Annotated in this window: 54 protein-coding genes (2 of these 54 only partly in view); 23 read left to right on the top strand and 31 right to left on the bottom strand. The window is 65.1% G+C overall.

The genetic code is table 11. From position 1 onward, the window contains the following. A protein-coding gene (ygfZ, locus tag P9254_RS17100) for a CAF17-like 4Fe-4S cluster assembly/insertion protein YgfZ (RefSeq protein WP_278056394.1) crosses the window boundary here: on the bottom strand, nt 1–390 show its 5' portion. Its footprint begins 474 nt before the window's first position; only the first 390 of its 864 coding nucleotides appear in the window; the start codon lies at nt 388–390; its stop codon lies beyond the left edge, outside the window. Nucleotides 391–475: 85 nt separating this feature from the next. Here ygfZ and P9254_RS17095 point away from each other — a divergent pair, with 85 nt between their 5' ends. After that, the gene (locus P9254_RS17095) at nt 476–1807 is read left to right on the top strand and encodes a dihydroorotase (RefSeq protein ID WP_278056395.1); all 1332 of its coding nucleotides are present in this window, start codon (nt 476–478) and stop codon (nt 1805–1807) included. Between the two features lie 181 nt (nt 1808–1988). Here P9254_RS17095 and P9254_RS17090 read toward each other — a convergent pair whose 3' ends face one another. The 4 genes from P9254_RS17090 to P9254_RS17075 form a co-directional block, all read right to left on the bottom strand. Next, nucleotides 1989–2783 carry a hypothetical protein gene (locus P9254_RS17090; protein ID WP_127246235.1) on the bottom strand — a complete coding sequence of 265 codons (795 nt, stop codon included), beginning with the start codon at nt 2781–2783 and terminating at the stop codon, nt 1989–1991. A 150-nt stretch (nt 2784–2933) separates the two neighbouring features. Further along, complete coding sequence (locus P9254_RS17085) at nt 2934–3191, bottom strand: hypothetical protein (RefSeq protein WP_066997401.1); 258 nt, start codon at nt 3189–3191, stop codon at nt 2934–2936. A gap of 338 nt (nt 3192–3529) precedes the next feature. Then, nucleotides 3530–3907 carry a TIGR02301 family protein gene (locus tag P9254_RS17080; protein WP_127246608.1) on the bottom strand — a complete coding sequence of 126 codons (378 nt, stop codon included), beginning with the start codon at nt 3905–3907 and terminating at the stop codon, nt 3530–3532. 69 nt (nt 3908–3976) lie between these two features. Beyond that, a complete protein-coding gene (locus P9254_RS17075; RefSeq protein ID WP_127215599.1) occupies nt 3977–4405 on the bottom strand; it encodes an NUDIX hydrolase in 429 nt (142 codons plus the stop codon). A 113-nt stretch (nt 4406–4518) separates the two neighbouring features. On the opposite strand from P9254_RS17075, the gene P9254_RS17070 reads away from it, so the two are divergent. Next, the gene (locus P9254_RS17070) at nt 4519–5280 is read left to right on the top strand and encodes an SOS response-associated peptidase (RefSeq protein WP_127246234.1); all 762 of its coding nucleotides are present in this window, start codon (nt 4519–4521) and stop codon (nt 5278–5280) included. 100 nt (nt 5281–5380) lie between these two features. Here the strand turns inward: P9254_RS17070 and P9254_RS17065 are convergent, their stop codons facing one another. After that, entirely contained in the window at nt 5381–5536 is a 156-nt protein-coding gene (locus P9254_RS17065; protein WP_082953737.1) for a hypothetical protein, read from the bottom strand. A 388-nt stretch (nt 5537–5924) separates the two neighbouring features. Here P9254_RS17065 and cysS point away from each other — a divergent pair, with 388 nt between their 5' ends. From cysS to P9254_RS17020, 9 genes are all read left to right on the top strand, one after another. Further along, nucleotides 5925–7376 (top strand): cysteine--tRNA ligase, encoded by a 1452-nt coding sequence (cysS, locus tag P9254_RS17060; RefSeq protein WP_278056398.1) that lies wholly within the window; start codon nt 5925–5927, stop codon nt 7374–7376. Between the two features lie 283 nt (nt 7377–7659). Beyond that, nucleotides 7660–8064, top strand: a complete 405-nt coding sequence (locus P9254_RS17055; RefSeq protein ID WP_127246232.1) for an endonuclease domain-containing protein — start codon at nt 7660–7662, stop codon at nt 8062–8064. Next, complete coding sequence (locus tag P9254_RS17050) at nt 8061–8447, top strand: VOC family protein (protein ID WP_278056400.1); 387 nt, start codon at nt 8061–8063, stop codon at nt 8445–8447. Before P9254_RS17055 ends, P9254_RS17050 begins: the two co-directional genes overlap by 4 nt. Nucleotides 8448–8465: 18 nt before the next feature. Beyond that, nucleotides 8466–8957, top strand: coding sequence for a GFA family protein (locus P9254_RS17045; protein ID WP_095800104.1), 492 nt, complete (start codon nt 8466–8468; stop codon nt 8955–8957). Further along, complete coding sequence (locus tag P9254_RS17040) at nt 8954–9430, top strand: GFA family protein (RefSeq protein WP_095777832.1); 477 nt, start codon at nt 8954–8956, stop codon at nt 9428–9430. The genes P9254_RS17045 and P9254_RS17040 overlap by 4 nt, the downstream gene beginning before the upstream one ends. Further along, the gene (gene pip, locus P9254_RS17035; RefSeq protein WP_278056402.1) at nt 9427–10392 is read left to right on the top strand and encodes a prolyl aminopeptidase; all 966 of its coding nucleotides are present in this window, start codon (nt 9427–9429) and stop codon (nt 10390–10392) included. The genes P9254_RS17040 and pip overlap by 4 nt, the downstream gene beginning before the upstream one ends. Nucleotides 10393–10456: 64 nt before the next feature. Continuing rightward, the gene (cimA, locus tag P9254_RS17030) at nt 10457–12073 is read left to right on the top strand and encodes a citramalate synthase (protein ID WP_278056403.1); all 1617 of its coding nucleotides are present in this window, start codon (nt 10457–10459) and stop codon (nt 12071–12073) included. Nucleotides 12074–12155: 82 nt separating this feature from the next. Next, a complete protein-coding gene (gene rarD / locus P9254_RS17025) occupies nt 12156–13085 on the top strand; it encodes an EamA family transporter RarD (protein ID WP_095800101.1) in 930 nt (309 codons plus the stop codon). A gap of 9 nt (nt 13086–13094) precedes the next feature. Then, on the top strand, nt 13095–13781 hold the full coding sequence (locus tag P9254_RS17020; RefSeq protein ID WP_278056404.1) for a glutathione S-transferase family protein: 687 nt from the start codon (nt 13095–13097) through the stop codon (nt 13779–13781). 4 nt (nt 13782–13785) lie between these two features. On the opposite strand, the gene P9254_RS17015 is transcribed toward P9254_RS17020, so the two are convergent. Together P9254_RS17015 and P9254_RS17010 are read right to left on the bottom strand one after the other, a co-directional pair. Continuing rightward, the gene (locus P9254_RS17015) at nt 13786–14094 is read right to left on the bottom strand and encodes a CorA family divalent cation transporter (protein WP_278056406.1); all 309 of its coding nucleotides are present in this window, start codon (nt 14092–14094) and stop codon (nt 13786–13788) included. Between the two features lie 41 nt (nt 14095–14135). Beyond that, nucleotides 14136–15488, bottom strand: a complete 1353-nt coding sequence (locus P9254_RS17010; protein ID WP_278056408.1) for a hypothetical protein — start codon at nt 15486–15488, stop codon at nt 14136–14138. Nucleotides 15489–15949: 461 nt separating this feature from the next. Between P9254_RS17010 and P9254_RS17005 the strand changes: the two genes are divergently transcribed. Genes P9254_RS17005 through P9254_RS16995 form a run of 3 tightly spaced genes read left to right on the top strand, consistent with a single transcriptional unit; the run spans nt 15950 to nt 23774 of the window. After that, nucleotides 15950–17428, top strand: a complete 1479-nt coding sequence (locus P9254_RS17005) for an efflux RND transporter periplasmic adaptor subunit (RefSeq protein WP_278056410.1) — start codon at nt 15950–15952, stop codon at nt 17426–17428. A gap of 29 nt (nt 17429–17457) precedes the next feature. Continuing rightward, on the top strand, nt 17458–20559 hold the full coding sequence (locus P9254_RS17000) for a multidrug efflux RND transporter permease subunit (RefSeq protein ID WP_278056556.1): 3102 nt from the start codon (nt 17458–17460) through the stop codon (nt 20557–20559). Continuing rightward, complete coding sequence (locus P9254_RS16995) at nt 20556–23774, top strand: efflux RND transporter permease subunit (RefSeq protein ID WP_278056412.1); 3219 nt, start codon at nt 20556–20558, stop codon at nt 23772–23774. The genes P9254_RS17000 and P9254_RS16995 overlap by 4 nt, the downstream gene beginning before the upstream one ends. A 295-nt stretch (nt 23775–24069) precedes the next feature. On the opposite strand, the gene P9254_RS16990 is transcribed toward P9254_RS16995, so the two are convergent. Beyond that, entirely contained in the window at nt 24070–24360 is a 291-nt protein-coding gene (locus tag P9254_RS16990; RefSeq protein WP_066997354.1) for a muconolactone Delta-isomerase family protein, read from the bottom strand. A gap of 116 nt (nt 24361–24476) precedes the next feature. Here P9254_RS16990 and P9254_RS16985 point away from each other — a divergent pair, with 116 nt between their 5' ends. Beyond that, the gene (locus tag P9254_RS16985) at nt 24477–25364 is read left to right on the top strand and encodes a LysR substrate-binding domain-containing protein (RefSeq protein WP_278056414.1); all 888 of its coding nucleotides are present in this window, start codon (nt 24477–24479) and stop codon (nt 25362–25364) included. A gap of 66 nt (nt 25365–25430) precedes the next feature. On the opposite strand, the gene P9254_RS16980 is transcribed toward P9254_RS16985, so the two are convergent. Beyond that, nucleotides 25431–26042: a TIGR00730 family Rossman fold protein gene (locus tag P9254_RS16980; protein WP_278056416.1), complete on the bottom strand. Its 612-nt coding sequence runs from the start codon at nt 26040–26042 to the stop codon at nt 25431–25433. Nucleotides 26043–26158: 116 nt separating this feature from the next. Here P9254_RS16980 and P9254_RS16975 point away from each other — a divergent pair, with 116 nt between their 5' ends. From P9254_RS16975 to P9254_RS16960, 4 genes are all read left to right on the top strand, one after another. Further along, nucleotides 26159–27754 carry a LysM peptidoglycan-binding domain-containing protein gene (locus P9254_RS16975; RefSeq protein ID WP_278056418.1) on the top strand — a complete coding sequence of 532 codons (1596 nt, stop codon included), beginning with the start codon at nt 26159–26161 and terminating at the stop codon, nt 27752–27754. A 125-nt stretch (nt 27755–27879) separates the two neighbouring features. Next, on the top strand, nt 27880–28227 hold the full coding sequence (locus tag P9254_RS16970; protein ID WP_067321203.1) for an ArsR/SmtB family transcription factor: 348 nt from the start codon (nt 27880–27882) through the stop codon (nt 28225–28227). Nucleotides 28228–28234: 7 nt separating this feature from the next. Beyond that, complete coding sequence (locus tag P9254_RS16965; protein WP_278056420.1) at nt 28235–30118, top strand: ABCB family ABC transporter ATP-binding protein/permease; 1884 nt, start codon at nt 28235–28237, stop codon at nt 30116–30118. Nucleotides 30119–30247: 129 nt separating this feature from the next. Then, the gene (locus P9254_RS16960; protein WP_127215985.1) at nt 30248–30589 is read left to right on the top strand and encodes an antibiotic biosynthesis monooxygenase; all 342 of its coding nucleotides are present in this window, start codon (nt 30248–30250) and stop codon (nt 30587–30589) included. Here the strand turns inward: P9254_RS16960 and P9254_RS16955 are convergent. Further along, a complete protein-coding gene (locus tag P9254_RS16955; RefSeq protein ID WP_278056423.1) occupies nt 30568–30813 on the bottom strand; it encodes a hypothetical protein in 246 nt (81 codons plus the stop codon). The two genes, P9254_RS16960 and P9254_RS16955, sit on opposite strands and share 22 nt — an antisense overlap. Nucleotides 30814–30913: 100 nt before the next feature. On the opposite strand from P9254_RS16955, the gene P9254_RS16950 reads away from it, so the two are divergent. Together P9254_RS16950 and P9254_RS16945 are read left to right on the top strand one after the other, a co-directional pair. After that, nucleotides 30914–31612, top strand: a complete 699-nt coding sequence (locus P9254_RS16950) for a phosphatidylserine decarboxylase (protein WP_278056424.1) — start codon at nt 30914–30916, stop codon at nt 31610–31612. Between the two features lie 3 nt (nt 31613–31615). Continuing rightward, nucleotides 31616–32431 (top strand): CDP-alcohol phosphatidyltransferase family protein, encoded by an 816-nt coding sequence (locus P9254_RS16945; protein ID WP_442920323.1) that lies wholly within the window; start codon nt 31616–31618, stop codon nt 32429–32431. Between the two features lie 227 nt (nt 32432–32658). On the opposite strand, the gene P9254_RS16940 is transcribed toward P9254_RS16945, so the two are convergent. Both P9254_RS16940 and P9254_RS16935 read right to left on the bottom strand, forming a co-directional pair. Further along, nucleotides 32659–34881, bottom strand: a complete 2223-nt coding sequence (locus P9254_RS16940) for an AMP-binding protein (protein WP_067321220.1) — start codon at nt 34879–34881, stop codon at nt 32659–32661. 304 nt (nt 34882–35185) lie between these two features. Continuing rightward, complete coding sequence (locus P9254_RS16935; RefSeq protein WP_067321223.1) at nt 35186–35593, bottom strand: tautomerase family protein; 408 nt, start codon at nt 35591–35593, stop codon at nt 35186–35188. 112 nt (nt 35594–35705) lie between these two features. On the opposite strand from P9254_RS16935, the gene P9254_RS16930 reads away from it, so the two are divergent. Next, a complete protein-coding gene (locus tag P9254_RS16930) occupies nt 35706–36560 on the top strand; it encodes a LysR substrate-binding domain-containing protein (RefSeq protein WP_095800089.1) in 855 nt (284 codons plus the stop codon). Between the two features lie 148 nt (nt 36561–36708). Here P9254_RS16930 and P9254_RS16925 read toward each other — a convergent pair whose 3' ends face one another. The 18 genes from P9254_RS16925 to P9254_RS16835 form a co-directional block, all read right to left on the bottom strand. Beyond that, a complete protein-coding gene (locus tag P9254_RS16925) occupies nt 36709–37608 on the bottom strand; it encodes a DMT family transporter (RefSeq protein WP_082954141.1) in 900 nt (299 codons plus the stop codon). A 55-nt stretch (nt 37609–37663) separates the two neighbouring features. Continuing rightward, nucleotides 37664–38560, bottom strand: coding sequence for a DMT family transporter (locus tag P9254_RS16920; protein WP_095800088.1), 897 nt, complete (start codon nt 38558–38560; stop codon nt 37664–37666). A gap of 141 nt (nt 38561–38701) precedes the next feature. After that, entirely contained in the window at nt 38702–40204 is a 1503-nt protein-coding gene (locus tag P9254_RS16915; protein WP_278056428.1) for a S10 family peptidase, read from the bottom strand. A 119-nt stretch (nt 40205–40323) separates the two neighbouring features. After that, complete coding sequence (locus P9254_RS16910) at nt 40324–40800, bottom strand: VOC family protein (protein ID WP_095800086.1); 477 nt, start codon at nt 40798–40800, stop codon at nt 40324–40326. Between the two features lie 426 nt (nt 40801–41226). Then, nucleotides 41227–41451, bottom strand: a complete 225-nt coding sequence (locus P9254_RS16900; protein ID WP_067001363.1) for a hypothetical protein — start codon at nt 41449–41451, stop codon at nt 41227–41229. 130 nt (nt 41452–41581) lie between these two features. After that, nucleotides 41582–42223, bottom strand: a complete 642-nt coding sequence (locus P9254_RS16895; RefSeq protein ID WP_067330239.1) for a hypothetical protein — start codon at nt 42221–42223, stop codon at nt 41582–41584. 76 nt (nt 42224–42299) lie between these two features. Further along, on the bottom strand, nt 42300–43043 hold the full coding sequence (locus P9254_RS16890) for an SDR family NAD(P)-dependent oxidoreductase (protein ID WP_278056431.1): 744 nt from the start codon (nt 43041–43043) through the stop codon (nt 42300–42302). 27 nt (nt 43044–43070) lie between these two features. After that, nucleotides 43071–44552, bottom strand: coding sequence for an amidophosphoribosyltransferase (gene purF, locus P9254_RS16885; RefSeq protein WP_095800085.1), 1482 nt, complete (start codon nt 44550–44552; stop codon nt 43071–43073). Between the two features lie 145 nt (nt 44553–44697). Then, entirely contained in the window at nt 44698–45378 is a 681-nt protein-coding gene (locus P9254_RS16880; protein ID WP_278056433.1) for a CvpA family protein, read from the bottom strand. A 27-nt stretch (nt 45379–45405) separates the two neighbouring features. Further along, nucleotides 45406–46824 (bottom strand): DNA repair protein RadA, encoded by a 1419-nt coding sequence (gene radA, locus P9254_RS16875; protein ID WP_067001377.1) that lies wholly within the window; start codon nt 46822–46824, stop codon nt 45406–45408. Between the two features lie 230 nt (nt 46825–47054). After that, nucleotides 47055–48545, bottom strand: a complete 1491-nt coding sequence (locus tag P9254_RS16870; protein WP_127246215.1) for a replicative DNA helicase — start codon at nt 48543–48545, stop codon at nt 47055–47057. 269 nt (nt 48546–48814) lie between these two features. Beyond that, nucleotides 48815–49780, bottom strand: a complete 966-nt coding sequence (locus P9254_RS16865; protein ID WP_278056434.1) for a small ribosomal subunit Rsm22 family protein — start codon at nt 49778–49780, stop codon at nt 48815–48817. Between the two features lies 1 nt (nt 49781). Continuing rightward, nucleotides 49782–50105: a YnfA family protein gene (locus P9254_RS16860; RefSeq protein WP_127246213.1), complete on the bottom strand. Its 324-nt coding sequence runs from the start codon at nt 50103–50105 to the stop codon at nt 49782–49784. A gap of 71 nt (nt 50106–50176) precedes the next feature. Beyond that, nucleotides 50177–51460: an SAM-dependent methyltransferase gene (locus P9254_RS16855; protein ID WP_067330259.1), complete on the bottom strand. Its 1284-nt coding sequence runs from the start codon at nt 51458–51460 to the stop codon at nt 50177–50179. A gap of 230 nt (nt 51461–51690) precedes the next feature. Continuing rightward, a complete protein-coding gene (rplI, locus tag P9254_RS16850) occupies nt 51691–52275 on the bottom strand; it encodes a 50S ribosomal protein L9 (protein ID WP_095779181.1) in 585 nt (194 codons plus the stop codon). Nucleotides 52276–52482: 207 nt separating this feature from the next. Further along, a complete protein-coding gene (rpsR, locus tag P9254_RS16845; protein WP_006203718.1) occupies nt 52483–52731 on the bottom strand; it encodes a 30S ribosomal protein S18 in 249 nt (82 codons plus the stop codon). Continuing rightward, nucleotides 52731–53225, bottom strand: coding sequence for a 30S ribosomal protein S6 (rpsF, locus tag P9254_RS16840; RefSeq protein ID WP_066995640.1), 495 nt, complete (start codon nt 53223–53225; stop codon nt 52731–52733). The genes rpsR and rpsF overlap by 1 nt, the downstream gene beginning before the upstream one ends. Nucleotides 53226–53585: 360 nt before the next feature. Then, nucleotides 53586–55532 carry an LTA synthase family protein gene (locus tag P9254_RS16835; protein ID WP_095800082.1) on the bottom strand — a complete coding sequence of 649 codons (1947 nt, stop codon included), beginning with the start codon at nt 55530–55532 and terminating at the stop codon, nt 53586–53588. Nucleotides 55533–55789: 257 nt separating this feature from the next. Between P9254_RS16835 and fabD the strand changes: the two genes are divergently transcribed. Next, nucleotides 55790–56601, top strand: the 5' portion of a protein-coding gene (gene fabD, locus P9254_RS16830) for an ACP S-malonyltransferase (protein ID WP_278056439.1). Its footprint extends 130 nt past the window's final position; only the first 812 of its 942 coding nucleotides appear in the window; it begins with the start codon at nt 55790–55792; its stop codon lies beyond the right edge, outside the window.

Below are 56601 nucleotides of genomic sequence, written 5' to 3'. Positions count from 1 at the left end.
GCGCCTGACCTCCACCTCGCGGAAGCGCGTGTCGGCGAGCGAAGTTGAATTGGCAAGTGAGGCGGTTGAATCATCGCCCCATGCAACCGTGACAAGCGCCTGATCCTGCTTGGCAATCTCGGCCTTTGCCCTCAGCCGGTAAAGCATCAGCCGGCGCACGAAGTCATCGGCTATGTCGGTCCGGCATTCCAGCCGGAAGCCGTTCTCGCCGGCGCGAGAGATGAGAAAATCGAACAGGATCTTGCCTTGCGGCGAAAGCAGCGCGCCGGGCTTTGCCTCGCCGGCGCCAAGCGCATCGAGATCGGTGGTGAGGATGTTTTGCAAAAAATGTTCGGCATCCTGGCCTGACACGGAAATGAGCGCGCGGTCTTTCAGCAGGGCAAAGGGCATGGGCGTGAAGTCGGCCTGATCTTGCAAAAATGATGGTCATTACGTAAGCCGGCCACACTCCCCCCGCAAGAGATTGGACCAGTCCATGGCAACCACCTTCGACCTCATCCTGACAGGCGGCACGGTAGTCAACCATGACGGTGAAGGCCGGCGCGATGTCGGCGTGAAGGCCGGGCGTATTGCCGCGATAGGCGATCTCGGCCAAGCGTCGGCCGGCGAGACGATCGATTGCACGGGCCTGCACATCCTGCCCGGCGTCGTCGACAGCCAGGTGCATTTCCGCGAGCCGGGACTGGAGCACAAGGAGGATCTGGAAACCGGGTCTCGCGCCGCGGTTTTGGGCGGCGTCACCGCGGTCTTCGAGATGCCCAACACCAATCCGCTGACCACCAGCGAGGCGGCCCTTGCCGACAAGGTGCGGCGCGCCACCGGCCGCATGCATTGCGACTTCGCTTTCTGGGTTGGCGGCACGCGCGACAATGCCGGCGATGTCGGCGAGCTCGAGCGGCTGCCAGGAGCTGCCGGCATAAAAGTCTTCATGGGCTCGTCCACCGGCGACCTGCTGGTCGAGGACGACGAAGGCGTCGCCTCCATCCTGCGCAACACCCGCCGCCGCGCCGCTTTCCACTCCGAGGACGAGTTCCGTCTGCGCGAGCGGCTCGGTCTGCGCGTCGAGGGCGATCCCTCGTCGCATCCTGTCTGGCGCGACGAGATCGCGGCGCTGCGCTGCACCGAGCGCCTGGTGCGCATCGCGAGACAGACGCGCGCGCGCATCCATGTGCTGCACATCTCGACGGCCGAGGAGATCGTTTTCCTCGAGCAGCATAAAGACGTCGCTACATGCGAGGCGACGCCGCATCACCTGACGCTCTCAGCTGACGACTATGCGCGGCTCGGCACGCTGATCCAGATGAACCCGCCGGTGCGCGCGGCGCGCCACCGCGACGGCGTCTGGCACGGCATTGCGCAAGGGATCGTCGATGTGCTGGGGTCCGACCACGCGCCGCACAGGCTGGCCGAGAAGGCGAAGCCTTATCCTGCCTCGCCTTCGGGCATGACGGGCGTGCAGACGCTGGTGCCGATCATGCTCGACCATGTCAACGCCGGCCGGCTCACTTTGCAGCGTTTCGTCGATCTCTCCAGTCATGGTCCGCAGCGCATCTTCGGCATGGCGGGAAAGGGCCGCATCGCCGCCGGCTACGACGCCGATTTCACCGTCGTAGACCTGAAGCGCCGCGAGACCATCACCAACGCGCAGGCTGGCTCCAAGGCGGGCTGGACGCCCTATGACGGCAAAGAGGTCACCGGCTGGCCGGTCGGCACCATCGTGCGCGGCAACCGGGTAATGTGGGACGGCGAGATCGTCACGCCCGGCCAGGGCAGGGCGGTGGAGTTTTCCGAGGCGCTGGCGGCTTAGGCCACGTTGGATTTCTTAAGCGCGCCCTGCATTATGAGTGCCTGCAGCTGCGGGAACTTGCCCTGGTCGATTTTCTTTCTTGCAAATGCCGACGGTGGGAGCCGATGCGATTCCGGCTCTGCGAGAGGAGGCAAACCGCATATGGCCGCAGACCAAAATTGGCAAGGGATGAGCTTCTGGCTCAATCCCCGGCGACGAAGAACAGCCACTGGCCGGCGGGCGTGATGCCGACGCGATAGAAGATATAGGCGCCGAACTGCTTCATGTCGTCATAGTCGCTTGCGGTGACGAGTTTGAACAGCTCGACGCGCTGCCTGGGATCCAGCTTGTCGAGCGGCAGCGCGAAGAAATACGGCCAGACATAGAGCTCCTGCGGCGTGCCGGTGTCGACATGGACATAGCCGGCGCTGAGCACCTCTTCCAAAATGGCGAGAATCTCCTGGCCGTCGCCGTCGCCGGAGAGTCCCTTGAGGAAAGCGACCGGGTCGCCCTCGATGTCGCCGAGCGAAAGCTGCGTCATGGATTCGCCCGAGCCGATCAGCGGCCGAAGTTTCTCGATATCGCCGCTCTTGCAGGCCTCAATGATCAGGCCGTGCATGCGTTTGACCGGTTCGGGAAGCTTGTCGAGGTCGTAGACGACGGGCGGCGGCGGCGAATCCGGGTCGGAGCGCGGGCTGGTGATGCCGCCGCTGCCGGTTGGCGCTTCCGGCGCGCTCTTGTCCGTCTCGTCGGCCGGCTGGCTGTTGTCGGAGGGTTTGGTGCCGGGCGCGGCCGGCATTGGCACGGTGGTCCCCGGAGCGGTCGTTTCGTCACTGGTGGACGGAGTGACCGGCGAAGGCAACTCCTCGCGTTGGATCTCGCTTAGCGCATAGCAAGGCGTGCTGGCGAGGCAGATTGTCAATGGCCCGGCGCAGGAAGCAGTGATCCAGATGCCGAGGGCCAGCCCGCGCGGCCTGCCTGCCAACGAAAATCTCACCCCTTGCCTCTCCATGGTTCCGGGCTCGCTAGGGCAATTCCAGAAAACTGTGCAATGGTTTCCGTCCGGAATTGCGAAAAACTAATGGCTAGGCGGCGGGTATGATGCCCAAACGGCGCGTCGCCGTCAAAAGCAGCCAAAGCGGGCGGGCTAGTGCCTGAGCCGTTCCGGCTCGAACGCGCCGGAGATCACCTTTTCGCGCATGCGGTCGAGCAGGGCCAGCGCTGAGGTCTCACCATTGGCGCGCAGCATCTCGCCGAAGGCGGTTTCCAGCGCAGCCTCGGCGATGATTTCGGGCTCGATGCCGGCCGACAATCCTTCCGCCCAGGCTTCGCTGTGGCTCTCCACGGCGGTCAGGCGCTTTTCTTCCCTGACCAACGCGTCGATGTCGCTGACGCCATGTTCCATTGCGATGTCCACCTTTTCAAGCGTCGGTCCGGCAAGGCACCGGGCTTGACTTGCCAGTTCATGCGCTGCTCGTACAAGTGCTTGTAAATACGACATTTCTGCAGTCGCAATCTACATATCGAGCAAGGCTGCGATCAATTCCGACCGAGCTTAGCCGATTAGACCAGCTTGCGGCATTAAAACCTTCAGTTTGAGTTAATTCCGCATTTGTCCACTAACGTTTCATTAACATTGTTGCACAAGCGCAACAGATGATTGCACCAAGGCGCAGCCTGATACAATAAGGCCGGCCACATTGGAGCGATTTGTCGGTGGATAGTCGCGATCGATGCCGGTCCTCAATTCCCGTAGCGGGAAGCGATATCGCGCGACAGCGTCTCGCCTTCCTTCATGTAGCGGGCAATGGCCTCGGTGGCCGAAGGCGTGCACTGCGTGTAGGTGCCGCTGAAGGAGCGGTAGCCGCGATTGAAGGAGGCGATGAAGCGGGCGCGCCGGTTGGGATCGGGATTTTCCGTCTCAAGCAGCTTTTCCATCTCCAGCCGCCACTGGTCGCCTTTCTCGCCGCAGAGATTGCGCAGGAAATGCAGCGAACCCAGCACCTCGGCAAGCCGCATCAGCCCGGGCTCGAACGGCGCCTCGGCCGGCGATGCCGGCTGCACCGTGACGGCCATGCTGATGGCGAGGCTTGCGGCGAGAAAGGGGGAGGCGCGGGTCATCAGGGCCTTGCGATGGAAGAGCAAGGCTTTGTGGCGAAACATTTTGTCGCCTGCAAGGCCATTCTGGGGTCACCGCTCGGCGGCTTGCACAGGGCCAAGCAACTCCTCGGCAACTTCAAACACATCGCCCGCCAGCGGCATCGCCGCCATTTCCGCCAGCGTGTAGAACGCCGCCGTCTCGGCGTCATCGCTCGCTGCCGGCTCGCCGCCGACATAGGCCGCGCCGAACACCGTCAGCAGATAGTCGACCGCGTGGTGCTCAGCGCGGCCGTCGATATGGATGTCGCGCAGCGGGTGGTAATCCTTCGCCTGGAGCCCGGTTTCCTCCTTGAGTTCGCGCGCCGCGGCTTGCGCCAGCGTCTCGCCCGGCTCGACCTTGCCGCCGGGATACGCGTAGAGCCCTTGCGAAGGCGGCCGCGCCCGCTTGACCAGCAGCACCGTCTTGCCGCGCACGACGGCGACGGAGACTGCCGGGATAATCTTGCGAACCTTGTTCATGCGTTGCGAATCGCGCCGGCTGCCAGCTTGGTTGTGGACCGGACAGCTTTAGCGGTTGCGGCGCGGCGGTTCCATCGCCACTTTCATGGCGATCCCGACCGAAGAGCCAATCCATGTGCGGACGCTTTGCCCTGACCGCCTCGCCGGACCAGACCGCCGCCATTCTTGGCCTGGCGGAGCTGGAGGCGTTTCCGGCCCGCTACAATATCGCTCCGACGCAGCCGGTGCTGATGGCGTTCGCCGGTCCGCCAAGAGCGCCAGGCTCGAACCTGCCTGACCGCCAGGCGATGCTGGTGCGCTGGGGGCTGATCCCGACTTGGGTCAAGGATACGAAGGAATTTCCGCTGCTCTTCAACGCGCGCTCGGAAGGCGTGCTGCAAAAGGCATCGTTCAAGACCGCCATGCGCCATCGTCGCACGCTCGTGCCGGCCTCCGGCTTTTATGAATGGCAGCAGTCGGGGAGCGCCAAGAGCCAGCCCTACTGGATCCAGCCGCGGCGGGGCGGGGTGATCGCCTTCGCCGGTCTGATCGAGACCTATGCCGAGCCGGGCGGTTCCGAGATGGACACCGGCGCGATCCTCACCACGCGGGCCAACGCCGGCACCGCCCATATCCACGACCGCGTACCGGTGGTGATCGAGGAACGCGATTTCGCCCGCTGGTTGGATTGCCGCACGCAGGAGCCGCGCGACGTGCTCGACCTCCTCAAGCCCGCCGAGCCCGATTTCTTCGAGGCGATTCCGGTTTCCGACCTCGTCAACAAGGTCGCCAACACCGCGCCGGAGATTCAGGAGAGGGGCATGGTCGGGCCTCACCCCGACAGGGTCAGGCGCCAGAAACCCGGCGCGGACGAAAACCAGATGACCCTGTTTTAGCGAAGGCTGCTAGCGGAGGCCTTCCATCTCCAGGACGAGCATTGGCGTCGCCCTCATTGCCGGCACTCCGATCTTCGGAGACTGCGCCGGTCCTGCCGTTTCAGGCGGCGCGCGGCGAGATGATCTTCTGCGCCGGCTTCTTCTTCTTCGCGGTGTGAAGAAGGGCTGCGACGATGGCCGCAGGGCCGATCGCGCGGTAGTGGCTGGCGAGCGGCTGTTGCGCCGGTCGGCTTTGTTCTTGCTTACTTCGAGGCATTGTTCTCTTCCCTGGTAACGTTTTCGTGTCTGGGTTTGGTGGTCGATTCGGACCAAATCGTGACGTTTGGCGGTCTAGTCCGATAATGTTTCATCACTGTGCCGAGATGCTTAATAAAATGTTTCGGCCCGTTTTTACCTGTGATGGAACGACAGCTTTCCCGAGTTGAGCGACTTGACGGCAACACCTGCGGACGCGATAAAGCCGGGCATGAAAACGTCTTTCGCCATTTGTGGCATTTGCATTATTGGCTAGCCTCGCGCTGGTCCGGACGTTTTCGCCTTATCTTCCCCTAGATTGGACAAACGCCCCGGCCAGCAGGCTGGAGCCCGATTTGCGCCCGCGCGCGGGGAGGCTCCGTCCAACATAAGGGATCGGAAGGGCACGCATGTCTGACACATCGAAGGGCCTCAGCCTTTACAACACGCTGACGCGGACAAAGGAGCGTTTCGTTCCGATCGATCCGCAAAACGTGCGCATGTATGTTTGCGGCCCGACCGTTTACGACTTTGCCCATATCGGCAACGCGCGGCCGGCGATCGTCTTCGACGTGCTGTTCCGTTTGCTGCGCCAACTCTATGGCGAAAAGCACGTCACGTATGTGCGCAACATCACGGATGTCGACGACAAGATAAATGCGCGCGCCCTGCGCGATTTCGGCACCGAGATCGAAGCCGGGAAGCTTTCGCTGAACGACGCGATCCGGCGCGTCACCGAAAAGACCGCCGACCAGTACCACAAGGATGTCGCGGCACTCGGCTGCCTGGAGCCGACCTACGAGCCGCGGGCGACCGAGTTCGTCGCGCCCCGCGCCGACGGCAAGGCCGACATGCTGTCGCTGATCGCGCAGCTCATCAAGCGCGGCCACGCCTACGTCGCCGGCGGCGAGGTGCTCTTCGACACCGCCTCGATGCCCGATTATGGCGAGCTTTCGAAGCGCAATCTCGACGAGCAGCAGGCCGGCGCCCGCATCGCCGTCGACGCCCACAAGAAGAACCCCGGCGATTTCGTTTTATGGAAACTCTCGAGTCCGGAAGAGCCCGGCTGGGAAAGCCCGTGGGGCAGGGGCCGTCCGGGCTGGCACATCGAATGCTCGGCCATGTCGGCCGCCTATCTCGGCGAGGTCTTCGACATCCATGGCGGCGGCCTCGACCTGATCTTCCCGCATCACGAGAACGAGATCGCCCAGTCGCGCTGCGCCCACGGCACCAAGGTCATGGCCAATGTCTGGATGCACAACGGCTTCCTTCAGGTCGAGGGCCAGAAAATGTCGAAGAGCCTCGGCAATTTCTATTCGATCCATGAGCTCTTGGAGACCGAGACTTTCGGCGGCAGGAAATGGCCGGGCGAGGTGCTGCGGCTGGCGATGCTGATGACGCATTACCGCGAGCCGATCGACTTTTCCGTGCGCAAGTTGGAAGAGGCGGAAAACACGCTGCGCAAATGGAAGCGTGCGGCCGATCTAGCGCCCGCGGCGGCGGGGGACCTGCCGTCCGACGTGCTGGAGGCGCTGTCCGACGACCTTGCCACCTACGCTGCCTTTCAGCGATTGACGCAGCTTGCCGGCGAAGCGGTGGAGTTCACTGGCGCCGGCGAGGACGCCGCCGCGGCTTCGCTGAAAGCGGCGCTTGTCTTTCTGGGTTTCGATGTCGGCGCAGCGAAGGTGGACGAAACCGTGATCGCTGAGGCGATCGCCAGGCGCCTGAAGTTCATCGCCGATAAGAATTGGCCCGAAGGCGACCGCATCCGCGACGAGCTTCTGGCGCAAGGCGTTCAGCTCAAGGACGGCAAGGATCCTCTCACCGGCCAGCGGGTGACGACCTGGGAGATCAAGCGATGAGGGTGGCGCAGGGGATCGTTTCAGGACTGGCGGAGGCGCCGGTGACGTCCAATCTCCCCCCTTGCGGGGGAGATGTCCGGCAGGACAGAGGGGGGTGCGAAGGAACTCCAGGGTTTGAGTTTTCCCACTCACACACCCGCTATTTCCTAGGAGGGCAGCACTCTCTCGTTGCTACGTCGGCGGGACAGCACCCCCCTCTGTCCTGCCGGACATCTCCCCCGCAAGGGGGGAGATTAGCTCGGGCGTGCGATTTCGTTAATCGCAAACGTGAGGGCGTGTAGCTATGGGCCACGACCTCGTTCCATCCCGTCAGCGCAATAACGCCAAGTCCATGCGGCGTGCCATGACGGATGCCGAGCTGAAACTTTGGAACGAGTTGCGTGCCCACCGCTTGATGGGCATGAGCTTCCGGCGGCAGGTGCCGATCGGACCTTATATCGTTGATTTCGCGTGCTCGGCCCATCGCCTCATAGTCGAGGTCGATGGCAGCCAGCATGGCGATGCGGAACACTTAAACCGTGACGAGGCAAGAAGTGGCTATCTAGCTGCAAGCGGCTGGACCATCCTGCGCTTCTGGAACGACGACGTGATCCGCGATATCGACAATGTCTGCCAGCACATCGTCATTGCGGCCGGCCTGGCCGGGGCCGAAGTGCCGGAGACCGCAACGCAGGAGCTCGTTCCATGATCGATCATCTCGGCATCAGCGTTTCCGATTTCGAAAAGTCCAAGGCCTTCTACGACAAGGCGATGGCGCCGCTTGGCGCTTCGCTGCTCTACATGGTGCCGGAGGAATATACCGGCGGCGCCAAGGTCGGCGGCTATGGCCGCGACCGGCCGGTGTTCTGGCTGAGCGCGGGCAAGGAGAAGCCGAAGGACCATCAGCATGTCGCCTTCACCGCGCGCAGCCGCGCCGAGGTCGACGCCTTCCATGCCGCGGCCCTTGCGGCCGGCGGCAATGACAATGGCGGGCCGGGGCTGCGTCCGCATTACCACCCCAATTATTACGGCGCCTTCGTCTTCGATCCCGACGGCAACAATGTCGAGGCGGTCTGCCATGATCCGGAGTGAGCTCGATGGGAGGGATCGATGAGCCTTGATAACCGGCCGGTCTATACGGGCGGGTGCCAGTGCGGCGCCGTACGTTTCCGCGTTGAGGGCGCCCTGGGCGATGCCTCGGTCTGCCATTGCCGCATGTGCCAGAAGGCGAGCGGCAATTTCTATCTGCCGCTGGTCTCGGTGCGCGGCGCCAGGCTGGACTGGACGCGCGGCGAGCCGAAGCGCTTCCGGTCGTCCAGCGCGGCATGGCGCGGCTTCTGCGCCGAATGCGGCACGCCGCTGACCTTCGAGGCGCCGGACGGCGTGGCGCTGGCGATCGCCGCCTTCGACGACCCGGCCGGCATCGCGCCAACCATTCAGTGGGGCGTCGAAGCGAAGCTTCCCTATGTCGACGGCGTTTCGAAACTGCCCTCCGAGGAGACGATGGGCGATATTTCGTCGGCGCCTTATCTCGCCGAGCTCGTCTCCTATCAACATCCCGATCACGACACGGACCAATGGCCGCCGGAGGAAAAACCATGACCGATGAAATTCGAACCGGCGGCTGCCAGTGCGGCGCCGTGCGCTTCCGCGTCCACGGCAAGCTCGGGCGCCCGTCCATCTGCCATTGCCGCATGTGCCAGAAACAGTTCGGCAATTTCTTTGGCGCCCTGGTGACGGTGCCGAAGGATGGCGTCGAATGGACCCATGAGGAGCCGAGCTATTTCCAGTCCTCGGTCAACATCGATCGCGGCTTCTGCCGCCGCTGCGGCACGCCGCTCACCTACCGCCAGCCGGGCGGGCTGGAGATCGCCATCGGTGCCTTCGACGATCGTTCGGACTTGGCGCCGCAGATCCAGGTCAACTACGCGGTGCGGCTGCCCTGGGTGGAGAAGATCTTCGAGGCGCCGGTCCACGACGACCCCGACTACTATCGACGGCAGGAGCAGATCATCTCCTTCCAGCATCCCGATCACGAGACGGCCAACTGGCCGCAGCAGGGACTGAAACTATGACGATCCACAGCAGCTCCTTGCGCACGCTCTATCCCGAGATCGAGCCGTTCGAAACAGGCATGCTCGATGTCGGTGATGGCCACACCATCTATTGGGAGCGCTGCGGCACCAAAGGCGCCAAGCCAGCCGTGTTCCTGCATGGCGGCCCTGGAGGCACCATCTCGCCGAAACACCGGCGGCTGTTTGATCCGAAACTCTACGACGTCATCCTGTTCGACCAGCGCGGCTGCGGCAAGTCGACGCCCAACGCCTCGCTGGAAGCCAACACCACCTGGCATCTCGTCGCCGACATCGAACGCCTGCGCGAGGTGGCGGGCTTCGACAAATGGCTGGTGTTCGGCGGCTCGTGGGGCTCGACGCTGGCGCTGGCCTATGCCGAAACGCATCCCGAGCGCGTCAGCGAGCTCGTCGTGCGCGGCATCTATACGCTCACCCGCGCCGAGCTCGAATGGTACTATCAGTTCGGCGTCTCCGAGATGTTTCCCGACAAGTGGGAACGTTTTTTGGCGCCGATCCCCGAGGCCGAGCGCGGCGACATGATGGCGGCCTACCGCAAGCGGCTGGTGGGCACCGACCGCAAGGCGAAGGTCGAGGCGGCGCTTGCCTGGAGTCTGTGGGAAGGCGAGACGATCACGCTTTTGCCGGAGCCGGAAACCAGCACGCCTTTCGGCCAGGACGACTATGCCATCGCCTTCGCCCGCATCGAGAACCACTATTTCGTCCATGCCGGCTGGCTGGAAGAAGGACAGCTGCTGCGCGATGCCTGGAAGCTGAAGGACATCCCCGGCACCATCGCCCACGGCCGCTACGACATGCCGTGCCCGGCGCGCTATGCCTGGGCGCTGCACAAGGCCTGGCCGAAGGCGGATTTCCACCTCATCGAGGGCGCCGGCCACTCGTATTCGGAGCCGGGGATTCTGGACCGGCTGATCCGGGCGACGGATAAATACGCAGGCAAATAACCATGCAGGTTTGTGCTCTACGGCGCCCCCGGCGCGAAGGATCTCGACTTTTCGAGCTACAGCCATGATGAAGCAACGCCTCTACCTCTTCGACACCACGCTGCGCGACGGCCAGCAGACGCCGGGCATCGACTTTTCCGTCGAGGACAAGATCGCGATCGCCAAGCTGCTTGACGAATTCGGCATCGACTATGTCGAGGGCGGCTATCCCGGCGCCAACCCGACCGACACCGCCTTCTTCCATCAGAAGCGCACGGAAAGCGCGAAATTCGTCGCCTTCGGCATGACCAAGCGGGCAGGGGTTTCGGCCTCCAACGATCCGGGGCTGGCGGCGCTGGTGCAATCGAAGTCGGACGCGATCTGCTTCGTCGCCAAGAGCTGGGACTATCACGTGCGCGTGGCGCTCGGCTGCACCAACGAGGAGAACCTTGAGTCGATAAAGGTCTCGGTCCAGGCGGCGGTCGCCGCCGGCAAGGAGGCGATGGTCGACTGCGAGCATTTCTTCGACGGCTTCAAGGCCAATCCGGCTTACGCGCTGGCCTGCGCCAAGACGGCCTATGATGCCGGGGCGCGCTGGGTGGTGCTATGCGACACCAATGGCGGCACGCAGCCTTCGGAAGTGCGGGCCATCGTCGAGAAGGTGATCGCGGGCGGCATCCCTGGCGACCATCTCGGCATTCATGCCCATGACGACACCGGCCAGGCGGTGGCGAATTCCCTTGCCGCCGTTGAGGCCGGTGTGCGCCAGATCCAGGGCACGCTGAACGGCATCGGTGAGCGCTGCGGCAACGCCAATCTGGTCACAATCATCCCGACGCTCGCGCTCAAGCCGGCCTTCGCCGATCGCTTCGAGACAGGCATTTCGGCCGAAGCACTGACCGGCATTTCGCGGCTCTCCCGCGCTTTCGACGAGTTGCTCAACCGCGCGCCGGAAGCTCAGGCGCCCTATGTCGGCTCATCCGCCTTCGCCACCAAGGCGGGTATCCATGCCTCGGCGCTGGCCAAAGAGCCGGCGACTTACGAGCATGTGCCGCCGGAAGCCGTGGGCAACCGCCGCCGTGTCATGGTCTCCGACCAGGGCGGCAAGGCCAATTTCCTCGCCGAATTGAAGCGGCGCGGCATCGACGTGCCGAAGGACCACAGCCGGCTCGACGCGCTCATCGCCATCGTCAAGGAGCGCGAGGCCGAAGGCTACGCCTATGAGGGCGCCGACGCCTCCTTCGAGCTCTTGGCCCGCAAGACGCTGCACGGCCTGCCGGAGTTCTTCAACGTCACCTCGTTCCGCTGCATGGTCGAGCGCCGCTTCGATGCCAATGGCAACCTGAAGACCGTGTCCGAGGCGATCGTGAAGGTGATGGTCGACGGCGAGGAGAAGATGTCGGTGGCCGAAGGCCACGGCCCGGTCAACGCGCTCGACATCGCGCTGCGCAAGGATCTCGGCAAGTATCAGAACGAGATCGTCGACCTCGAGCTCGCCGACTTCAAGGTGCGCATTCTCAACGGCGGCACCGAAGCCATCACCCGAGTGCTGATCGAATCGCACGATTCCACCGGCGCCCGCTGGTGGACGGTCGGCGTATCGGAAAACATCATCGACGCCTCCTTCCAGGCGCTGATGGATTCGATCATCTACAAGCTGATGAAGAACCGTGATATGGCTGGCTTAGTCGCGGCGGAGTAGGTTGAACCATCATCAAAAGTCCATTGATCCATCAGAATTTTGCGATGGTCTTGGACGGTCCCCTGGGCCATAGCGTTGGGCCATGGTCACCGCAACAGCCGATCTCGATCAAGACGCCAAGGCCCGCCGCGGCTTCCTTTTGGCCCTCGGCGCCTATTTCCTCTGGGGGCTGTTGCCCTTCTACATGAAAGCGGTGGCGCACCTGCCTCTGATCGAGGTGATCTCGCACCGGATCGTTTGGTCGGTGCCGATCGCCGCTGCCGTGCTGGTTTGGGCCGGCCGCACCGCCGACTTTAAGGCCGCGATCCGCTCGCCAAAAAGCCTCGCCATGGCGGCGCTGACGGCGACGCTCATCTCGGTCAACTGGGGCATCTATGTCTGGGCGATCGCAGTCGACCGCACGGTCGAGACGGCGCTCGGCTACTATATCAACCCGCTGGTCAGCGTGGTGGTCGGCGCCGTTCTCCTCGGCGAACGGCTCGACCGGCTGCAGATCGCGGCGGTGGCGCTGGCCGCCATTGCGGTGACCGTGCTTACTGTCGAGGCCGGCAAATTACCCTGGGTATCGCTGGCATTGGCCTTCTCCTTCGCCGCCTACGGCTTCTTCCGCAAGACGCTGCCGATCGGGCCGAGCCAGGGCTTTCTGCTTGAAGTTCTTTTGCTGTCGGTGCCGGCGCTTTGCTACATTGCCTACCTGATCGCCGCGGGACAGGACCATTTCATCTCCAGCACCGGCGCCGACACCGCGCTGCTGATCGGCTGCGGCCCGGTGACCGCGGTGCCGCTTCTGCTCTTTGCCTTCGGCGCCAGGCTTTTGCGCCTCTCCACCATCGGCATCATGCAATATATCGCGCCGACGATGGTGTTCCTGATCGCCGTCCTGATCTTCGATGAGCCGTTCGGCACCACGCAGGCCATAGCTTTCGCCCTTATCTGGACTGCGCTGGCCATGTACAGCTGGTCGATGTTCAGAGGGCGCGAGGTTCGCCAGGCGGGTCCCGCGACGAGGTGAGGGCGGCAAATGTACCAGCTTTATATCGGCAACAAGAACTATTCGTCCTGGTCGCTGCGGCCTTGGCTGCTGATGCGGACCCTCGACATTCGCTTCGAGGAGCGGCTGACGCCGTTCCCGACCGGTTCAAGTTTCAGCCTCTTCCGGTCATTCTCGCCGAATGGCCGCGTACCCTGCCTGGTCGACGATGGCTGGGCGGTGTGGGATTCGCTCTCGATCGTCGAATATCTGGCAGAGCGTCATCGAGGCGTCTGGCCGGCCGATGCGAAAGCGCGCGCATGGGCGCGCTCCGCCGCCGCCGAAATGCATTCGAGCTTTACCGCGCTGCGCAATGACTGCCCGATGAGCTGTGGCGTGCACGTCAAGCTGGCATCGATGTCCGCTGCGCTGAAGCACGATCTCTTCCGCCTGGGCGACTTGTGGAACGACGGCCTTGCGCGCTTCGGCGGACCGTTCCTTGCCGGAGACCACTTCACCGCGGTCGATGCCTTCTTCGCTCCGGTCGCTTTCCGGGCACAGTCCTATGGACTGGCATTCGAGGGCGCTGCCGCTGCTTATCCCAAGCGGTTGCTCGATCTGCCTGCCATGCGCGAATGGTATGCGGCCGGTCTCGCCGAGACATGGCGCGAGCCGGACCATGAGGCGGAAGTCCGCGCTGCCGGTACGGTCGTCGAGGATCTGCGCGCAAGCGCATAGGACGCTAAACCCGGCCCAGCCGCCGCACGACCATGTAGACGATGCCGGCGACGACGACCGCTATCGCCGTCACCACCCAGAAGCCGAGCGCCGTGTCGACCAGCGGGAGCCCGCCGACATTCATGCCGAACAGGCCGGAGATGATGGTCATCGGCAGCAGCACCGCGGTCATGACGGAGAGGATGTAGAGCAACTGGTTCAACCGCTCAGTCAGCTTCGCCATCAGTTCGTCCTGCAAAAGCCGGGTTCGCGCCTGCAACTGCTCGCCGTCGTGATGCAGCGTATGCGCGCGGTGCGAGAGCCTTGCCGCCATGTCGCCGGTCGCTTCCGCTATAAAAACACGACTGAACAGTCCTACTCCTGCTGTCCCGCCAACGCCGCCTGAACGGCCGCCATTCCGGGATCGCGACCCTTGAGCAGATCGTCGATCGACCATGGCGCGGCAATGTCGGGCTCCAGCGTCTTGAGCGCAACCGGCTTGCGGCCCTTGCCTTTGTCGATGGTGGCGACAAGCACGGGCGTCGTGCCCGTGGCGGAACTCGGTTGCGCCATGCCGACGAAACAATCGGCGTAGGCCTTGCAGCCGTTTTGAAGGTCATAGCGCTGCGTCGCGGACTGCAGCGTGAGGCCCGAATGCGGCAGCGTCACCTGCTGCTGATCGGCGAAGAACATCATGCGGTCGCCGGGCGCTTCGCCGACCAGTGTGACCCTGTCCCCGCCAGCCTGCTTGAGATAGGCGACGTCGACAATTCCCGCCGAAAAGGTAATCGGGCTTTCCAGCACGAACAGCCGTCCCGGCGGTTTGACGCGGGACGGCCAGGAACTGAGCGCATCGCGGGTCAGCATCAAGTTGCCGCCGGTGTTGAAGCGCATGTCGAGGACGAGGTTCTTGCGGCCGAGGCGGACCCGGGCGGCTTCGACCTCAGCCAGGAAATCGGCGATCTTCCCGGTCTTGCCGTCGACGTTGCGTCTGATCTCGGCGACGATGCCATCGAGTTCGGGCGCATCGCGCCAGCGGAACGGCTGTTCCTGATCCTGCAGCGGCCAGGGCGCGCGGCCCTTGGGAAAAATCTTCACCCAGTCGCGGCGCTGCGGCTCCGGGGCGAGCTTGCGGTCGATGATGCGGCCGTCGGGCGTCTGGAAGCGAAAGGTCGCGTCGCCGGCGGCATTGGCGAGCCCGAGCGCATGCAGCAGGTCGGGCCGGACGATCGCGTCGGTCGCCTCGATGTCGCGCCATGCCGCCACGCCGCCATGCAGGCTGCGCAGCGCCGAGGACACTTCAGCAGCCGGATGGCCGTCGATGCCGGCGAGTCGGCTGCCCAGCAGATCGCTGTTTTGGGGGCTGGCCGCTATGACGTAGAAGGCGCCGTCGATGGGTAGCAAAGACATCGCCACACCATTGGCGCGCGGCAACTTGCAGGTCGTGTGACCATTGTCGGCCAGTGCCGCGATCTGGCAGAGATCGACAGCGAAGACGGTCGCGTCGGTCGGACCTGCCGCGGTTTCGAGCGCCTGCAGCCGCGATGCCGCTTCCACGCGGGCGGCGCTGGAAAAAGACTTGTCGACATCGAGGAAGTCGTGACGGAAGACTTTCAGATCCTCGACCTGTTCGTCATGCGAGGTGGCCCAGTCCGGACTTTGCGCGGTCGTCTGGCCGAGCGCCAACAGGCTGAGCAGGGGCAAGGCGAGCAGCCGGGCAAAGGTCATGGCTTCCCTCTCGATCGCGATCCGGCCCGCTGCCGATAAAGCTGAGGAATAGGGCAGCTTCGCACGTCGCTGCGTTCACATCTTTGCGAGCGGGCTGGAGTGGGGTCCCGCTCGGAGGCTGCGGTTGCGCCGGGACGGGAACGACCGTCCGACCGTCGAAAGGCGGTCCGCCGCGCGGGCCGGGTTCACCCCGTTAAAGCCTTGTCATCATTGGCCGGCGCGGCGCGGCCGGTCACTCTCACGCGATGGGGGCACGGTCCCCGAACAGCTCGCCCGGGCGTGCATTTTTGAGTGTGGTCTTCAACCTAACCCATTCAATTCTTACGGGAATTTAATGTCGGGCGCAATTGCATGGCCGGGTTCCGGCGTTATGTTCCCGGCCGGATTGCGTCTTGGGCCAGTGACGCTGGCCAAGGACGTGGTCGACCTGGCCGCTTGCGGTTCGATGGATAGGTGACAAAGTGGACGACGAAGTCGCCAGCCGGCTGCAGCCGCTCCGTGAGCCGATGGCAGACATCAAGCCGGTGGTCGTGCGTCGCCGGCGCCGCGGCTGGATGGTCGCCCTGCTGCTGGTGGCGGCTGGAGCGGGCGTCGCCTTCTGGCTCCATCCAGCACCGGTGCACCAGCAAGGCGCGCGCGGCGGCCAACGATTCCGGGGCGGCGATCTCGGCGCGCAGCCGGTCGCAGTCGCCTCGGTGACGCAGGCCGACATCCCGATCACGCTGGAGGCGCTGGGCACGGTGACCTCGCTGTCGACGGTGACCGTGCGCCCGCAGGTCAGCGGGCAGATCACCGCGATCGCCTTCACCGAAGGGGAAATGGTGAAGAAGGGCGATTTTCTTGCCCAGGTCGACGACCGCACTCTCGAAGCCTCGCTGCATCAATTGCAGGGCCAATTGAAGCACGACCAGGCGCTGCTGACCGATGCCAGGCTCGACCTCGACCGCGATCTGAAGCTGACCTCCAACGCCATCACGCAGCAGGCGGTCGACCTGCAGCGCGCGACCGTGCAATCCGACGAGGGCACGGTCATGTCCGACCAGGCGCAGATCGAGGCCGTCGAGGTCAATATCGCCAACAGCCATATCGTTGCACCTGCCGACGGCCGCATCGGCCTCAGGCTGGTCGATCAGGGCAATTACGTCACGCCTTCCGACAGCACCGGCATTGCGGTGATCACCGAGATGCAGCCGATTTCGGTGCTGTTCTCGCTGCCCGAAGACACCCTCGCCGAAGTGCTGGAACAGACGCATGGCAATGCCGGGCTCAAGGCCACCTTGTTCGACCGCAACGACACCAAGCAGATCGCCGAAGGCACGCTGCAGACGATCGACAACCAGATCGATCCGACCACCGGCACCGTGAAGCTGCGCGCCGTGTTTGCTAACGCCGACGGCGGGCTTTATCCCAACCAGTTCGTCAACGTGCATCTCCTGGTGCGCACGCTGACCGGCGTGACGGTGCTGCCCAACGCCGCCATCCAGCACGGCGCTCCAGGCACTTTCGTCTATCAGCTCAACGACGACAGCACTGTCTCGGTGAAGACCGTTTCCCTTGGCCCGGGCGACGCCTCGGTGACGCAATTGCTGTCGGGCCTTCCGCCGGGCGCCAAGGTGGTCGTCGATGGCGTCGACCGGCTGAAGGACGGCGCCAAGGTGACCGTGCCTAACAACAGCGCCGCGCCGACCGCCGGCGCTGGATCTCCCGCGCAGCCGCAAGCGGAGGGTAGGGGCAGCGGGGCCGCCGCGACCAGCAATACGTCTGCCGTCAACCCCGGCAACGCGCCCGCGATCTCGAGCAGCCAGGGCCAAGGCTCGGCAGGCGGCGGCGCGGACGCATCGGGCGATGCCGGCCGCAAGCACCACCGCCACCATCGTCGCGACGGCAGCGGCAATAGCGGTAGCAGCGGAAATGGTGGCGACACCGGCGAAGCCCAATGAGCACGCCGAGCGGTCTCGTCTCCGGCTGGCTGAACCCGTCGCGGCCCTTCATCCTGCGGCCGGTGGCCACCACGCTGATCATGGCGACCATCCTGGTGGTCGGCATGATCGCCTATCTTTTCCTGCCGCTCTCGGCCTTGCCTGAGGTCGACTACCCGACGATCCAGGTGCAGACCTTCTATCCCGGCGCCAGCCCGGAGGTCATGACGACTTCGGTCACCGCGCCCCTGGAGCGCCAGTTCGGCCAGATGCCGGGGCTGGAGCAGATGTCGTCGGGGAGTTCGGCCGGCGCCTCGGTCATCACGCTGCGCTTCAGCCTCGACCTCAGCCTGGATATTGCCGAGCAGGAGGTTCAGGCGGCGATCAACGCGGCCGGCAACCTTCTGCCCGCCGACCTGCCGGCGCCGCCGATCTACGCCAAGGTGAATCCGGCCGACGCGCCGATCCTGACGCTGGCGATCACCTCGAAGACGCTGCCGCTGACCGAAGTCGAGAACTATGCCGAGACGCGGCTGGCGCAAAAGATCTCGCAGCTTCCGGGCGTCGGGCTGGTCAGCATCTCCGGCGGCGAGCGGCCGGCCGTGCGCATCCGCGTAAAGCTCAAGGCGCTGGCCGCCATGGGGCTCAACATCGACGATCTGCGCACCACCATCGGCACGCTCAACGTCAACACGCCGAAAGGCAGCTTCGACGGGCCGGCGCGTTCCTACACCATCAACGCCAACGACCAGATCAGCGATCCCAAGACCTATGCGGATATGGTCGTCGCTTACCGCAACGGCGCGCCGGTCAGGCTGGGCGAGGTCGCCGATATCATAGAGGGGCCGGAGAACTCGAAGCTGGGCGCTTGGGAAAACCGCTCGCCGGCGATCCTGCTCAACATCCAGCGCCAGCCCGGCGCCAACGTCATCCGCGTCGTCGACTCGGTGAAGGCGCTGCTGCCACAGCTTCGCGCCGGCTTGCCGGCGGCGGTCACCGTCGAGCCGCTGACCGACCGCACGACCACCATCCGTGCCTCAGTCCATGACGTCGAGTTCGAGCTGGCGACGGCGGCGCTTCTGGTCGTGCTCGTCACCTTCCTGTTCCTGCGCAACATTCCGGCGACGATCATTCCGAGCCTGTCGGTGCCGCTGTCGCTGATCGGCACGTTCGCGGTCATGTATCTTTGGGGCTTCAGCCTCGACAATCTGTCGCTGATGGCGCTGACCATCGCCTCCGGCTTCGTCATCGACGACGCCATCGTCATGATCGAAAACATCTCGCGCTTCATCAAGCATGGCGACGATCCGGTCACCGCCGCGCTCGAAGGCTCGGCCCAGATCGGCTTCACCATCATCTCGCTCACCGTCTCGCTGATCGCGGTGCTGATCCCGCTTCTGTTCATGGGCGACGTCGTCGGCCGCCTGTTCCACGAATTCGCCATCACGCTTGCAATCGCCATCGTCATTTCGGCCATCGTCTCGTTGACGCTCGTTCCGATGATGTGCGCCAGGCTGCTCAAGCCGCCATCCGAACGCAGGCAGGGCGCGCTGGCGCGCGGCGCCGAGGCCGCCTTCGATGCCGTGGCCAACGGCTATGCCGCCGCCTTGCGCTGGGTGCTCGACCGTCAGGCGCTGACGCTGCTGGTCGCCGCAGCCACGCTTGCGCTCACCGTCTATCTCTATGTTGTCATCCCGAAAGGCTTCTTCCCGGTTCAGGACACCGGCGCGATTTCGGCGGTCACCGAGGCCGCGGGCTCGGCCTCCTACGCCGACATGGCAGCGCACCAGCAGGCGCTCGCCGATGTCATCCTGAAGGACCCGGATGTCGCGAGCCTGTCGTCCTTCATCGGCGTCGACGGCCAGAACATGACCGCCAACAGCGGCCACATGCTGATCAATCTCAAGCCGCGCGACGAGCGCGCGGCCGATGCCAGCGCGATCATCCGGCGGCTGGCTCGGGAGACCGACGTCGTGACCGGCATCGCGCTGCACATGCAGCCGGTGCAGGACCTGAGCGTGGACTCCACCTCCAGCGCGTCGCAGTACCAATACGTTCTGCAGGATTCGGATCCGGCCGAGCTGGCGACGTGGACATCAAAGCTCACCGATAGGCTGGCGGCACTTCCCGAGCTCGCCGACGTAGCCAGCGACAGCCAGCAGAGCGGGCTTGCGGTCGACATCACCATCGACCGAGCGACGGCGGCACGCTTCGGGATTACGCCAGCGACCGTCGACAACGCGCTCTACGATGCCTTCGGCCAGCGCATCATCTCGACGATCTTCACCCAGTCGAACGAATACCGCGTCATCATTGAAGCCGACCCCTCGGGGGGACAGACGCCGGCTTCGCTGGGCTCGATCTACCTGCCGTCCTCCGGTTCCGGCCAGGTGCCGCTATCGGCGATCGCCAATATCAGTGTCCGGCAGGCGCCGCTGCTGGTGAACCAGGTTGCCCAGTTCCCGGCCGCGACCATCTCCTTCAACCTCGCCCCGGGCGTGTCGCTCGGCGACGCCACCGCGGCGATCAGCAAGGCGGAACATGACATGCAGCCGCCCGCCGGCCTGGTCACCGGCTTCCAGGGCGCCGCGCTTGCCTTGCAAAGCTCGCTCTCCAACGAGCTGCTGCTGATGCTCGCGGCAGTCGCCACCGTCTATGTCGTGCTTGGCGTGCTTTATGAGAGCTTCATCCACCCGCTGACGATCCTCTCGACGCTGCCCTCGGCAACCGTGGGCGCGCTGGTGGCGCTGATGCTCGCCGGCCACGATCTCGACGTGATCGGCATCATCGGCATCGTGCTCTTGGTCGGCATCGTCAAGAAGAACGCCATCATGATGATCGACTTTGCCCTGCAGGCCGAGCGCCTGCAGGGGCTGGATCCGCGCGAGGCGATTTACGAAGCCTGCTTGCTGCGGTTGCGGCCGATCCTGATGACGACGATGGCCGCGCTGTTCGGGGCGCTTCCGCTCCTGCTCGGCGGCCTTGCCGGCTCGGAATTGCACCAGCCGCTCGGCATCACCATCGTTGGCGGGCTGATCGTCAGCCAGGTGCTGACGCTCTTCACCACGCCGGTGATCTACCTTGCCTTCGATAGACTGACGCGGTCGGGGGCGCGTGAAGCGAGAGCGCCGGCCGGCGGGCTCACGCCGTGAATCTCTCCGCGCCCTTCATCGCCAGGCCGGTCGCCACGACGCTGCTGGCCATCGGATTGGCGGCGTCGGGCCTGATCGCATACGTCAATCTTCCCGTCGCGCCGCTGCCCAAGGTGGATTTCCCGACCATCTCGGTGCAGGCTTCGATGCCGGGCGCCAGCCCCGACACGATGTCGACCGATGTCGCGGCGCCGCTCGAACGGCATCTCGGCCAGATCGCCGGGGTTTCCGAGATGACGTCGCGCTCCGGCACCGGCTCGACCAATGTTGTGCTGCAATTCGACCTCGATCGGGACATCAACGGCGCCGCGCGCGATGTTCAAGCCGCCATCAACGCCGCGCGCGCCGACCTCCCGTCCGACCTGCGCAGCAACCCGACCTACCGCAAATACAATCCCGCCGACGCACCGGTGATGATCCTGGCGCTGACCTCGCGCACACTCACACCCGGTCAGCTCTACGATGCCGCCGCGACCGTGCTGCAGCAGCGCCTGTCCCAGGTCGAGGGTGTCGGCAATGTCGACCTCGGCGGCTCGTCGCTGCCCGCCGTTCGGGTGGAGCTCAATCCGGGGGCGCTGTTCCATTACGGCATCGGCCTGGAGGATGTGCGCGCCGCACTTGCCTCGGCCAATGCCCGCAGTCCGAAGGGCTTCGAGGAGGACGGCGCGCTCCGCTACCAGCTCTACACCAACGACCAGGCGAGCCATGCCGCCGACTATCGCGACCTGGTGATCGCCTGGCGCAACAGTGCGGCGGTGCGCCTCGCCGACATCGCAGATGTCGAGGACTCGGTCGAGGACGTGCGCAATCTCGGCCTCGCCAATGGCGTGCCGGCCGTGCTTTTGGTGCTCTATCGCGAGCCCAACGCCAACATCATCGACACGGTCGACCGCGTGCGCGCGCTGATCCCGACGCTGCAGGCTTCGGTGCCGGCGGATGCGCGCCTCAGCATCGCGTCCGACAGCAGCCTCACCATCCGCGGCTCGCTGCGCGACACCGAGCTGACGCTGGTGCTGGCGGTGCTGCTGGTCGTCTTCGTGGTGTTCTGCTTTTTGCGCGACTGGCGCGCGGCGCTGATCCCGAGCGTGGCGCTGGTGGTCTCGATCCTCGGCACCTTCGGGGCGATGTACCTGCTCGGCTACACGCTCAACAATCTGTCCTTGATGGCGCTCACCATCGCCACCGGCTTCGTCGTCGACGACGCCATCGTGGTGCTGGAAAACATCATGCGCCACATCGAGGACGGCATGCCGCGCGGCCGGGCGGCACTGGTCGGCGCTCAGGAGGTCGGCTTCACCGTTCTGTCGATGAGCGCTTCTCTCGTCGCCGTGTTCCTGCCGATCCTTTTGATGGGCGGCATACTCGGCCGCCTGTTCCAGGAATTCGCCATGACCTTGTCGCTGGCGATCGCCATTTCGCTGGTGCTGTCGCTGACGGTGACCCCGATGATGTGCGCGCATTTTTTGCGCGCGGGTGCAGTCCGGTCGGAGCGCCGTTCCATCCTCGCCCGCTTCGGCGAAAGCGTCTTCGAGCGCGTCCGCGCCGGCTACGGCCGCTCGCTCGCCTGGTCGCTCGAGAATGCCGAGGCGATGCTCATCATCCTGATCGCGGCCGTCGCGCTCAACGTCTACCTCTATACGATCGTGCCGAAGGGCTTCTTCCCGCAGCAGGACACCGGCGAGCTGATCGGCGGCCTGCGCGCCGACCAGGCCATTTCCTTCCAATTGATGCGGCAGAAATTCGAGCGGCTGGAGACGATCCTGAAGAGCGACCCGGCGGTGGCGAACGTCGTCGGCTATATCGGCGGCCGCCAGACCAACTCCGGCTTCGTCTATGTCAACCTGAAGCCGAAGGGCGATCGTGCGCCGCTGCAAGCGGTGCTGGGGCGGCTGCGCGCGCAGCTCAGGCAATTGCCCGGCGCGCAGCTCTTCCTCAACCCGCGCCAGGAGATCAGGGTCGGCGGCCGCCAAAGCCTCGCCACCTATCAATACACGCTGCAGGCCGATACGACCGCGGATCTCGACGAATGGGCGCCGAAACTCGTCGAATTGCTGAAACAGGCGCCGGAGCTAACCGACGTCAATTCGGATCGCGACGAGGCCGGGCTCGAAACCAACATCACCGTCGACCGCGAGAGCGCGGCCCGGCTTGGCCTGACGCCGGCGAGCATCGACAACACGCTTTACGACGCCTTCGGCCAGCGCCAGGTGTCGACCATCTTCAACGCCCGCAACCAATATCACGTGGTGATGGAAGTCGCGCCGCGCTATCTGCAGGATCCGAGCGCGCTCAACGGCATCTATGTCAGCACCTCGGGCGCGGCGGCGAGCGGCACGCAGAAGACCAACGCGCTGGCCGGCAGCCTGTCGGGCTCGCTGCAGAATCAGGCGACCAATGCGATCGCCGTCACCGGCCACGGCAGCGCCTCGAGCGGCGCCGCCGTCAGCACCTCGGCCGAGACCATGGTGCCGCTCGCCGCCTTCAGCACCTACGGTCCGGCGACCACGCCGCTTTCGGTCAACCACCAGGGCCACTTCGTCGCCACGACGATCTCGTTCAACCTTGCCGATGGCGCCACGCTCGGCGACGCCTCGGCGGCAATCGACCGCGCCATGGCGGAGCTGAAAATGCCGGTGTCGATCCACGGCTCGCTTGCCGGTACGGCGCTCGCCTTCCGCTCCAACCTGCTCAACGAGCTCCTGCTGATCGCTGCCGCGCTCGCCACGATCTATGTCGTGCTCGGCGTGCTCTACGAAAGCTACGTGCACCCGATCACCATCCTGTCGACGCTGCCCTCGGCCGGCATCGGCGCGCTGCTCGCGCTCATCGTCACCGGCATGGAATTCGACGTGATCTCGCTGATCGGCATCATCCTGTTGATCGGCATCGTCAAGAAGAACGCCATCATGATGATCGACATGGCCTTGCAGGCCGAGCGCCAGGAAGGGCTTGCGCCGCGAGAAGCCATCCACAAGGCGAGCCTCCAGCGCTTCCGGCCGATCATGATGACGACCTTTGCGGCTTTGCTCGGCGCCTTGCCGTTGGCGCTCGAGACCGGCACTGGGGCGGAGCTGCGCCAGCCGCTCGGCATCGCGATCGTCGGCGGCCTCATCGTCTCGCAGCTTCTCACGCTTTACACCACCCCGGTCGTCTATCTCTATCTCGACCGGCTCAGCGCCCGCGGACCGACGCTGCGAGTGGCGCCGGCGGAGTGATCGGGCACCGCGACCTTTGAGTTGTTCGACCGCGCGAAGCGAAACAGTTCGGCCCGGCGCGCCTTCATCTCCCTCAACGCTACCCAACGCGCTTGATCGTGAGATCTGTGCTATCGCTTCGTGAACTGGCACGATGCTTCATCATCGGATGCGCCCTCGAAGGGCGCGACCAGTTCCTGCTCACCCGGCCATTGCCCGAGCGCTACACCGGGGCGTCGCGAGCGGGCCTTTTGCGTCGCATCCTTGGTCTATAGGTGCTGCCGGGTGAGCGGCAGCACCTCTCTTCATGCCGGTCTCAGCGCTTCGGGCCGAAGCCGGGATAGGGATTGAGCGGCACGATCGCCGCGATGTCCATCATTCCGGCCTCGACCAGCGGCAGGGTGGCGAGATGGCCGCGCACCTCCTTGTCGTCGGCAGCCTCGAACATCATGCCGCTGCCGGGGATGTCACCGCGGTTCCAGACCTGGCGCACGGCGCCTTGCGCATAGAGCGTGCGCCGCTGCTCGGCTTCGCCCGGAAGCAGCGGCGCGAAATCGCTATCGCTGAACTTTTCGGTGTTGCGGGTGAGAAGGGCAAAGAACTGCATGGCGGTCTCCTTTGTGGCCGGTTGATGCGGCAGATATCGCGCCGGCTGGTCAGACTGTCCAAGACTGATTAGGATAAAGTTCAGACCTTGAAGGACTTAAATCATAGAGACGCAGAATGCTCGACCTGCGGCAGATCCGCTATTTCGTCGCCGTCGCCGAGGCCGGCAATGTCGGCCGCGCCGCCGAGCAGTTGCATATCTCGCAGTCCCCCTTGAGCCGGCAGATCATGCACCTCGAGGAGCAACTCGGCGTCACGCTTTTCGAGCGATCGAAGCAGCGCGTCCATCTCAACGCCGAGGGCAGGGCTTTCCTTGCCGAGGCGCGCGCTCTGCTCGTCAATGCCGCGCGGCTGGAGGAGCTCGGCCGCAAGCTTGCAAGCGGCGCGACCGGCAGCCTCGCCATCGGCTACGTCGAGGGGGCGGTGCATGCCGGGCTGATCGCTGCGATGCTCAGGGAATTCCGCCGCGAGCGGCCGGATTTTCATCTGCAACTGAGAAGCCGCCGCACGGCCGCGCAGTTCGAGGATCTGCGCCAGCGCGTGCTCGACCTCGGATTCGTCTACGCGCCGACGCCGCAAGGCGATCCGGATATCGAGAGCATGCTGGTGCGGCGCGAACCGCTGGTGCTGGCGATCCCCGAAGGCGATCCGCTTGTCGATGCGAGCGACATCAGGCCCCGCCATCTTGACGCCCGCGTCTGGATCACCGTCGTGCGCCAACCCGATGACACCAACCGCGCGCAGTTCCTGGCGGCCTGCATGGAGGCCGGTTTCGTGCCCGACATCGCCTACGAGACGGCCGATCCCTTGACCTCGCTCGGCCTGGTCAGCGCCGGGCTGGGCCTGGCGACGGTACAGGAAAGCCTGCAAAGCGCTGCGCTGGCCGGCATCGTCTTTCGCGACCTGCCATGGTTCAAGCGCAGCGTTGAAATCCATCTCGCCTGGCGGCGCAATGACCGGAGGGCGGTGATTGAGGATTTGAGGAGGACGGTGAATGGTGAATAGCGAATGGTTGCTATCTGGCGCTGGACAGATTTCGGCTCGCGCGATCCGCACCATTCACCATTCACCTTACATTTTGTCGATCACCGCCTGCACACCTTCCGTCGGCGCGTCGACCGACGAGCCCGCCACCATGATGGCGGCGACGATGGCCTCGGGGTCGTTGACCACCAGCGGCTTCACCCTATGTGCGGTGTGGATGAAGCCTTCGCCCGACATGTGCTCGATGAGCGCCAGCATCGGGTCCCAGAAGGCCTTGATGTTGGCGAACACGATCGGCTTGCGGTGATGGCCGAGTTGCGCCCAGGTCATGATCTCGACGATCTCCTCGACCGTGCCGATGCCGCCCGGCAGCGCCACGAAGGCGTCGGATTTCTCGAACATCCTGTGCTTGCGCTCGTGCATGTTATCGGTGATCACCAGCTCGTCGAGCTTGTCGAGAGCGGTCTCGGTCGCCTCCTTGTTGATCAGGAAGCGCGGGATGATGCCGGTCACCTTGCCGCCGGCCTTGAGTGCCCCGTCTGCGACGGCGCCCATGATTCCCTTGGTGCCGCCGCCATAGATCACGCGCAGGCCGGACTTCGCCAGCGAGCGGCCGAGCAGGTGGCCGGCCTTGACATAGGCCTCGTCGCGGCCCGGAGACGAACCGCAATAGACGCAGACGGATCGAATCGTGTTCATGTCATGATTGGTGATAGGGACGGTTGGCGCGGTCAAGCCCAAGGACGGGCTTTTTCTTGTGAGCTTGGTGAAAACACGCTAGACCGGCGTTAGGTGGCTAAGGGGCAGAAAAGATTATGGCTATCAATTCTTCCAAGGCGTTTTTGTTCGCGGCGGGCGGCGTTGCCGTCGTCGCGGCGGTCGCCTACGGGTCGGGCGCGCTCGACCCATACATCAACAAGCAGAATCCGCCGCAGGTCGCGTCGCTGCCGCAGGCAGGCACGAAGCCGGCCGAATCCTCAAGCACCTCCACCGAGGCGCGCGTGCCGCAGGCGCAAGCCCCGGCCAATACAATGGCGCCGGCCAACAACACGATGGCGCCGGCCAACAAGATGGCGCCCGCCAACAATGCAATGGCGCCTGCCAACAACGCGACGGCCCCGGCGGAATCCGCGCCGGCCGCTCAGGCGCCGGCCGCCGCAGGACCCACGCTGCCAACCTTCGATGTCGTGCGCGTCGAAGGCAATGGCTCGATTGTCGTCGCCGGCAGCGCGGCGCCCAATGCCAAGGTCGAGGTCCTGAACGGCGGCACGGTGCTCGGCTCGACCGATGCCGGTCCCGATGGTGCCTTCGCCATCGTGCTCGACGATCCGCTGAAGCCGGGCGACTACACGATCACGCTGCGCTCGACCGCTGGCGGCGTCGCCGTCGCCTCGGCGCAGACCGCCGTCGTCTCGGTGCCGCAGAGCCCGACCGGCCAGGTGCTGGCGATGGTCGAGGAGCCCGGCAAGCCGTCCGAATTGCTGACTATTCCGCAGCCCGCGGCCAAGCCGGCGGCAACTGCCGCCACCGGTCAGGCAGCCGCCCCGGATCCGCAGGTCCCGGCCGCAACCGCGCCGGCGGCGTCTGCCCCGGCGGCGCCGCCGGCTGCAAAGGCACCGGCAGCTACGGATCAGGCTTCGGCTCCCGCGACCCAGAACGCCGCCGCAGACGAACCGAAGATCGCCGTCGAGGCGGTTGAGATCGACGGCGGCAAGATCTTCGTCGCGGGCAGGGCCGATCCCGGCCGCAAGGTGCGCGCCTATGCCGACGATGTACTGCTTGGCGAGGCGAAAACTTCGCCTGACGGCCATTTCCTGATCGAGGCGGCGCGCGACATTCCGGTCGGCAACCACACCATTCATGTCGACGGCCTGGCCGACGACGGCGTCAAGGTCGTCGCCCGCGCCGCTGTCCCGTTCGAACGCGAGCCCGGCGAGTCGATTGCCGCCGTCGCGCCCAACCAGACCAAGCCCGCCGACAGCAAGCTCGCCCAGGGTGCGGGGTCCCAGCCCGCGGAGGCGAAGTCCGGGGCGGCCAATCCCGCCGAGACGACGGCGCCGGCCACCGCTACCGACGAAGCGGGCAAGCCCGCCGCGACCGCCGACACGTCGGCCGAGGTCGCCGAAGCGAATCCTGCGGCCGACGTGCCTGAAACCATGGCGCCGAAGCTCGAACACGTCGATGGAGCCGTCATCATCCGCCGCAACGATACGCTCTGGCGCATCTCGCGGCGCGTCTATGGCCATGGCGTGCGCTACTCGACCATCTATCTCGCCAACCAGGATCAGATCCGCAATCCCGACCGCATCTGGCCCGGTCAGGTCTTCAAGGTCCCCGGCAAGTCGAAGGAAGGCGAGCCGGCCGACATGAAGGCCATGGGTGACCAGATGACGGCGCCAAAGACGGAGTAAGAGCGCAATCCCCCTCGTGGGGATGTCCGGCAGGGCAGAGGGACGCCGGCGTTCGACACTTCCTACCGTGCTACCCATCCGCCTGGCTTGCCCTCTCATCCTCCATCGTTTATCGGCGATGAACGATGACCGAATCCCTATCCGTCAACCGCGCCCTCAATAGCCGAGCCCTCGACAGCCGCGGCATCGCCACGCGGTTCGCGGCGCTGTCGCATCCGGCACGCATTGAGATCCTGAAGCATCTCTCGGCCAGTAGCTGCTGCTCCTGCCGCGAGGTGGTCGATCATCTCGATCTCGCCCAGTCGACCGTTTCGCAGCATCTGAAGATCCTGGTCGAAGCAGGGCTCGTCCGCTTCGAGGCGGATCGCCAGCGTTCACGCTACGCGGTGGACCGCGCTACGCTCGCCGAGGTCTCGGCGTCGCTCGCGGCCCTGGTCGATTCCTGCTGCGGCGAAAGCATGAAAGAAAGCTAAGAACAAAATGGCCGACAAGACCGTCTCCGCCGAAACCGGCACCCTCACCACTCTGCGCAATCTGTGGCCCTATATGTGGCCGGCCGACCGTGCCGACTTGAGAGCCCGCGTCACCTGGGCGACGCTGCTTCTCGTCGTCGCCAAGGTCACCCTGGTCGCCGGCCCCTATTTCTTCAAATGGGCAACCGATGCGCTCGCCCACGCCTCGAAGACGCCGCCGCCGCTGCCCGCCTTCATGCTCGCGCCGGTGATGCTGGTCATCGCCTATAATGTGCTGAGGCTGGTCCAGCTCGGCTTCAACCAGCTGCGCGACGCGCTGTTTGCCCGCGTCGGCCAATATGCGGTGCGCCAGCTTGCTTTCCGCACCTTCGTCCACATGCATCAGCTGTCGCTGCGCTTCCATCTTGAGCGCCGCACCGGGGGTCTGTCGCGCATCATCGAGCGCGGCACCAAGGGCATCGAGACGATCGTGCGCTTTGTCATGCTGAACACGGCGCCGACCATTCTCGAATTCGCGCTGACGGCCGGCATTTTCGCCTACACCTATGGCTGGAAATACGTCGCCGTGGTCGCGGTCACCGTGTGGATCTATGTCTGGTTCACGGTCAAGGCCAGCGACTGGCGCATCTCGATCCGCCGCGACATGAACGAAAGCGACACCGACGCCAACACCAAGGCGATCGACTCGCTCTTGAATTTCGAGACGGTCAAATATTTCACCAATGAGCGCATGGAAGCCGAGCGCTTCGACCGCTCGATGGCGCGTTATGAAACCGCCGCCACCAAGACCTGGACCTCGCTCGGCTGGCTTAACTTCGGCCAGGGTCTCATCTTCGGCCTCGGCACGGTCGTCGTCATGTGCATGTCGGCGCTGGAGGTGCAGGCCGGCACGCAGTCGGTCGGCGATTTCGTCTTCATCAACGCCATGCTGATGCAGCTGTCGGTGCCGCTCAACTTCATCGGCTTCATCTATCGCGAAATCCGCCAGGGCTTGACCGATATCGAGCACATGTTCGACCTGCTCGACGTGCCTCAGGAGATTGTCGACAAGCCGGACGCCAGGCCGTTGAAGGTGAGTGCCGGCAAGGTCGAGTTCCGCGACGTGCACTTCTCCTATGATTCAAACCGCAAGATCCTGAAGGGCGTCTCCTTCGAGGTGCCGGCCGGCAAGACGGTCGCCATCGTCGGCCCCTCCGGCGCAGGCAAGTCGACCATCTCCAGGCTTCTGTTCCGCTTCTATGACGTGCAGCGCGGCCAGGTGCTGATCGACGGCCAGGACATCCGCGACGTCACCCAGGAGAGCCTGCGCGCGGTGCTCGGCATGGTGCCGCAGGACACGGTGCTCTTCAACGACACCATCGCTTACAACATCCGCTATGGCCGCATCGGCGCCAGCGAGGAGGAGGTGCGCAAGGCCGCCGAACTCGCCCAGATCGGGCCGTTCATCGAAAAACTCCCCGACGGCTACCGCTCGATGGTCGGCGAGCGCGGCCTGAAACTGTCGGGCGGCGAGAAGCAGCGGGTCGCGATCGCCCGCACGATCCTGAAGGCCCCGCCGATCCTGATGCTGGACGAGGCGACCTCGGCGCTGGACACCCAGACCGAGCAGGAGATCCAGGCGGCGCTGGACCTCGTCAGCAAGGGCCGCACCACCCTTGTGATTGCCCACCGGCTGTCGACGGTGATCTCGGCCGACGAGATCATCGTGCTGAAGGACGGCCAGATCGCCGAGCGCGGCACCCACGCCGCACTCTTGCGCCAGCAGGGCCTCTATGCCTCGATGTGGGACCGCCAGCGCGAGGCCACCGAAGCCGAGGAGCGCCTGCGCATTGCGCGTGAAAGCGACGAGTTCGGCGTGATCGTACGGAGAAGGACGTCGGAGGTGAGCTAGCGCCTACTTCCCCTTCTCCCGTAAGGGAAAGAGGAAAGGGTAAAATTCTGTTGACCTCAACCTAGCTTGAGCTTGCAAACCGGCTCCGAACCCCTGCGAAGCAAGCCTTCCAAGAACGGAGACCGATCGATGAATAATAAAGATCAACGCGCTGGCAGCGTGTTCCGGGTCGACAAATTCGTCGTGCCGGCGGAAGCGCGCGACGAGATCCTCGGCAAGGTCAGGATGACGCACGAATTGCTGCGCCAGCAGGACGGCTTCGTGCAGGACTTCCTGCTCGAGCAGTTCTCCGGCCCCGGCGAATTCAACATCGTCACCATGGTCGAATGGGAAAGCCAGGCCGCGGTCGACAACGTCGTGCCGATCGTCAAGGCCGCGCACGAGCGCATCGCCTTCAGCCCTCAGGCAACGATCGCCCGCCTCGGCGTCAAGGCGGATATCGCGCACTATCAGCGCGTGCCGGAGGTGTAAGACGGCCAGCCTGCGCCGGGTGCAGGCGCGGCGACGCCCAGTACCTGGCCGGTGCGGGCGTCGCCGACCATGTTCTCGAAGCCGCGCCATTCGGCGGCGGTGATGAACAGCGTCCTGCCGTCGGCACCGCCCAGCATGCAGGCAAAGCAGCCCCGATCGACCTCGACCTTGTCGATTTCGCACCGCCCTCGCGCACCCTGACACAGTGCCGGCGCTAAAATCACGGCTATGAGTCCCTCGCTATTCGCCTCTCCCATTGTTGCGTTGCGGGGAGGGGGGCTTTCCGCTATTCAGACCGGACTGAAACAGCGACCGCCCCGCCCTATGACGCTTCTCGATACGATCAAGAATACGTTCGTTCCGATCCATCGCGAGGGCTATCCCTTTATCGCCGCCTTCGGCGCGGCAACGCTGTTCCTCGGCTATTTCTCCTCGATCCTGTTCTGGCTCGGGCTGATCCTCACCGGCTGGTGCATCTATTTTTACCGTGACCCAGAGCGCGTCACGCCGGTCGACGACCGGCTGGTGGTCAGCCCGGCCGACGGCGTGGTTTCGGCGGTCGGGCCTGCCGTGCCGCCGCGCGAGCTTGGTCTGGGTACGGGCGAAATGATCCGTATCTCGGTGTTCATGAATGTCTTTTCCTGCCATATCAACCGCGCGCCGGTGCGCGGCAGGATCACGCGCATCGAGCATCGTCCCGGCAAATTCCTCAATGCCGAGCTCGACAAGGCAAGCTCGGAGAACGAGCGCAACGGGCTGGTCATCGACAGTCCCAACGGCACCGTTGCCGCCGTGCAGATCGCCGGCCTTGTGGCGCGCCGCATCGTCTGCTGGGCCGAGCAGGGCGGCTCGATCGGCATCGGCGAGCGTTTTGGCCTGATCCGCTTCGGCTCCCGCGTCGACGTCTTCCTGCCGTCGAACGCCGTGCCGCGCGTCGCCGTCGGCCAGACGGCGGTGGGCGGCGAAACGGTGCTTGCCGAGTTCGGCGGCGCGGCGGTCGCCCCGCTGGTCAGGATTTCCTGAGCGGTGGGCGCGCCTTTCAAGAAGTTCGAGGCACACGCCAGCGGCGGCCCTCGCATCCGCGAAATACCGATGCGCATGGTGCTGCCCAATCTGGTGACCGTTCTTGCGATCTGCGCCGGCCTGTCCGGCATCCGCTTCGCCTTCGAGGACCGCTTCGAGCCGGCCGTGGTCATGGTGCTGCTCGCAGCCTTCCTCGACGGCATCGACGGCCGCTTGGCGCGCATGCTGAAGGCGACCTCGAAGTTCGGCGCGCAGATGGATTCGCTGGCCGATATCGTCAATTTCGGCGTCGCGCCGGCGCTGGTGCTCTATGCCTTCCTGCTCGACCGCGCCGGCTCGCCGGGCTGGATCGCGGCACTCCTGTTCACCATTGCCTGCGGCATGCGGCTCGCCCGCTTCAATGTGCTGGCCGACGACACCGACCAGCCGGCCTGGCAGACCGAGTATTTCGTCGGCGTCCCGGCGCCGGCGGGCGCGGTGCTGGTCATGCTGCCTTGCTATCTCTACTTCCTGCGGCTCGGCCTGGAACCGACCCGGGGGGCGGCCTTCGTTGCCTCTGGCTTCACCGTGCTCGTCGCCTTCCTCTTGGTCAGTCGCCTGCCGGTCTATTCGGGCAAGAGCGTCAAGGTGCCGGGAGACAGGGTGCTTCCGGTCATCCTCGGCGTGGTGCTCTACATCCTGCTGTTGATGGCCTATCCCTGGTACACGCTGACCGCCTCGGTCGCCGGCTACCTCGTCTTTCTGCCGTTTTCGGTGCGCGCCTATTCGAAGCGGGCCATCCGCGAAGGCGAGAAGGTGCCGCCTTCGGATATCGGCTGAACCCGCTCGAGAGGCGCGACTTCGAGCCGCCGAGTTCCTTCGCGCCTCCCTCTGTCCTGGCGAACATCTCCCCACTTGGGGGAGAAATTGGCAGCTTCGTTCAAGCCGCGTATCCTGCAACGATGCTGATTGGCGAAAGCCGAGAGGGCATCTGATCTCCCCCCGTGTGGGGGAGATGTCCGGCAGGACAGAGGGGGGCGCTGTCCCGCCAGCGCTTGCGATACGGCCTAAGCCGCTACCCCCAATCCCAGCCGGTCGATCGCCAGCTTCCGCGCCGACACGTAATCCGTCTTGCCGGAACCCAGCACCGGGATTTCTTCCACCTTGATGATGTCATTGGGCACCATCAACTCGGCCGCGCCGGCCTTCTTGCCGAACTGGCGCAGCTCTTCGGCATTGGCATCGTCGGCCGTGGTGACCAGCACGATGCGCTCGCCGCGCCTTTTGTCGGGCACCGCCACCGCGGCATGGCGCTGTTCCGGCCACAGTGACTGCACCAGCATCTCGACCGCACCCAGCGACACCATCTCGCCGGCGATCTTGGCAAAGCGTTTTGCCCGCCCGCGGATGGTGATGAAGCCGTCGCGGTCGACCGAGACGATGTCGCCGGTGTCGTGCCAGCCCTCGAGCGGCTGCAACTCGCCGGGGCGGTCGGCGGTCATGTAGCCCATCATCATGTTCGGCCCGTCGAGCCACAGCCGGCCGCCCTCGCTGATGCCCTCGACCGGCTCAAGCTTCATGCGGATCGCCGGCAGCAGCCGGCCGACCGTGCCGTCGCGATTGTGGATGGCGGTGTTCACCGCCACCACTGGCGCCGCCTCGGTCAGCCCAAAACCTTCGATGATCGATGCCTGGAAACGGTCGCGGTAGGTGCGCCTTGTCTCGGGCTTTACCGCTTCAGCGCCGGCAACAACGAAACGCAGGCTGGAGAAATCGCCGTCCTTGGCAGTGCGGGCATAGTTGGCGAGGAAAGTGTCGGTGCCGAACATGACGGTCGGCTTCACCTTGCGCGCGATCTCCGGAATGATCTTGTAGTGCAGCGGCGAGGGATAGAGGAACAGTTTCACGCCGGTTACCAGCGGCAGGATAGTGCCGCCGGTCAGCCCGAACGAATGGAAGACGGGCAGCACGTTGAGCAGGATATCGGCCGGCGAGATCGTGATGCGCGCCTCGGCCTGCATGGCGTTGGCGAGAAGGTTGCGGTGCGACAGCACCACCGCCTTCGGCGTTCCTTCCGAGCCCGAGGTGAACAGGATCACCGCTGGTTTCGACGCCTGCTGCCGCTGCAGCGGAAAACGCCAGAAAAGCGCCGCCGCGACCTTGTCGAGCAAGGTCACGCTCTCGCGCACATCCTCCAGCCATAGCATCTTGGCGCCGCCCGCCTCGACGGCGGTGACGATGTCGTCGATGGCGGCCTTCTCGATGAACGCGCGAGAAGAGACCACTGTGCGAATGACCGCCGTGCGGATCGCGGCGGTGACGCTCGCCGGGCCGGCGGTGTAGTTGATCATCGCCGCGATGCGGGCCGCCGAGATAAGCCCGACAAAGGAGAGCACAATGCCATTGGCATTGGGCAGGAGCAGGCCGACCGCTTCGCCGGGCGCCGTCACCGCCTCGAAGCGGCGGCCGAGCACGCGCGCGCCGATGAACATCTTGCGATAGCTGAGCGCGCCCGAAATCACGTCCTCGATGATCGGATGCGAGGCACCGACGCGATCCGCCGCGTCGCGCATGGCCAGGAACAGGCCGCGGTCGAGATTGCTGCCGTAGAGCCGCGCCTCGGCAAACCGGTCGAACAGGGCGTTGGTGTTCGACGCCATGTCGGGGTTGCGAGCCACCAGCTCGGCCACGGTCATCGGTTCCAGCACGCTGAGCGACAGGCGCGGGAACCAGTGACGCGGCGCCTTGTCGGCCGGCGTCAGCGACATCGGCAGGTCGCGCGCACCGGCGACGAAGATCGGCACGATGCGGGCGTCGGCCTGCATGGCGATGCGGGTGATGGCGCGGAACAGCCGGAACGACTTGACGTCCGGCTCGACGTCGTCGGGCAGATAGACCGCAAGCCGGCCCTTGCCCTTCAGCACGCGCACCAGCCGCCGGCTGACGAAGAGATGTTCGGCATTGAAGGCGATGGTGCGGGCAAGCTCGCGCCACGGCTCCAGCCAGGGCGAGCGGGCCGAGGCCTCGTCCAGAATGTGCAGCGTGTCGTCAGGCAAGAGCGACAGCATCAGCGCCGGCTCGATGCGCGATTGGTGCGAAACAACATAGATCACCGGCGTGCGGGCATTGCGGGCAATGCGGATGCGGTCGTCGGCAATACGGTAGGCGAGCTTGAACGGCACGTAGAGCAACGCCTGGGTAAAGCGCAGATCGAGCCGGAACCTTTCGATCACGCCAATCAGCAGCCAGGCAAAGACAAGACCGGCAAGCAGCGCCAATGTCAGGATCATGCCGCTCTCTCCCAACGTCCTCCACGGTGCGGCTCTTGCGCGGCCGCTTCGGTGGCAGAAGGTAGCGGAAGTGGGGGCAAGGTCAATGTGGGGCTGGTAGGGCGCTCCCTTCTCCCCTTGCGGGAGAAGGTGGCCGAGCGAAGCCCGGACGGATGAGGGTATTGGATGGATCGCTTCGCTGGAGATGTAAGTACCTGAAAGCAATCGATTCTTCCAGGCCGTGCTTCTTCCAAAACCTCTCATCCGTCTCGACGCTGCGCGCCGACCCACCGTCTCGCACAGGGGAGCGGGGAAAGGCGTGCCGCTACGCCACCTTCAGTCTCCCGCTGATGAAGCGGAACTCCTGGCTCTTGCCGCCAAAGCCGTAGGCCGCCGCCGGAACCTCATGCACCAGCGCGTAGCTTTCCTCATGGACGCCGCCGAGCAGGCGGCCGAAGGCGTCGAAAATCGCCTTGAGATACGCTTCGAGCTCGAGCTTGGTGTTGGTGCCGTCCACCACCTTGATGTCGAGCCAGAAGGTGCTCGTGCCATGCTCGGCCAGCGACTTGCCGCCGGCGAACCAGTGCTGCGGATCGACGTAGCTGATCGCAACCGCGGTGATGGTCGGGTCCTTGCGCAGTTGCGTGGCCGTAATCTCGGTGATCTCCTTCGCGATCGCGGCGGAACCCTTTGCGTCGGGCTCGCCGGTGACGCTGACGTTGATGATCGGCATTCTTCTCTCCTTCGCTCTGACGGCTTCGCGCCGCCGATGAAGGGACCATGCCACTAGCCATGCGTCAAAAAAATCGAATTGTTTTTGTCAATTACTTCGATAATATCGAATTATGGAAACTCTCGATCCCGACCTGCTCAAAACCTTCCTGGCCTTCGTCGATGGTGGCTCCCTGGCCAGGGCGGCGTCCGCTGTTGGCCGCTCCCCATCCGCCGTCACGGCGCAGATGCAGCGGCTGGAGGAGGTCGTCGGCGAGCCGCTGCTTGCGCCCCAGGGACGTGGGCGCGGGCTGACGCCTGCCGGCGAGGACCTTGTCGGCCATGCCAGGCGCATCCTTGCCGTCCACACCGAGGCCTGGCTGGCGCTGAAAGGCGCGCGCGTCGGCGGTCGCATCGCCATCGGAACCACGCAGGACTTTGCCGATCATGGCCTGCCGGAGCTGTTGCGCGCCTTCGCCGCCAGCCATCCGCGCGTCAGGATCGAGCTGCGCGTCGGCCGCTCCCTGGAGCTCGGGTCCGCGCTGCAGGCGGGCCAGCTCGATCTCGCGATCACCATGCGCCATGCGCCATCCCCGGATGAAGCGTTCCTGATCAGCGAGCCGATGCTGTGGCTCTGCTCGGAAAAAGGGCTGGCGACGCGGCAGGACGTGGTGCCGGTGGCGCTGCTCGATCCATATTGCGGCTTCAGGGAGGCTGCGCTCAATGCACTCGACGCCGCCGGCCGCCGCTACCGCATCGCTGCCGGCAGCTCCAGCCTTGCCGGCCTGCGCAGCGCGGTCAATGCCGGCATCGCGCTGACGCCGCGCACCCGGCGTCTTGCCCATTCCGGTATCGTGGAAGCGTCCCCCGATCTCGACCTGCCGCCGCTGCCAATGGCCGGCTTCGCCATCCGGCTCGGCCGCGAGGCGGCTCGTCCGCCGCGGGATCTCGCGGAGCTTCTGGGCAACGGCCTGGCGCTGCCGCCCTGAACGGCAAGGAACGCCCAAAGAAAAAGCCGACCTTTTTGCGGGTCGGCTTCTAGTCGGACGGGTCGAGGGGTTTGGGGGGACTTGGGGGGTGACCCGTCGATCTAACAATGCCTGAGTCGGGTGATGGTTCCGTGACCGCGAAAAAAAATTACGAACGCGTCGATTTGGCTCTCGACCAGTCGCGTGCGGCGTGCGCGAAAACCGCGCAAAGCACGATCGCGCCGCCGACGATGCTGGCCAGCGGTGGGAATTCGCCGAGGAACAGCAAGGCGAACAGGATGGCGAACGGCACTTCGGCCGAGCCGAGCAGGCCGGATTCGGCGGCGGGGATAAGCCGCGAACCTTCGGTCCACAGGATCGAGGCCAGCGCGAAGGAGCAGCCGAAGGTGGCAAGCAGCACCATATCGCGGGTCGAAACGGCAACCGGGTCGGTGACGAACCAGCCGAGGACGAAGAGCAGGAAGGCCGACACCGCGCCGGCCCAGACGACGGGCGAGTCGCGAAAGGCGCGCACCATGATCATGTAGAGCGCGCTGCCGGTGGTCATCAAAAGCGCCAGCCCGTCGCCGAACAGGTGGCCGCTGCCAAAGCCGCCGCCCACCATGACGGCGACGCCGCATAGCGACACGGCCGCCGCCAGCATCGTCTGCAGCCGGAATTTTTCCCGCACCAGCAGCAAGGCAAGCAGTGCGGCTATGAAGGGTGAGGTGGCGTAGATCACCGCGACATTGGCGACATAGGTGTATTTGAACGCCGCGATGAAGGCGATGCTGGCGGCAGCCCCCTCGACCGCAAGCAGCCAGCCGCGCCAGCCGAGCCTGAGGCTCTCGCGCCCGCCCGAGCGGCGGCGGCGCCACAGCACGTAAAGAGCAATCAGGATCGAGCCGAAGAAGCCGCGCCAGCAGGTGATGGTCAGCGGATCGGCATGGATCGACTTGGTCAGCACGCCGGTGAGCGCGAAGGCGACGGCCGAGGCCGAGACTAGCACCACGCCCAGCATGCGCTCGGCTGTGGCGTCGGCGGTGCCCTTGGCAAGCTTTTCAGGCATGTCGACCGTATCCGTCATGGTACCAGACTATGCCGCTCCTGCTGACAGCCTTCTGTCATGAGTCCTCGACCCGTTTGCGGAAATGCTCGTTGCCGACGATCAGCAGGCCGGCGCCGATGATCAAAGCCGCGCCCGTGAAAACTTCGGTTCTCGGCACGTCGCCCCAGATGGCGAAGCCCAGCGCAAACGCCCAGACCAGCGAGGTGTATTCGAATGGCGCCACGATCGACACCGGCGCCCGTTTCATGCCCTCGAACAGCATGTATTGCGCGACGCCGCCGAGCGCGCCAACGCTCATGAGAAGCATGAGTTGCGGCGCGTCGGGCATGCGCCACCAGATCAGCGCCGGCACTGCCGAAAAAAGCAGGAAGTAGAAATTGTTGAGCACCAGCTGGATCGTCGTGCGCTCCTGCATCGCGGTCTTGCGCAAGAGCACCACGGCGATGCCCCACAAAAGCGCTGCCGCCAGCACAAGCAGCACCGGCACGGAGAAGCCGAGACGCGCCGGGTCGCAGGCGATGAAGACGCCAACGAATCCGACGAACACCGCCGCCCAGCGCAAGAGCGGCACGGTCTCGCCCAGCATCACCACTGAAAGCACGGTGACGATGATCGGCGCGGCGTAGTAGATGGTGGTGAGCTCGGCGAGCTGCAGCGAGCGTGCCGCGTTGTAGTAGCAGAGCCAGGCCGCGAGCGTGAACGCGCTGCGCACCAGCATCGGCCGCACGATGGGCGAGTTTGCGGTGTCGGCGAACAGCGTCCGTCTGCCGATCGCGCCGCAGGCGGCAAGGACGGTGACCGAGCGGAAGAACATGATCTGCCACACCGTCATGCCGGCCACCAACAGCTTGATCGAGGCATCCTGCGCCGAAAACAGGAAATAGGCAGCCGCGGTGAACAGGATGCCGGCCAGCACCCTTTCGCGGCTTTCGAGGACGACGACATCGGCCATGCGGTATCGATTTGCCAGCGTGGAGGCGGCTCCGCCCCATCGGATCCACTTCTGCCAGCTATACGGGCGAAAGCTTCTACGGCGCTGTTCCAGCGCGGCGCTTGCGTTGGGGCAGAGCCCTCGTGGCCGATCGAGAAGCGCTTACTGCGTCGCCTGGTAGAGCTCGGAGGCTGCCTCGTTCAGCGCGCGCCTTCCGTCGGGCCTGAGGTACATCATGTGGCCGCCCTCCACGACATCGAGCCGGATCGGTTTGGCGTCGGCGAGTGAGGGAAGCTGGTTCACCAGATAGCGCGAAGCGAGATAGGGCGTCACCAGGTCGGTATAGCCGTTGATTATGACGACGCCGAGCGAGGGGTTGAGCGAACGCGCCCGCTGCAGGTCGTTCATCGCCCCGGCATAGCCTTGCCCCGAGGTGCCGTACTCCCATTTGCGACTGATCTCGCCGTTGAGCAGCCGGTAGCTGACATCCGTGCGATAATTCAGTTCGTTACGGGCGTAAGCGACAAAGGCCGAGGTCAGCACCGGCACACTGCGGTCAAGCACCGGATCCGGGCCTTCTATGCGGGCGCTGCCCGGCGAGATATCGGCGGTGCTGATCGTGGCATCGTAAGGGCTGAGCACCTTGCCCTTGGCGCGCTGGAACTCGCGGGTGAACAGGCCGGTAGGGACACGGGCGAAATTGCGCTCGACGAGATCGAGCGGCAGGCCGGTGATTTCCGCCACGCGCCCGCTGGCGAGCTTGCCGCCTTGCTCCAGCCCGCTGGCGAGAGCCGTCAGATAGTCGCCAAGCGCATAGCGTTCGACCTCGGCCAGCCTGTCGCGCAGCGCCTCGCCGCTGACGCCGTCGGCGCGAAGCCGCACCGCCGCCAGCGAAGGCAGTTCGAGCGCCCAGTGCAATTGATCGAATTGGTCCGGCCGCACCAGCATGAACTCCAGCGCCGGCGAGATCAGCACGATGCCGGAGGGGCTCAAGCCGGCATCCTCCTGCAGCGTCCTGGCGAGCAGCGCGGCGCGAAAGCCGCCATAGCTTTCGCCGGCGAGGAAGAGCGGTGAAGCGGTGCGGCCGTTCTGCGCCAGATAGAGCCGTATGAAAGCGCCGACCGAGCTGGCGTCCTGGTCGACGCCCCAGAACCCTTTCGTGTCCTGGCCCGGCGCTTCGCGGCTGTAGCCGGTGCCGACCGGATCGACGAAGACGAGATCGGTCATGTCGAGCCAACTGTCCGGATTGTCGATGAGCCTTTGTGGCGGCGGCAGGAATTGGCCGTCGGCAGCGGTCGCAACGATGCGCGGGCCAATCGCGCCGAGATGCAGGTAGGCGGAGGCCGCGCCCGGCCCGCCGTTGAAGACGAAGGTGATCGGCCGCTCTTTGGCCGGGGCAGGCGACTGCTGCGTGTAGGCAACGTAGAAGATCTCGGCCGTGACCTCGCCCTTGCCGGAAAGCAGCGACAGCGTGCCGGCCTTGGCCTGGTAGTCGAGCTTGCGCCCGCCAAGGGTGATCGAATGCTCGGTGACCTGCGGCGGCGGCAAAAGCGACAACACGCCGCCGGCCGGCGCCGGCCGTTCAGGTGTTTCGGCGCCGACTGGCTGCGCAAAGGCTGTGAGCGCCAGGAGGATGAAGGGCAGGAGCTTCAACTTGGACCGCATGCGACCTCCGCGGGAATGACCCCCGCAAAGGTATGGCCGGGGCGGCCGAAGTCAAAGGGGATAGGCTTGGCGCTGCGTTGGAACTTCGATCTCTCCCGTCGCGGGGGAGATTGGCAGCTTCACCCCCCAAACGCTCGCTCCAGCGCCGCGACATCGATCTTCACCATGCCCAGCATCGCCTCGGTGGCGCGTTTGGCGCGTTCGCGGTCGGGATGTGCGGCCATGTCGCCGAGGATTTTTGGCACGATCTGCCAGGACAGGCCCCAGCGGTCCTTCAGCCAGCCGCATTGCTCGGGCTTGCCGCCATTGCCGAGAAAGGCGTTCCAGATGCGGTCGATCTCGGCCTGGTTATCGAGCTCGACGAGGATCGAGAAGGAATGGTTGAACGGATCGAGCGGACCGGCTTCGAGCGCGACGAAATTCTGGTCGTCGAGCACGAATTCGATGATCTTGACGCTGCCGGCGGGGCCGCTCGGATTGTCCGCCGGCACATCGGTCGTGCGGCCGATCGCTGAATTGGGAATGGTGGCGACATAGAATTCCACCGCTTGCCGCGCGTCCTTTTCGAACCACAGATGCGAGGTCACCTTGGCCATGCTGGATCTCCTTCCTGTCTGGCAACGGCCCAAGGACGATCGAGTTTCGCTCGACCCGACAGGGTATCTCGCTTTCGAGTTTGGAAATCGGCGACGGTGTCGTCCGATGCCCGGCGGGGCAGAGGCGCGCTGTCCCGCCAGCATCTCCGTGCTGTCAAGGCACCGAAAACTGCGGAAGGGATGCAAATGGACGCCACCGCATCTGCAGGCACCGCTGAAGGAGGCTCGACCAGGTCAAGGCGCTGATCACACTCGGGGCCAGAGGCAGGCTCGACGGTCAGTTGATCGCCTGCAAGGTGGAGGCGCTTGCGGTGGCGGAACTCCATTCGGCGACAGGAGCCGGCGCGCCACGCGCGACGACCCCTTCCGGCCGCTTCCCGGCCACTTCCTCCTCACAAGGGCTCACGAGGGGGAGATCAGCTGGCGCTACTGTGCCGATGGCACTTCCGCATCCCCTTCGTCGGTGAAAGGCGAGGCGCTCGGCACGCACTGCACGGCCCAACCCTGCGGCGTCGGTTGCTTCTGATATTCGGCAATCGCGTTGGTGCACTGTTCGCGGGTGTCGAAGGTGCTGGGCAGCACCGCCATGCCGCCCTGCGGGCCGGCGATCACAAGATACCAGACCAACGCTACGCTGGGGGTGGCAGCCATGGGAATTCCTCTTTGCTGGATGTCGGAGTCGGGTCGATGCTAGCAACTCCCAGCAAATGGCGAAAGCAGGGCGGCGGCATACGCTCCCCCGCCCTGGTCACAGACCCGTGAACGACCGCTGGCCGGACGCTTATTCGACAGCGAAGCAGTAGAACAGGCCGTCGCCGCCCGTGCCTCTCAGCGCCTCCTGGCTGCAGCCGCCGCGCGAAGCATGTGAGGAATTCCACGACTTCGCCGCGGCCGATTCGTCGAGGCCGACTCGGTCGTGATGGCCCGTCATGGCTGCCCCTTCCGCGCCGCTCATCGTCCAGTCGCCGCAGGTCTGGTCGGCGATCTTGGTGCCATCGGGCTTGGAGCCGGTCAGCACGTCGTGGCGGTTGGGCTTGTCGCCGCGGCCGTTGACGACTTCGCCCTTCTCGGTAAGCGCCGTCTGCTTGCTGATGGCGTTGGCGTCGCTGTGCAGCGAGGCGACGTCGTCGGCGATCTTCTCGCCCTTGGCATTGAACCAGGGACCCTTGCCGATGCGGTCGCGCGCATCCTCGGCGCTGGAGGAGAGATAGGCGTGCCAGGTCTTGCCGGTGACACCGGCCGCTTCTGCCAGCGAGGCGCAATGCGCGTCCGCACCCTTGAGGCCGCCGAGATCGGCGCCCTTGCCGGAGCCGACGCTGGTGACGAAGAAGCTCATCTTGGCGTCTTGCGACAGGGCCGCGCCTGCCGTGGCGGCGAGTGCGGCGGTAATGGCGGTGGCGGCAACGAGAAGAAGTCTGCGCATGTCGGTCCTCCGGTTTCGAATGTTCTACATTCGAAGAACGTAGCCGGAGGCCTGTTTCATCCGCCTTGAGGCAGGTTTATTCCGGTTGCCGATAGGCGACGAAACGGTTGTGCCTGGCCTGGAAGATCAGCCCGGTTTCCTTCAAGTCCGGGCTTGCCAGCGGCACGATGCGTTTGGCGATCTCGGACGGATGCGGCAGCGTCTCGGGATCCTCGCCCGGCATGGCCTGAGCGCGCATTGCGGTGCGGGTGGCGCCCGGATCGGCGGCGTTGACCCGAAGCGGCAGGCTCTCGGTCTCATGCGCCCAGGAGCGCATCATCGTCTCCACCGCGGCCTTGGAAGCCGCGTAGGGCGCCCAGAAGGCGCGCGCCGAGTGTGCCGCGTTGGAGGACATGATGATCGCGCGTCCGGCGTCGGAGAGCCGAAGCAACGGATCGACCGAACGGATCAGGCGCCAGGTCGCGGTGACGTTGACGGTCATGACCTTATCGAAGGTTTTTGCTTCTACATGGCCGATCGGCGAGATCACCCCGAGTATACCGGCATTGGCGACCAGGATGTCGAGCTTTCCCCAGCGCTCGTGGATGGCGCCGCCGAGCCGGTCGATGCCCGCCATGTCGGCGAGGTCGAGCGGCACCAGCGTCGCCTGTCCGCGGCCGTCGGCCTTGATCGCATCGTCAAGCTCTTCCAGCCCGCCGACGGTGCGGGCGACCGCGACGACATGCGCGCCGGCGGCGGCCAGTTCCCTGGCGATGAAGTAACCGATGCCGCGCGAGGCGCCTGTGACGACCGCGATGCGGCCGGAAAGGTCGAGGGTCATGTGAGGGATTCCGTGGGGTGGACCGGCTTATGATCCGCCGCTCGCCAGCAGCGACAGCGTGCGCACGTTGTCGTGGCCTTCGAAGTCGAGCAGGCGGGTAGGATACTGGCCGGTGAAGCAGGCGTCGCAGAATTGCGGCTGGTCGTTGTCGCGGCGCGCCTCGCCGACGGCGCGGTAGAGCCCGTCGATCGACAAAAACCCGAGCGAATCGACGCGGATGAACTCGGCCATCTCCTCGACCGACATGCGCGATGCCAGAAGCTTCGATTTCTCCGGCGTGTCGACGCCGTAGAAGCACGATGCGCTGGTCGGCGGCGATGCGATGCGCATATGCACCTCCTTCGCGCCGGCGTCTCGCACCATCTGCACGATCTTTTGGCTGGTGGTGCCGCGCACGATGGAATCGTCGACCAGCACCACGCGCTTGCCCTCGATCATGCGGCGGTTGGCGTTGTGCTTGAGCTTCACGCCCATGTGGCGGATGGAATCGCCCGGCTGGATGAAGGTGCGGCCGACATAGTGGTTGCGGATGATGCCAAGCTCGAAGGGAATGCCCGCGGCCTGGCTGAAGCCGATCGCGGCCGGCGTGCCGGAATCCGGCACCGGCACGACGATGTCGGCCTCGACCGGGTTTTCCTGCGCCAGCTCCGCGCCGATGCGCTTGCGGACCTCATAGACGTTGCGGCCCTCGACCGAGGAATCCGGCCGCGCGAAATAGACATATTCGAAGATGCAAAAGCGGGTCTTCTGCGGCTCGAATGGGAACAGGCTCTCGATGCCCTTGGAGGTGATGACCACCATCTCGCCCGGCTTGATGTCGCGCACGAAACGAGCGCCGATGATGTCGAGGGCGCAGGTTTCCGAAGCGAGTATCCAGGCGCCGTCGAGGTCGCCGAGCACCAGCGGACGGATGCCGAGCGGATCGCGGCAGCCGATCATCTTCTTGGCCGTCATCGCGACCAGCGAGAAGGCGCCCTCGACCTGACGAACGGCGTCGATGAAACGCGAGTTCAAATCGCGCTCCTTGCTGGTGGCGACCAGATGCAGCAGCGTCTCGGTGTCGGAGGTGGAGGAGAAGATCGAGCCCTGTTTCTGCAATGCGCGCTGGACGGTGAGCGCATTGGTGAGGTTGCCGTTATGGGCGACGGCAAGGCCGCCTTCGGCCAACTCGGCGAAGAAGGGCTGGATGTTGCGCAGGCCCGCGCCGCCGGTGGTGGCGTAGCGGGTGTGGCCGATGGCGCGGTTGCCCTGCAGGCGATCGATGACGTTCTGTTTGGTGAAGGTGTCGCCGATCAGCCCGACATGACGCTCGACGTGGAACTGGGTGCCGTCATAGGAAACGATGCCGGCGGCTTCCTGACCGCGATGCTGGAGCGCGTGAAGCCCGAGTGTGACGATGGCTGCCGCGTCCTGCCGGCCGAAAATGCCGAACACGCCGCATTCGTCATGGAAATGGTCATCGGCCTCGGCGGAAAGGACTTTGCCTGCGTCTGCCGTTGAGTCTGCCATCTGGGGCTCAAGCTCCGCTAAAACCGCCATATAAGGCGATCGCTCATCGAACGCAACGCATGCGATGCCGCATCCGTAACATGCCCCAGGCCAGTGCCGGAACTGGCCTGGTTTCAGTTTGCCGGCGCCTCAGTTTGCCGGCGCCTCAGTTTGCCGGCGACGGGGTGGCGGGAGCCGGGGCGGGGGCTGGAGCCGGCTCATTGTCGGCCGGCGCTGCGCCTTCGCTGTCGTCGGGCGCCGTCGCGCTGTCGTCGCCGGTCGCCGGCGGTTCGGCCGCGGGCTGGTCGGTGGTCGCCGGCGCGCCGGCCTGGGGCGTGCCCTTACGCGTGTATTTGTTGACCAGCTCTTCCGTGTTCTCGGGCAGCACGCTTTCGAGCTTGGCGCCGATCGTCTCGAGCAGCGGCCGCGACTTGGCGTTGGCAACCCAGGCGGGCGCCTTGGCGCCGGCCAGCCAGTTGAAGAACAATAGCGCCACCGCGACGACCAGGATGCCGCGCGCCGCGCCGTAGAGGAAACCGAGCGTGCGATCGAGCGCGCCGATGCGCGAATCGATGATCCAGTCGGCGATCTTCATGGTGATCACCGAGACGACGATCAGCGCGATGACAAAGACGATGCCGGCCGCCGCGGCCATGGCGATCTTGTCGTTGTCGACATAGGGCTGAACGTAGGGCAGGACCGGCTTGTAGAAGAAGAAGGCCGCCGCCGCCGCCGCTGCCCACGACACCACCGACAATACTTCGCGGGAAAAGCCGCGCACCATGGCAAGCATCGCTGAGACCAGGGTGAAGCCGACGAGAATTCCGTCAAGCAGCGTAATCGGCATGTCTTTCGCCCCACATCATGAGCTGCATCACTCCCCCTCGTCGGCGCGACTGCGCCGTGAGCCGGCTATGCGCGCCACCAGGTCGGCAAGCTCGGTGGGTTGGAAAGCGCCGGCCGCGATTCCCCCGGCCCCATTACCGCCAACGACTTCCTCGCTGCCGAGCGGCAGCACCGCGCTTCCGAAACCCAGCTTTTCGGCCTCTTTAAGGCGCTGCTGCGCATGCGCAACCGGCCTTACCGCGCCCGAAAGGCTGATTTCGCCGAAATAGACGCAATCGGCGGGAAGGGCAAGACCGGTGAGCGACGAAACCAATGCTGCGGCGACCGCGAGATCGGCCGCCGGTTCCGAGATGCGGTAGCCGCCGGCGACATTGAGATAGACGTCGTGCTGGCCGAAACGGACGCCGCAATGCGCTTCCAGCACCGCCAGCACCATGGAGAGCCGCGCGCCGTCCCAGCCGACGACGGCGCGGCGCGGCGTGCCGAGCGAAGAGGGCGCCACCAGCGCCTGGATCTCGACCAGCACCGGCCTTGTGCCTTCCATGCCGGCGAAGACGGCGGCGCCGGGCGACTTCGCATGCCGCTCGCCGAGGAACAGCTCGGATGGATTGGCGACCTCGCGCAGGCCCTTGTCCGACATCTCGAAGACGCCGATCTCGTCGGTCGGCCCAAAGCGGTTCTTCACCGTGCGCAGGATGCGGAAGTGGTGGTTGCCTTCGCCCTCGAAATAGAGCACGCCGTCGACCATGTGCTCGACGACGCGCGGGCCAGCGATCTGGCCTTCCTTGGTGACATGGCCGACGAGCACGATCGCGGCGCCGGTGGATTTCGCATAGCGGATCATCGCCTGGGCGGCCGCGCGCACCTGGGTGACCGTGCCGGGCGCCGAATCGGCAAGATCGGTCCACAGCGTCTGGATGGAATCGAGGATCACCAGGTCCGGCCGCTTGCCGTCGGCGATTGTCGCGAGGATGTCCTCGACATTGGTCTCGGCGGCGAGTTCGACCGGCGTCGAGGCGACACCGAGGCGCTGAGCACGCAGCCTGATCTGCGCGACAGCTTCCTCACCCGAAACATAGACGATGCGGTGGCCTTTCGAGGCCAAAGCGGCTGCGGCCTGCGTCAGCAGCGTCGACTTGCCGATGCCGGGATCGCCGCCGACCAGAAGGGCGGAGCCGCGCACGAAGCCGCCGCCGGTGGCGCGGTCGAGCTCGCCGATGCCGGAGACGATGCGCGGCGCGTCCTCGATGTCGCCGGAGAGGCTGGTGAGGACCACGGCGCGGCCCTTGCGGGCATTGCGGGTGTTGGCCGGCCCCGAGCCGATGCCGCCCGCGGTGCCTTCCTCGACCAGCGTGTTCCACTCGCCGCAGGCGTCGCATTTGCCGGCCCAGCGCTGATGCACCGAGCCGCAATTCTGACAGATGAACTGAACGCGCGATTTGGCCATTAGCGTCGGGCCGATCGCAAATTTTCGAAGGCCGGCGTTCCCGCCCACCCCCCTCTGGCCTGCCGGCCCTCTCCCCCGCAAGGGGGGAGATCAGCAGCTTGGCCGCCGGCGCTCTTCTTGCAACGGCGGTGATTGGCGAAGGTCGTGGCAACAGCCAATCTCTCCCCTTGCGGGGGAGATGTCCGGCAGGACAGAGGGGGGTGTGACGGAGCGCTGACGTGGGCCAAAAACTACTCAAACCTCTCCGGCAAATGATGCTCCTCGGCCAGGTCCGAGAACCGCGTGAATTCGCCATGGAAGGCGAGGCTGACGGTGCCGGTCGGTCCGTGACGCTGCTTGGCCACGATGCACTCGGCCTTGCCGCGCGCCTCGTTCATCTCGTTTTCCCACTTGATGTATTCGTCGGTGCCGAGCTTCGGCTCGCGGTTCTTGAGGTAGTATTCCTCGCGGTAGACGAACAGCACCACGTCGGCGTCCTGCTCGATCGAACCGGATTCACGCAGGTCCGAGAGCTGCGGGCGCTTGTCGTCGCGGCTTTCGACCTGACGCGACAGCTGCGACAGCGCGATGATCGGCACGCCGAGCTCCTTGGCTAGAGCCTTCAGGCCCGTGGTGATTTCGGTGATTTCCTGCACGCGGTTCTGCGAGGCGCGCGCGCTCGAGCCCTGCATCAGCTGGATATAGTCGATGACGATGAGGTCGAGGCCGCGCTGGCGTTTCAGCCGCCGCGCCCGCGCGGAGAGCTGCGCGATCGAGATGCCGCCGGTCTGGTCGATGAACAGCGGGATCTTCTGCATCGTCTGCGAGCAGGCGACCAGCTTCTCGAAATCCATCTCGGAGATCTCGCCGCGGCGGATCTTCGATGACGAGATTTCGGTCTGCTCGGAGATGATGCGGGTGGCGAGCTGTTCCGACGACATTTCGAGCGAGAAGAAGCCGACCACGCCGCCATTGGCCGCCTTGAAGGTGCCGTCGGCCTGCTGCGCCGGTTGATAGGCCTCGGCGATATTGAAGGCGATGTTGGTGGCCAGAGAGGTCTTGCCCATGCCGGGGCGCCCGGCAAGCACGATCAGGTCGGAAGGCTGCAGGCCGCCCATGCGGCGGTCGAGGTCGCGCAGCCCCGTGGCGATGCCTGACAGATGGCCGTCGCGCATATAGGCGGCGTTGGCCATGTCGACGGCGGTTTTGACCGCGTCGTTGAAGCTCTCGAAGCCGCCGTCGTAGCGGCCGGTCTCCGCGAGCTCGAACAGGCGCCGCTCGGCGTCCTCGATCTGCTCCGACGGCGACATGTCGACCGGCGCGTCATAGGCGATGTTGACCATGTCTTCGCCGACGGTGATCAGCGCCCGGCGGGTGGCGAGGTCGTAGATGGCGCGTCCGTAATCGGCGGCGTTGACGACGGTGACCGCCTCGACGGCGAGCCGCACGACATACTGCGCCACGGTCATGTCGCCGACCTTCTCTTCCGCCGGCAGGAAGGTCTTCAGCGTGATCGGCGTTGCGATCTTGCCCATGCGGATGAGCTCGGCCGCGACCTCGAAGATCTTGCGGTGCAGCGGCTCATAGAAATGCGCGGCCTTGAGGAAATCCGAGACGCGGTAGAAGGCGTCGTTGTTGACCAGAATTGCGCCAAGCAGCGCCTGCTCGGCCTCGATGTTGTTCGGTGCCTCGCGGTAGAGCGGTTGCTCCGCCACGCCGAGCTTGCGCGCTGCTTCAGCCATGATGTCCCCGATTTCGATCCCGCTTCCTCGATATCAGAACTGGAAAAATCGGTGCTGACTTATCTGCAACAGTGAGGTTCCAACCGGCTTCGATGCTCGCGATTCACAACCGAAATTTTTCCGTGGAAAGAATCGTCATTGACTCGAATCGAAGTGCGCAACCCTAGCGGGCCTCGAACGAGAACAAAACAGGAAAATGCGATGCCGGCTATGTCAGTCGTGGCAAGCTTGTCTGCGCCGTGTCGCCTCGCCCCTGAATCACAAGCGGCTCAGCCAAGCGTGTCGCCCCAGTCCGCCCGCCTCGCCGCCTTGAAGACATCGCCGTCGCGCTTGCTGGAGAGGCGCTCGCCGGCATGGCCGTTGGGCTGGCAGAGCTTGAGCACGACTTTGCCCGAACCGCCCTTTGGCGGCGCGATCACCCGTGACGCGCGCGCCGGCGCCGGCAGACGTGAGGCGGCGAGGTAGATGAACTTCTCGTCCTCCCACGGCACGTCGGCGTCCTTGGCGAGCCGATGCAGCCGCGAACGCGCGACGCGGCGCGAGAAATGGCACCAGTCTGGCGGAGCGAGCGGGCAGGGCGCCTCGTGCGGGCAGGGCGCCGAGACATGCGCGCCAGCTTCGATGAGCTGCCGGCGCGCGGCAAGGATACGCTGCCAGCCGGCCGGCGTGCCGGGCTCGACGATCAGCAGCGTGTCGGCCGTCAATCGCCAGAGCCGGTCGACGAGTTTTGGCAGCGAGGCCGGCGCGATCTCGTCGAGCACATAGGCGACGCTGATCAAGTCCGCCGGGTCGAAACCGTCGAGATCGATGGTGGCGTCGCCGGCTACCCAGCTCGCGCGGGCAGCGATCGCGCCGGCGGCCAGCGACTGGCCGACCTTGCGCACCGCCGCGCTTGCCTCGACCAGAACCGCCCGTTCGAGCTCCGGCCAGGTATCGGCCGTGGCCCAAAGCATGGTGCCAGGACCGGCGCCGATATCGAGCAGGCTTTTCGGCTGGAAATCCGGACGGGCGTCCGCCAGCGCGTCCAGGCAAGTGCGAACGGCGGCATAGGTGGCGGGCAGCCTGGTCGCCAGGTAAGCCTTCACCGCCATGTCTTCGCCCATATGCAGGCGGCCGTCACGCAACTCAGCGCGATAGCGTTCCGAAAGCGTTCTCGCGGCCTGTTTCAGCGCCGGCAGCGGTACTTTTTCGAGCAGGCTGTCGACGCCTTGCCGGAGCGCGGTGGGCAGTTCCAATTCAGGCTCCTCTTGGCGCGAGCAGGATCACCGAGGCGCCGACGATCGAGAGCGCGGCGCCGGCGAGGTCGAAACGGTCGGGGCGCACGCCTTCGGCTAGCCAAAGCCAGCCGAGCGAAGCGCCAATGTAGATGCCGCCATAGGCGGCGTAAGCGCGACCGGCGGCGCTCGTGTCGACCAGCGCCAAAAGGAAGCCGAACAATGCCAGCGACGCCAGACCTGGCACCAGCCAGAGCGGCGACTTCCCCAGCCGCCACCAGGCCCAGAAGCAAAAGCAGCCGGCGATCTCGGCAAGTGCCGCCGCGATGTAGATTAGGTAGTTCATGAAAAAGGCCTCGCGAACGAGACCTTTTTCGTGGCGTCAGGCCGCAATGGCAAGCGGCAATCGCCGCCGTTCTATTCCACCTTCTTGCGGCGGGTCGGCTTGACGGCGGGCGTCGCCGGCTCCTGATGGCCGAGGTCGCGCAATTCCAGCGCCTTCTCGCATTTGGCCATATAGTCGCGCGTCATCGGCAGCGTGTCGTTCTTCTTGGCGATCTGGAACTGGAAGATCACCAGGTCCTGCCAGCGGAAGGCGGCTTCCGAGGCCGCGAGGTAGAACTCCCACATGCGGCAGAAGCGCTCGTCATAGATAGCCTTCGCCTTGTCGCGGTTGGCGGCAAAGCGCTGGCCCCAATGCTTTAGCGTGTCGGCGTAGTGAAGCCTGAGAATCTCGATGTCCGTGACGATAAGGCCTGATTTCTCAATCGCGGGCAGCACTTCCGACATCGACGGGACGTAGCCGCCTGGGAAGATGTATTTGCGGATGAAGGCGCTGGTCGCCCACGGCACGCCGGACCGGCCGATGGTGTGGAGCAGCATCACGCCGTCGGGCTTGAGCAGCGTCGCCGCCTTGTCGAAGAAAGTCCGGTAGTGGTTGACGCCGACATGCTCGAACATGCCGACCGAGACGATGCGGTCGAAGCGTTCGTTGAGCGCGCGATAATCCTTGAGGTCGAAATGCGCGCGGTCCTGCAGGCCCAGTGCATGTGCGCGGTCGGTGGAGACGCTCTGCTGCTCGGTGGATAGCGTCACGCCCTGCACGTCGACGTCGAAGGCCTTGGCGAGATAAAGCCCGAGGCCGCCCCAGCCGGAGCCGATATCGAGCACCGTCTGGCCGGCCTTGAGTCTCAGCTTGGCGGCGATGTGGCGCTTCTTGGCGACCTGCGCTTCGTCCAGCGTCATGTCGGGCTGTTCGAAATAGGCGCAGGAATACTGCATGTCCTCGTCGAGGAAGAGCTTGTAGAGTTCGCCGGAGAGGTCGTAGTGGCGCTGCACGTTGCGGCGAGATCTCGACGCCGTGTTGATCTGCTGCAGGCGGCGGAAGGCATGGCGCAGACCTTCGATGGCCTTCGACCAGGTCACGTCGATGCCGCCGCTGCCCATGTTCTGGAAAGCGATCCGCATCACCCCGAGGACGCCGCCCTCGGGGATGTCCAGTTCGCCATCCATATAGGCTTCGGGCACGGCCAGCATCGGATCGAAGGTGATCGCGCGCTCGGCATGCATGGTCTTGATGTGGATGTGTACCGGTTCGCCGCTGCCGTCGCCGAACTTATGCGTCGTGCCTTTCGGCCCGGTCACTTTGAGGTCGCCGGTCCGCACCAGCCGTTCGAGAACGTGTTTCAACAGGATGTTCATGACCAAATGTCCCCTCAGACGGACCATCCGGCAGTCGGACCGAATGCCAAATCGAAAGTGCCACAGCGCATCGCCCGCGTCCAATCGACGCGCCACGCCGTAATCTGCAACAAGATATAGGGATTAGAAAAGTTCCTATTGGCACAAAAAAGCCCGGGTCGAAGACCCGGGCGTTGGTCCAGTCGGCGCTGGACGCAGGAGGAGCCGGAGCGCGGCTCCTGCCTTGTCGATCAGGCGTTGTCCTCGCCGCCTTCGAATTCGGCGTTCGGATCGAAGAAGTTTTCCGGCCGGGCGTTGTCGTTGATGTCTTCGCCATAGATGGCTTCGGCCGTCGTCAGCGTCTCGCCCTTGGCCTGGCGCTCCGCCTCATCGGCCGAGCGGGCGACGTTGAGCGTCACCGTGACCTCGACTTCAGGATGCAGCGCGATCGCCACGTTGGAGAGGCCGATGGTCTTGATCGGCTGGTTGAGCTCGATCTGGTTGCGGCTGACGGAGAAGCCCTCGGCGGTCAGCAGTTCGGCGATGTCGCGGGTCGACACCGAGCCGTAGAGCTGGCCGGTCTCGCCGGCCGAGCGCACGACGATGAAGCTCTTGCCGTCGAGCTTCTCGGCGATCTGCGCAGCCTCCGACTTGCGCTCGAGGTTGCGGGCTTCGAGCTGGGCGCGCTGGCCCTCGAACTTCTTCTTGTTGGCTTCGTTGGCGCGCAGCGCCTTGCCCTGCGGCAGCAGGAAGTTGCGGGCGAACCCATCCTTGACCTTGACGGTTTCGCCCATCTGGCCGAGGCGGGAAATGCGCTCGAGGAGAATGACTTCCATGGTTTCGTTCCTTTGGTTGGCGCCATCGCGGATGACGGCGGATTCTTTGGGAACAGGTCAGGAAGCAAATGGCGTCTTCGCCGGTGTCGCTGTCCTGCCTGTTTCGGCAGTTAGAGGTTTATGGCCTCAACTCGGGATTTGAGCCTGCCCGTCGCGGCGCCCGTCGCCGTGGGCCGAAGCGGGCGGCAAGCCGCCCGCATCAATAGCTTAGCGAACCACGTAGGGCAGCAGGCCGAGGAAGCGGGCGCGCTTGATCGCCTTGGCGAGCTCGCGCTGCTTCTTCTGGCTGACGGCGGTGATGCGCGACGGCACGATCTTGCCGCGCTCAGAAATGTAGCGCTGCAGCAGACGCACGTCCTTGTAGTCGATCTTCGGAGCGTTGGCGCCGGAGAACGGGCAGGTCTTGCGGCGGCGATGGAACGGACGCCGGGTCGGGATCTGGTTGATGTCGACCATTATTCTGCACCCCCTTCAACGTTTTCGCGCGGGCGGCGCGGACCACGGTCGCCGCCATCACGGTCGCCGAACGAGCGCGGGCCACGGTCGCCGCGGTCGCGGTCGCCGAACGAACGCGGGCCACGGTCGCCACGGTCGCGGTCGCCGAAGCCGCCGCGCTCGGAGCGCTCTTCGCGCTTCTGCATCATCGCCGAGGGGCCTTCCTCATGCGCCTCGACCTTGATGGTGAGGAAGCGCAGCACGTCTTCCGACAGGCCCATCTGGCGCTCCATTTCGTTGAGCGCGGCTGGCGGGCAGTTGATGTCCATCAGCGTGTAGTAAGCCTTCCGGTTCTTCTTGACCCGGTAGGTGAGGGACTTCAGTCCCCAGTTCTCGATCCGGCCGACCGATCCGCCATTGGCGGCGATGACGCCCTTGTACTGTTCGACAAGCGCATCAACCTGCTGCTGCGACAGGTCCTGCCGGGCAAGAAACACATGTTCGTAAAGAGCCATTATGTTTTTCTGCCTTTCTTCGTTTCTCTCACCGGCCCTCGCGGCTAAGCCTCTGCAACTTGTCTGACCCGGTCGCAAAGGCGCGCGGGGAAGAAAGGAGCATCACGAGACGGTCGAGAGCGGAGACACGGGAGGCCCAAAGCGCTTCTGGCTTCATGACGCGGCCCTCTAAGGCCACGGCCCTCCGTTCAGCCCCCAGCAAGGACCGGCAGATTGCCGGCGTCTATACAGCAATTCGTGAGGAAGGCAAGGGCGGCAGAGAGGGCCGGCGGCTCCGCAGTGTCGCAGGCCTGGCGACGCTTGTGGGAATTGGCTGACCCGCCGGCCGCAGGTCAGCCATTTCGTCGGAAGGCGATCCACTCAGCTCATATGCGCGACGAGCGGGACTACCGTCTCGGGGAAGAAGTCGGGCGCGACCCGGCGCTTGCCGAACATCATGTCGTACTGGATCAGCCGGAAATCGTTGATCTTCGGATCGATCTTCTTCTGCCGCGCCCAGTCGGGCGTCGCCTCGCCGGAGGGCGACAGCAAAAGGTTGCGGTCGACCACCCGGTAGTGCTCGCGCAGCGCGCCGAGGAAGCCGGTGTAATAGGGGTGGGTGATCCCGGCCGTAGTCAGGATATGATAGGGCAGGAAGGCGGGGCTCACCGAGCCCAGATTCTCGACCGGACCGGAGCGGTTCGACCAGATGATCAGCGGCGTGTCGTGATGCTCGAGCGCCGCCTCGGGCGTCGGCTCCTTGCGCGGCGCGACATTGTCCTTGAGGAAGCCGGTCTCGACATACACCGGGCCGAGCGGCGGCAAGTGGTCGCCGAAGAAGGCGATGATGGTCGGCCGCTCGCGCTTCTTCGCCCAGTCGATCAGGCGCTGCAGGCCGCGATCGGCGTCGGCCGAGCCTTCGGCGTAGGAGAGCAGCGATTCCCGCGCCCACGTGCTGATCGGCGCGTCGACGCTATGGGTCGGATTGTAATAGCGGTAGGGCTCGTAGGGCCCGTGGTTCTGCAGGCTGACCGCGAACAGGAATACCGGCTCTTGGCTGGCCTCGGCCTCGCGCATGATCTCGTCGGTCATAGCCGCGTCGGAGGCCAGCGGCCCGCGCTTCTCCATCGGCGGCAGCGTCTCTTCCGAGCGGAAGTCGCTGAAGCCGAAATCGGCGTAGACGGCGCCCCGGTTCCAGAACCAGTTGGTGCCCGGGTGGATGGCGCGCGCCCTATAGCCTTCGCTCTTCAGGAAAGTCGCCAGCGACGGCGTCGGCGTGCGCACATATTGCTGATAGGGAATCGAGCCCGCCGGCAGGAAGGCGTTGGAGAAGCCGGTCAGCGCCTCGAACTCGATATTGGCGGTCATGCCGCCGAATTCCGGCGAGAACATCGAGCCCGAGCGCAGCGCGCGCACCGTCGGGATCGGATCGGGCTTGATGCTGACGCCGGGGAGCTCCGTCGGATCCCAGAAGGATTCGCTCATCACCACGATGATATCGGGCTTCTGGTCGGGCACCGAGGCGGCAACCCCGGGACGCGCGATCGCATCCATCGTCTTCTCGGAATAGCCGGGCGGGGCCGAGACATGCGCCATCGGCACGTTGAGCGCGAAGGCGAGCGCGAAGCCGTTGGAGGCATAGTTCTCCTTCTGGTCCCACATGATCGGGATGATCTGCAGCCTGTCGCGCGTCCACGAGAAGGTGGCGTAGTCCATGATCGAGACGAAGAAGGCGAGCAGCGGCACGGCAAGCGTCAAGCGCGCCAGCCGTCCCTTGCGGCTGAGGATCGGCACACGCCGGCGCCAGAGCCGCCAGCCATAGACGAGCAGCGCGAGGCTGGCGACGATCGCCGCCGCAAGCAGCACGGCCGTCCAGGGGCGCTCGCGCACCAGAAGCGGCATCAGCGCCATGATCTGGCGGGCATAGAGGAAATCGGTCGGGTAGAGCGGATCGCCCAGATAGTGCGATTTCTGGTGACCGACAAAGGCCAATGCCAATGTCACCGGCGCGACGATCATCAGGCTTTGATGGCTGCGGCCGAGAATGGCGTCGAGCCCGATCAGCACCAGCGAAAAGACGATGATGGTGGTCCAGCCGGGCTTGAAGGGCTGCAGGAAGAAGTCGACGGTGCCGAAGAAGTCGCCGCGCACGATCCATTCGATGGCGAACACCAGAAGGGCGGAGGCAAGCAGCGTCGCCAGGCCGTAGCGGACAATCGGCCATCTGCGCCCCGGCAGATAGCCGGTGGACGGATCGTCTTCCAAAAATTGCGGCGCGGGTTTGGCCGCGCCTTTCCTGATCCTAGCCACTTTGCTTCCCCGGCCCATGTCACGCGTCTTCCACTCGCGTCACGCCACTGTCATCGAAATGTCACACAAAGCTAGCGCCTGTGGCGGAAATAAGAAGAGCCAGCAAACGATTCGTGAGCGGTTTTCATCAGGTGTGATCGCCAAAAAGCCTTTCAGAACAGGGAACTCGGCCGTTCTCCCGGCTGGAACAGCTGCTGAACTGGTGCCTGCGGGCTTGACTTGGCCGTCCGCCTTGCGCCAGAGGCAGGGAAAAACCAGCCGCTGGAGACGCTAACATGGCCGTCGCATTCACCTTTCCGGGACAGGGCAGCCAGGCCGTCGGCATGGGCAAGGACCTCGCCGATGCCTTTCCCGAGGCGCGCCGCGTCTTCGAGGAAGTCGATGAGGCGCTCGGCGAGAGACTGTCGAAGCTGATCTGGGAAGGGCCGGAAGAAACGCTGACGCTGACGGCCAATGCCCAGCCGGCGCTGATGGCGGTGTCGCTGGCGGCCGTAAGGGCGCTGGAATCGCGCGGTTTTTCGCTGAAGGACAAGGTGGCTTATGTCGCAGGCCATTCCCTCGGCGAATATTCGGCGCTTGCCGCAGCCGGCTTCGTTTCGGTGGCCGATGCCGCGCGACTGCTGCGCACCCGCGGCAACGCCATGCAGGCGGCGGTGCCGGCGGGCGAGGGCGCCATGGCCGCCATCATCGGGCTGGAGCAGGCTGATGTCGAAGCCGCCTGCGCCGAAGCGGCACAAGGCTCTGTCTGTCAGATCGCCAACGACAATGGCGGTGGCCAACTGGTGATTTCCGGCGCCAAGGCGGCCGTCGAACTGGCGGCGAAGCTCTGCGCGGAAAAGGGTGCCAAGCGGGCGCTGATGCTGCAGGTCTCGGCACCTTTTCACTCGGCATTGATGACGCCAGCCGCCGATATCATGCGCGAGGCGCTGGGCGGGGTCGCGAAAAGCGCGCCGGTGGTTCCCATCGTCTCAAATGTTTCGGTCACGCCGACCAGCGACCCGGATGAGATCGCCCGCCGCTTGGTCGAGCAGGTCGTCGCCCGCGTGCGCTGGCGCGAGACGGTGGAATGGTTCGGCGCCAAAGGTGT

Origin of the sequence: Mesorhizobium sp. WSM4983 (assembly GCF_029625765.1) — a bacterium.
In the GTDB taxonomy this organism is placed as follows: Bacteria; Pseudomonadota; Alphaproteobacteria; order Rhizobiales; family Rhizobiaceae; genus Mesorhizobium.
Note: the sequence above shows the minus strand (reverse complement) of the source record. Positions and strands in the feature narration are given on the sequence as shown.

Excerpts from the sequence above, each read along its gene's own strand:
- P9254_RS17095 (WP_278056395.1), top strand. The coding sequence starts at position 476 with ATGGCAACCACCTTCGACCTCATCCTGACAGGCGGCACGGTAGTCAAC.
- P9254_RS17085 (WP_066997401.1), bottom strand. The coding sequence starts at position 3,191 with ATGGAACATGGCGTCAGCGACATCGACGCGTTGGTCAGGGAAGAAAAG.
- P9254_RS17080 (WP_127246608.1), bottom strand. The coding sequence starts at position 3,907 with ATGACCCGCGCCTCCCCCTTTCTCGCCGCAAGCCTCGCCATCAGCATG.
- P9254_RS17075 (WP_127215599.1), bottom strand. The coding sequence starts at position 4,405 with ATGAACAAGGTTCGCAAGATTATCCCGGCAGTCTCCGTCGCCGTCGTG.
- P9254_RS17070 (WP_127246234.1), top strand. The coding sequence starts at position 4,519 with ATGTGCGGACGCTTTGCCCTGACCGCCTCGCCGGACCAGACCGCCGCC.
- P9254_RS17065 (WP_082953737.1), bottom strand. The coding sequence starts at position 5,536 with ATGCCTCGAAGTAAGCAAGAACAAAGCCGACCGGCGCAACAGCCGCTC.
- cysS (WP_278056398.1), top strand. The coding sequence starts at position 5,925 with ATGTCTGACACATCGAAGGGCCTCAGCCTTTACAACACGCTGACGCGG.
- P9254_RS17055 (WP_127246232.1), top strand. The coding sequence starts at position 7,660 with ATGGGCCACGACCTCGTTCCATCCCGTCAGCGCAATAACGCCAAGTCC.
- P9254_RS17050 (WP_278056400.1), top strand. The coding sequence starts at position 8,061 with ATGATCGATCATCTCGGCATCAGCGTTTCCGATTTCGAAAAGTCCAAG.
- P9254_RS17045 (WP_095800104.1), top strand. The coding sequence starts at position 8,466 with ATGAGCCTTGATAACCGGCCGGTCTATACGGGCGGGTGCCAGTGCGGC.
- P9254_RS17040 (WP_095777832.1), top strand. The coding sequence starts at position 8,954 with ATGACCGATGAAATTCGAACCGGCGGCTGCCAGTGCGGCGCCGTGCGC.
- pip (WP_278056402.1), top strand. The coding sequence starts at position 9,427 with ATGACGATCCACAGCAGCTCCTTGCGCACGCTCTATCCCGAGATCGAG.
- cimA (WP_278056403.1), top strand. The coding sequence starts at position 10,457 with ATGATGAAGCAACGCCTCTACCTCTTCGACACCACGCTGCGCGACGGC.
- rarD (WP_095800101.1), top strand. The coding sequence starts at position 12,156 with ATGGTCACCGCAACAGCCGATCTCGATCAAGACGCCAAGGCCCGCCGC.
- P9254_RS17020 (WP_278056404.1), top strand. The coding sequence starts at position 13,095 with ATGTACCAGCTTTATATCGGCAACAAGAACTATTCGTCCTGGTCGCTG.
- P9254_RS17015 (WP_278056406.1), bottom strand. The coding sequence starts at position 14,094 with ATGGCGGCAAGGCTCTCGCACCGCGCGCATACGCTGCATCACGACGGC.
- P9254_RS17010 (WP_278056408.1), bottom strand. The coding sequence starts at position 15,488 with ATGACCTTTGCCCGGCTGCTCGCCTTGCCCCTGCTCAGCCTGTTGGCG.
- P9254_RS16990 (WP_066997354.1), bottom strand. The coding sequence starts at position 24,360 with ATGCAGTTCTTTGCCCTTCTCACCCGCAACACCGAAAAGTTCAGCGAT.
- P9254_RS16985 (WP_278056414.1), top strand. The coding sequence starts at position 24,477 with ATGCTCGACCTGCGGCAGATCCGCTATTTCGTCGCCGTCGCCGAGGCC.
- P9254_RS16980 (WP_278056416.1), bottom strand. The coding sequence starts at position 26,042 with ATGAACACGATTCGATCCGTCTGCGTCTATTGCGGTTCGTCTCCGGGC.
- P9254_RS16975 (WP_278056418.1), top strand. The coding sequence starts at position 26,159 with ATGGCTATCAATTCTTCCAAGGCGTTTTTGTTCGCGGCGGGCGGCGTT.
- P9254_RS16970 (WP_067321203.1), top strand. The coding sequence starts at position 27,880 with ATGACCGAATCCCTATCCGTCAACCGCGCCCTCAATAGCCGAGCCCTC.
- P9254_RS16965 (WP_278056420.1), top strand. The coding sequence starts at position 28,235 with ATGGCCGACAAGACCGTCTCCGCCGAAACCGGCACCCTCACCACTCTG.
- P9254_RS16960 (WP_127215985.1), top strand. The coding sequence starts at position 30,248 with ATGAATAATAAAGATCAACGCGCTGGCAGCGTGTTCCGGGTCGACAAA.
- P9254_RS16950 (WP_278056424.1), top strand. The coding sequence starts at position 30,914 with ATGACGCTTCTCGATACGATCAAGAATACGTTCGTTCCGATCCATCGC.
- P9254_RS16940 (WP_067321220.1), bottom strand. The coding sequence starts at position 34,881 with ATGATCCTGACATTGGCGCTGCTTGCCGGTCTTGTCTTTGCCTGGCTG.
- P9254_RS16935 (WP_067321223.1), bottom strand. The coding sequence starts at position 35,593 with ATGCCGATCATCAACGTCAGCGTCACCGGCGAGCCCGACGCAAAGGGT.
- P9254_RS16930 (WP_095800089.1), top strand. The coding sequence starts at position 35,706 with ATGGAAACTCTCGATCCCGACCTGCTCAAAACCTTCCTGGCCTTCGTC.
- P9254_RS16925 (WP_082954141.1), bottom strand. The coding sequence starts at position 37,608 with ATGCCTGAAAAGCTTGCCAAGGGCACCGCCGACGCCACAGCCGAGCGC.
- P9254_RS16920 (WP_095800088.1), bottom strand. The coding sequence starts at position 38,560 with ATGGCCGATGTCGTCGTCCTCGAAAGCCGCGAAAGGGTGCTGGCCGGC.
- P9254_RS16915 (WP_278056428.1), bottom strand. The coding sequence starts at position 40,204 with ATGCGGTCCAAGTTGAAGCTCCTGCCCTTCATCCTCCTGGCGCTCACA.
- P9254_RS16910 (WP_095800086.1), bottom strand. The coding sequence starts at position 40,800 with ATGGCCAAGGTGACCTCGCATCTGTGGTTCGAAAAGGACGCGCGGCAA.
- P9254_RS16900 (WP_067001363.1), bottom strand. The coding sequence starts at position 41,451 with ATGGCTGCCACCCCCAGCGTAGCGTTGGTCTGGTATCTTGTGATCGCC.
- P9254_RS16895 (WP_067330239.1), bottom strand. The coding sequence starts at position 42,223 with ATGCGCAGACTTCTTCTCGTTGCCGCCACCGCCATTACCGCCGCACTC.
- P9254_RS16890 (WP_278056431.1), bottom strand. The coding sequence starts at position 43,043 with ATGACCCTCGACCTTTCCGGCCGCATCGCGGTCGTCACAGGCGCCTCG.
- purF (WP_095800085.1), bottom strand. The coding sequence starts at position 44,552 with ATGGCAGACTCAACGGCAGACGCAGGCAAAGTCCTTTCCGCCGAGGCC.
- P9254_RS16880 (WP_278056433.1), bottom strand. The coding sequence starts at position 45,378 with ATGCCGATTACGCTGCTTGACGGAATTCTCGTCGGCTTCACCCTGGTC.
- radA (WP_067001377.1), bottom strand. The coding sequence starts at position 46,824 with ATGGCCAAATCGCGCGTTCAGTTCATCTGTCAGAATTGCGGCTCGGTG.
- P9254_RS16870 (WP_127246215.1), bottom strand. The coding sequence starts at position 48,545 with ATGGCTGAAGCAGCGCGCAAGCTCGGCGTGGCGGAGCAACCGCTCTAC.
- P9254_RS16860 (WP_127246213.1), bottom strand. The coding sequence starts at position 50,105 with ATGAACTACCTAATCTACATCGCGGCGGCACTTGCCGAGATCGCCGGC.
- P9254_RS16855 (WP_067330259.1), bottom strand. The coding sequence starts at position 51,460 with ATGAACATCCTGTTGAAACACGTTCTCGAACGGCTGGTGCGGACCGGC.
- rplI (WP_095779181.1), bottom strand. The coding sequence starts at position 52,275 with ATGGAAGTCATTCTCCTCGAGCGCATTTCCCGCCTCGGCCAGATGGGC.
- rpsR (WP_006203718.1), bottom strand. The coding sequence starts at position 52,731 with ATGGTCGACATCAACCAGATCCCGACCCGGCGTCCGTTCCATCGCCGC.
- rpsF (WP_066995640.1), bottom strand. The coding sequence starts at position 53,225 with ATGGCTCTTTACGAACATGTGTTTCTTGCCCGGCAGGACCTGTCGCAG.
- P9254_RS16835 (WP_095800082.1), bottom strand. The coding sequence starts at position 55,532 with ATGGGCCGGGGAAGCAAAGTGGCTAGGATCAGGAAAGGCGCGGCCAAA.